The 55,413-nt window shown below is 62.0% G+C and carries 56 protein-coding genes and 1 pseudogene (1 of these 57 cut by a window edge); 20 read left to right on the top strand and 37 right to left on the bottom strand.

What is annotated here, in order from left to right; all coding sequences use genetic code 11:
- The 9 genes from aauS to UW3_RS0104180 all read right to left on the bottom strand — a co-directional run.
- Positions 1-1,630, bottom strand: a 1,630-nt coding sequence (gene aauS, locus UW3_RS26480; protein ID WP_010221021.1) for a two-component sensor histidine kinase AauS, incomplete at its 3' end; no start/stop codon positions are given.
- Positions 1,631-1,695: 65 nt separating this feature from the next.
- Positions 1,696-2,430 carry an amino acid ABC transporter ATP-binding protein gene (locus UW3_RS0104145; protein ID WP_010221022.1) on the bottom strand — a complete coding sequence of 245 codons (735 nt, stop codon included), beginning with the start codon at positions 2,428-2,430 and terminating at the stop codon, positions 1,696-1,698.
- A complete protein-coding gene (locus UW3_RS0104150; RefSeq protein ID WP_162471123.1) occupies positions 2,427-3,095 on the bottom strand; it encodes an ABC transporter permease subunit in 669 nt (222 codons plus the stop codon). Before UW3_RS0104150 ends, UW3_RS0104145 begins: the two co-directional genes overlap by 4 nt.
- Positions 3,092-3,838 (bottom strand): amino acid ABC transporter permease, encoded by a 747-nt coding sequence (locus UW3_RS0104155; RefSeq protein ID WP_010221024.1) that lies wholly within the window; start codon positions 3,836-3,838, stop codon positions 3,092-3,094. The genes UW3_RS0104150 and UW3_RS0104155 overlap by 4 nt, the downstream gene beginning before the upstream one ends.
- 99 nt (positions 3,839-3,937) lie before the next feature.
- Positions 3,938-4,870 (bottom strand): glutamate/aspartate ABC transporter substrate-binding protein, encoded by a 933-nt coding sequence (locus tag UW3_RS0104160; RefSeq protein WP_010221025.1) that lies wholly within the window; start codon positions 4,868-4,870, stop codon positions 3,938-3,940.
- Positions 4,871-5,183: 313 nt separating this feature from the next.
- Positions 5,184-6,722 (bottom strand): glycerol-3-phosphate dehydrogenase, encoded by a 1,539-nt coding sequence (gene glpD, locus UW3_RS0104165; RefSeq protein ID WP_010221026.1) that lies wholly within the window; start codon positions 6,720-6,722, stop codon positions 5,184-5,186.
- A 183-nt stretch (positions 6,723-6,905) separates the two neighbouring features.
- Positions 6,906-7,661, bottom strand: a complete 756-nt coding sequence (locus UW3_RS0104170; protein WP_010221027.1) for a DeoR/GlpR family transcriptional regulator — start codon at positions 7,659-7,661, stop codon at positions 6,906-6,908.
- 126 nt (positions 7,662-7,787) lie between these two features.
- Positions 7,788-9,287 (bottom strand): glycerol kinase GlpK, encoded by a 1,500-nt coding sequence (gene glpK, locus UW3_RS0104175; RefSeq protein ID WP_010221028.1) that lies wholly within the window; start codon positions 9,285-9,287, stop codon positions 7,788-7,790.
- Positions 9,288-9,354: 67 nt separating this feature from the next.
- Positions 9,355-10,206 carry an MIP/aquaporin family protein gene (locus UW3_RS0104180; RefSeq protein ID WP_010221029.1) on the bottom strand — a complete coding sequence of 284 codons (852 nt, stop codon included), beginning with the start codon at positions 10,204-10,206 and terminating at the stop codon, positions 9,355-9,357.
- Between the two features lie 283 nt (positions 10,207-10,489).
- On the opposite strand from UW3_RS0104180, the gene ybaK reads away from it, so the two are divergent.
- On the top strand, positions 10,490-10,960 hold the full coding sequence (ybaK, locus tag UW3_RS0104185) for a Cys-tRNA(Pro) deacylase (protein WP_010221030.1): 471 nt from the start codon (positions 10,490-10,492) through the stop codon (positions 10,958-10,960).
- 93 nt (positions 10,961-11,053) lie between these two features.
- Positions 11,054-11,833 (top strand): PhzF family phenazine biosynthesis protein, encoded by a 780-nt coding sequence (locus tag UW3_RS0104190; protein ID WP_010221031.1) that lies wholly within the window; start codon positions 11,054-11,056, stop codon positions 11,831-11,833.
- A gap of 72 nt (positions 11,834-11,905) precedes the next feature.
- On the opposite strand, the gene UW3_RS0104195 is transcribed toward UW3_RS0104190, so the two are convergent.
- On the bottom strand, positions 11,906-13,015 hold the full coding sequence (locus UW3_RS0104195) for an ABC transporter ATP-binding protein (RefSeq protein WP_010221032.1): 1,110 nt from the start codon (positions 13,013-13,015) through the stop codon (positions 11,906-11,908).
- Positions 13,012-13,932 (bottom strand): ornithine carbamoyltransferase, encoded by a 921-nt coding sequence (argF, locus tag UW3_RS0104200; RefSeq protein WP_010221033.1) that lies wholly within the window; start codon positions 13,930-13,932, stop codon positions 13,012-13,014. Before argF ends, UW3_RS0104195 begins: the two co-directional genes overlap by 4 nt.
- A 377-nt stretch (positions 13,933-14,309) precedes the next feature.
- Here argF and UW3_RS0104205 point away from each other — a divergent pair, with 377 nt between their 5' ends.
- Entirely contained in the window at positions 14,310-16,418 is a 2,109-nt protein-coding gene (locus tag UW3_RS0104205) for a molybdopterin oxidoreductase family protein (protein ID WP_010221034.1), read from the top strand.
- Positions 16,419-16,510: 92 nt separating this feature from the next.
- Entirely contained in the window at positions 16,511-16,843 is a 333-nt protein-coding gene (gene grxD / locus UW3_RS0104210) for a Grx4 family monothiol glutaredoxin (protein WP_010221035.1), read from the top strand.
- Between the two features lie 68 nt (positions 16,844-16,911).
- Here grxD and bfr read toward each other — a convergent pair whose 3' ends face one another.
- On the bottom strand, positions 16,912-17,382 hold the full coding sequence (bfr, locus tag UW3_RS0104215) for a bacterioferritin (RefSeq protein ID WP_010221036.1): 471 nt from the start codon (positions 17,380-17,382) through the stop codon (positions 16,912-16,914).
- A gap of 198 nt (positions 17,383-17,580) precedes the next feature.
- The gene (locus UW3_RS0104220) at positions 17,581-17,799 is read right to left on the bottom strand and encodes a bacterioferritin-associated ferredoxin (protein WP_010221037.1); all 219 of its coding nucleotides are present in this window, start codon (positions 17,797-17,799) and stop codon (positions 17,581-17,583) included.
- A 234-nt stretch (positions 17,800-18,033) separates the two neighbouring features.
- Here UW3_RS0104220 and UW3_RS0104225 point away from each other — a divergent pair, with 234 nt between their 5' ends.
- Positions 18,034-18,636 (top strand): peroxiredoxin, encoded by a 603-nt coding sequence (locus UW3_RS0104225; protein ID WP_010221038.1) that lies wholly within the window; start codon positions 18,034-18,036, stop codon positions 18,634-18,636.
- Positions 18,637-18,706: 70 nt separating this feature from the next.
- On the opposite strand, the gene rnt is transcribed toward UW3_RS0104225, so the two are convergent.
- Both rnt and pyrC read right to left on the bottom strand, forming a co-directional pair.
- On the bottom strand, positions 18,707-19,318 hold the full coding sequence (gene rnt / locus UW3_RS0104230; RefSeq protein ID WP_249684437.1) for a ribonuclease T: 612 nt from the start codon (positions 19,316-19,318) through the stop codon (positions 18,707-18,709).
- A gap of 56 nt (positions 19,319-19,374) precedes the next feature.
- The gene (gene pyrC / locus UW3_RS0104235; RefSeq protein WP_010221040.1) at positions 19,375-20,421 is read right to left on the bottom strand and encodes a dihydroorotase; all 1,047 of its coding nucleotides are present in this window, start codon (positions 20,419-20,421) and stop codon (positions 19,375-19,377) included.
- Between the two features lie 130 nt (positions 20,422-20,551).
- Here pyrC and UW3_RS0104240 point away from each other — a divergent pair, with 130 nt between their 5' ends.
- Both UW3_RS0104240 and UW3_RS0104245 read left to right on the top strand, forming a co-directional pair.
- Positions 20,552-21,505, top strand: a complete 954-nt coding sequence (locus tag UW3_RS0104240) for a flagellar protein MotY (protein ID WP_010221041.1) — start codon at positions 20,552-20,554, stop codon at positions 21,503-21,505.
- A 129-nt stretch (positions 21,506-21,634) separates the two neighbouring features.
- Positions 21,635-22,852, top strand: a complete 1,218-nt coding sequence (locus UW3_RS0104245; RefSeq protein ID WP_010221042.1) for an argininosuccinate synthase — start codon at positions 21,635-21,637, stop codon at positions 22,850-22,852.
- Positions 22,853-22,916: 64 nt separating this feature from the next.
- On the opposite strand, the gene UW3_RS29230 is transcribed toward UW3_RS0104245, so the two are convergent.
- Entirely contained in the window at positions 22,917-23,444 is a 528-nt protein-coding gene (locus UW3_RS29230) for a hypothetical protein (RefSeq protein WP_232531760.1), read from the bottom strand.
- Positions 23,445-23,886: 442 nt separating this feature from the next.
- On the opposite strand from UW3_RS29230, the gene UW3_RS0104255 reads away from it, so the two are divergent.
- Entirely contained in the window at positions 23,887-24,513 is a 627-nt protein-coding gene (locus UW3_RS0104255) for a response regulator transcription factor (protein ID WP_010221044.1), read from the top strand.
- Between the two features lie 62 nt (positions 24,514-24,575).
- Here the strand turns inward: UW3_RS0104255 and UW3_RS28955 are convergent, their stop codons facing one another.
- The 8 genes and pseudogenes from UW3_RS28955 to metG all read right to left on the bottom strand — a co-directional run bounded on the left by UW3_RS28955 (position 24,576) and on the right by metG (position 31,167).
- Positions 24,576-24,752, bottom strand: coding sequence for a PA3496 family putative envelope integrity protein (locus tag UW3_RS28955; protein WP_010221045.1), 177 nt, complete (start codon positions 24,750-24,752; stop codon positions 24,576-24,578).
- A 105-nt stretch (positions 24,753-24,857) separates the two neighbouring features.
- The gene (gene nth / locus UW3_RS0104265; protein ID WP_010221046.1) at positions 24,858-25,496 is read right to left on the bottom strand and encodes an endonuclease III; all 639 of its coding nucleotides are present in this window, start codon (positions 25,494-25,496) and stop codon (positions 24,858-24,860) included.
- A gap of 4 nt (positions 25,497-25,500) precedes the next feature.
- Positions 25,501-26,025 (bottom strand): Rnf-Nqr domain containing protein, encoded by a 525-nt coding sequence (locus UW3_RS0104270; RefSeq protein WP_026001192.1) that lies wholly within the window; start codon positions 26,023-26,025, stop codon positions 25,501-25,503.
- Complete coding sequence (locus UW3_RS0104275; protein ID WP_010221048.1) at positions 26,018-26,635, bottom strand: RnfABCDGE type electron transport complex subunit G; 618 nt, start codon at positions 26,633-26,635, stop codon at positions 26,018-26,020. The genes UW3_RS0104270 and UW3_RS0104275 overlap by 8 nt, the downstream gene beginning before the upstream one ends.
- Entirely contained in the window at positions 26,632-27,618 is a 987-nt protein-coding gene (locus UW3_RS0104280) for an RnfABCDGE type electron transport complex subunit D (RefSeq protein WP_010221049.1), read from the bottom strand. The genes UW3_RS0104275 and UW3_RS0104280 overlap by 4 nt, the downstream gene beginning before the upstream one ends.
- A gap of 4 nt (positions 27,619-27,622) precedes the next feature.
- A pseudogene (gene rsxB, locus UW3_RS0104285) lies at positions 27,623-28,459 on the bottom strand (electron transport complex subunit RsxB); the annotation flags it as partial.
- Entirely contained in the window at positions 28,456-29,037 is a 582-nt protein-coding gene (locus UW3_RS0104290; protein WP_010221051.1) for an Rnf-Nqr domain containing protein, read from the bottom strand. The pseudogene rsxB and the gene UW3_RS0104290, both read right to left, overlap by 4 nt.
- Before the next feature lie 90 nt (positions 29,038-29,127).
- Positions 29,128-31,167 carry a methionine--tRNA ligase gene (metG, locus tag UW3_RS0104295; RefSeq protein WP_010221052.1) on the bottom strand — a complete coding sequence of 680 codons (2,040 nt, stop codon included), beginning with the start codon at positions 31,165-31,167 and terminating at the stop codon, positions 29,128-29,130.
- 156 nt (positions 31,168-31,323) lie between these two features.
- On the opposite strand from metG, the gene apbC reads away from it, so the two are divergent.
- Complete coding sequence (gene apbC / locus UW3_RS0104300) at positions 31,324-32,418, top strand: iron-sulfur cluster carrier protein ApbC (RefSeq protein WP_010221053.1); 1,095 nt, start codon at positions 31,324-31,326, stop codon at positions 32,416-32,418.
- 162 nt (positions 32,419-32,580) lie between these two features.
- Here apbC and UW3_RS0104305 read toward each other — a convergent pair whose 3' ends face one another.
- Complete coding sequence (locus UW3_RS0104305) at positions 32,581-32,790, bottom strand: cold-shock protein (RefSeq protein WP_010221054.1); 210 nt, start codon at positions 32,788-32,790, stop codon at positions 32,581-32,583.
- A 351-nt stretch (positions 32,791-33,141) separates the two neighbouring features.
- Between UW3_RS0104305 and dcd the strand changes: the two genes are divergently transcribed.
- Together dcd and UW3_RS0104315 are read left to right on the top strand one after the other, a co-directional pair.
- A complete protein-coding gene (gene dcd / locus UW3_RS0104310; RefSeq protein ID WP_010221055.1) occupies positions 33,142-33,708 on the top strand; it encodes a dCTP deaminase in 567 nt (188 codons plus the stop codon).
- Between the two features lie 99 nt (positions 33,709-33,807).
- A complete protein-coding gene (locus UW3_RS0104315; protein ID WP_010221056.1) occupies positions 33,808-34,041 on the top strand; it encodes a hypothetical protein in 234 nt (77 codons plus the stop codon).
- 3 nt (positions 34,042-34,044) lie between these two features.
- Here UW3_RS0104315 and UW3_RS0104320 read toward each other — a convergent pair whose 3' ends face one another.
- The 11 genes from UW3_RS0104320 to UW3_RS0104370 all read right to left on the bottom strand — a co-directional run bounded on the left by UW3_RS0104320 (position 34,045) and on the right by UW3_RS0104370 (position 44,922).
- Positions 34,045-34,809: an ABC transporter ATP-binding protein gene (locus UW3_RS0104320; RefSeq protein WP_010221057.1), complete on the bottom strand. Its 765-nt coding sequence runs from the start codon at positions 34,807-34,809 to the stop codon at positions 34,045-34,047.
- Between the two features lie 23 nt (positions 34,810-34,832).
- Positions 34,833-35,948 carry a succinylglutamate desuccinylase/aspartoacylase family protein gene (locus tag UW3_RS0104325; protein ID WP_010221058.1) on the bottom strand — a complete coding sequence of 372 codons (1,116 nt, stop codon included), beginning with the start codon at positions 35,946-35,948 and terminating at the stop codon, positions 34,833-34,835.
- A gap of 7 nt (positions 35,949-35,955) precedes the next feature.
- Positions 35,956-36,666 (bottom strand): ABC transporter permease, encoded by a 711-nt coding sequence (locus UW3_RS0104330; protein ID WP_010221059.1) that lies wholly within the window; start codon positions 36,664-36,666, stop codon positions 35,956-35,958.
- Positions 36,663-37,391, bottom strand: a complete 729-nt coding sequence (locus tag UW3_RS0104335; protein ID WP_010221060.1) for an ABC transporter permease — start codon at positions 37,389-37,391, stop codon at positions 36,663-36,665. Before UW3_RS0104335 ends, UW3_RS0104330 begins: the two co-directional genes overlap by 4 nt.
- 63 nt (positions 37,392-37,454) lie before the next feature.
- Complete coding sequence (locus tag UW3_RS0104340; RefSeq protein ID WP_010221061.1) at positions 37,455-38,237, bottom strand: transporter substrate-binding domain-containing protein; 783 nt, start codon at positions 38,235-38,237, stop codon at positions 37,455-37,457.
- 177 nt (positions 38,238-38,414) lie between these two features.
- Positions 38,415-40,451: a c-type cytochrome gene (locus UW3_RS0104345; protein WP_010221062.1), complete on the bottom strand. Its 2,037-nt coding sequence runs from the start codon at positions 40,449-40,451 to the stop codon at positions 38,415-38,417.
- 192 nt (positions 40,452-40,643) lie between these two features.
- A complete protein-coding gene (locus UW3_RS0104350) occupies positions 40,644-43,085 on the bottom strand; it encodes a penicillin acylase family protein (RefSeq protein WP_010221063.1) in 2,442 nt (813 codons plus the stop codon).
- Between the two features lie 178 nt (positions 43,086-43,263).
- Complete coding sequence (locus UW3_RS0104355; protein ID WP_010221064.1) at positions 43,264-43,464, bottom strand: SEC-C metal-binding domain-containing protein; 201 nt, start codon at positions 43,462-43,464, stop codon at positions 43,264-43,266.
- A gap of 6 nt (positions 43,465-43,470) precedes the next feature.
- A complete protein-coding gene (locus UW3_RS0104360) occupies positions 43,471-43,941 on the bottom strand; it encodes an LEA/WHy family protein (RefSeq protein WP_010221065.1) in 471 nt (156 codons plus the stop codon).
- A 5-nt stretch (positions 43,942-43,946) separates the two neighbouring features.
- Positions 43,947-44,423, bottom strand: a complete 477-nt coding sequence (locus UW3_RS0104365) for a YchJ family protein (protein ID WP_010221066.1) — start codon at positions 44,421-44,423, stop codon at positions 43,947-43,949.
- A 4-nt stretch (positions 44,424-44,427) separates the two neighbouring features.
- Positions 44,428-44,922: a DUF6231 family protein gene (locus UW3_RS0104370; RefSeq protein ID WP_026001193.1), complete on the bottom strand. Its 495-nt coding sequence runs from the start codon at positions 44,920-44,922 to the stop codon at positions 44,428-44,430.
- Positions 44,923-45,082: 160 nt separating this feature from the next.
- Between UW3_RS0104370 and UW3_RS0104375 the strand changes: the two genes are divergently transcribed.
- From UW3_RS0104375 to UW3_RS0104390, 4 genes are all read left to right on the top strand, one after another.
- A complete protein-coding gene (locus UW3_RS0104375) occupies positions 45,083-45,775 on the top strand; it encodes a PA1041 family peptidoglycan-binding anchor lipoprotein (RefSeq protein ID WP_010221068.1) in 693 nt (230 codons plus the stop codon).
- Positions 45,776-45,872: 97 nt separating this feature from the next.
- Positions 45,873-46,592 carry a PA1041 family peptidoglycan-binding anchor lipoprotein gene (locus UW3_RS0104380; RefSeq protein ID WP_010221069.1) on the top strand — a complete coding sequence of 240 codons (720 nt, stop codon included), beginning with the start codon at positions 45,873-45,875 and terminating at the stop codon, positions 46,590-46,592.
- A gap of 96 nt (positions 46,593-46,688) precedes the next feature.
- Positions 46,689-46,964, top strand: a complete 276-nt coding sequence (locus UW3_RS0104385) for a DUF1145 domain-containing protein (RefSeq protein ID WP_010221070.1) — start codon at positions 46,689-46,691, stop codon at positions 46,962-46,964.
- A complete protein-coding gene (locus UW3_RS0104390) occupies positions 46,957-47,715 on the top strand; it encodes a hypothetical protein (RefSeq protein ID WP_010221071.1) in 759 nt (252 codons plus the stop codon). The genes UW3_RS0104385 and UW3_RS0104390 overlap by 8 nt, the downstream gene beginning before the upstream one ends.
- 71 nt (positions 47,716-47,786) lie before the next feature.
- Here the strand turns inward: UW3_RS0104390 and UW3_RS0104395 are convergent, their stop codons facing one another.
- Entirely contained in the window at positions 47,787-48,245 is a 459-nt protein-coding gene (locus UW3_RS0104395; RefSeq protein WP_010221072.1) for a CopD family protein, read from the bottom strand.
- Positions 48,246-48,341: 96 nt separating this feature from the next.
- Between UW3_RS0104395 and dinG the strand changes: the two genes are divergently transcribed.
- The 5 genes from dinG to pdxH form a co-directional block, all read left to right on the top strand.
- Positions 48,342-50,486 carry an ATP-dependent DNA helicase DinG gene (dinG, locus tag UW3_RS0104400; protein WP_010221073.1) on the top strand — a complete coding sequence of 715 codons (2,145 nt, stop codon included), beginning with the start codon at positions 48,342-48,344 and terminating at the stop codon, positions 50,484-50,486.
- A 79-nt stretch (positions 50,487-50,565) separates the two neighbouring features.
- Entirely contained in the window at positions 50,566-52,824 is a 2,259-nt protein-coding gene (locus UW3_RS26490) for a beta-galactosidase (RefSeq protein ID WP_010221074.1), read from the top strand.
- A 107-nt stretch (positions 52,825-52,931) separates the two neighbouring features.
- Complete coding sequence (locus UW3_RS0104410) at positions 52,932-54,077, top strand: EstA family serine hydrolase (RefSeq protein WP_010221075.1); 1,146 nt, start codon at positions 52,932-52,934, stop codon at positions 54,075-54,077.
- A 99-nt stretch (positions 54,078-54,176) separates the two neighbouring features.
- A complete protein-coding gene (locus tag UW3_RS0104415; protein WP_010221076.1) occupies positions 54,177-55,157 on the top strand; it encodes an OmpA family protein in 981 nt (326 codons plus the stop codon).
- 18 nt (positions 55,158-55,175) lie between these two features.
- A protein-coding gene (gene pdxH, locus UW3_RS0104420; RefSeq protein ID WP_010221077.1) for a pyridoxamine 5'-phosphate oxidase crosses the window boundary here: on the top strand, positions 55,176-55,413 show its 5' end (the start). It continues 410 nt past the right edge of the window; only the first 238 of its 648 coding nucleotides appear in the window; it begins with the start codon at positions 55,176-55,178; the stop codon falls past the right edge of the window.

The following is a 55,413-nucleotide window of genomic DNA, read 5'->3' on the forward strand; positions in this document are numbered from 1 at the left end:
ACTGCGGCATGGGTTGCGCGGCCATGGCATCAAGGGCGTTGCCGATCAGGTTGACCAGGATCTGCTCCAGGCGGGTCTGGTCGATGGCCAGCGTCGGGTCCGCGTAATTGCTGTGCAACTGCAAGTGGCAGCCGGCGATGCGGTTGCCCAGCACCTGCAGGCTGGCCTCGACGGCCTTGCTCAGGGAGGCCTTGCCGCTGTCTTCACCGCGGCGGGCGAAGGAGCGCAGGCTGGCAGTGATACGGCCCATGCGGTCGATCAGGTCGTTCATGGTGCGCAGGTTGGTGCTGACGGTTTCCAGCGCGCCGCGTTCGAGGAAGCGAACGCTGTTGCCTGACAAGGTGCGCAGGGCGGCCAGCGGCTGGTTCAGTTCATGGGCGATGCTGGTCGACATCTGGCCGATGGCTGCCAACTTGCCGGCCTGGACCAGTTCATCCTGGGCGTGGCGCAAAGTCTGTTCGGCATGCCGGCGTTCGCGGATCTGGCCCTTGAGGCGTTCGTTGCTGGCGCGCAGGTCGGCAGTGCGTTCGGCGATCTTGCGTTCCAGTTGGCTGTTGGCCTCTTCCAGTGCTTCACGGGCGGCCAGGCGGGTGGCGATCACCTTGCGCCGTTCGTTCCAGGCGATCAGCAAGATCGCGAGCAAGGCCAAGGCAACGCCGACCAGAATGCCCTGGACCATGGATTCGCGGCGCAGGTCCTGCAAGGGCGTGAGCAAGGTAAAGTGCCAGGGCGTGTCGCTCAGGCGCCGGGTTTGCGCCAGATAAGCCACTTCGCGGCGGCCATCGCCGAGTTCGGCATTGGCCGGGAAGCTCAGCTTCTCGACACCGTCGGCGATTTTTTCCCGCGACAGCGGTTGCAGTTCATTCAGCGGCCACCAGTAATATTGCAGGCTGCGGGCCAGGCGTTCCTTGATTTCCGGGGTCAGCGGGCGCACCGACTTGAGTCGCCGCGCCGGGTCGCTGGAGAGGATGATGATGCCGTTCTCGTCGCTGACAAAGGCCTCGAGGCGGGCCCGCTGCCAGCGTTCTTCCATGGCTTCCAGGCGCACCTTGATCACCGCCACGCCAATGATCTTGCCGTGTTCTTCCAGGCCGTGGGCAAGGAAATAGCCAGGCTCCCCGGTGGTGCTGCCAATGCCATAGAAGCGCCCGGGCTGACCGCGTACGGCATCCTGGAAATAGGCGCGGAACGACAGGTCTTCGCCGAGGAAACTGTCGATATCGCGCCAGTTGCTGGTGGCCTGGACCCGGCCGCTGGTGTCCAGGACAAAGATCGCCCGACTGCGGCTGCGCCGGTTCAGGCCTTCGAGGTATTCGTTGACCGCCTGGCGGTGTTCGCCGTCGGGTTCGGTCAGCAGGCTGGAAACGCTGCTTTCCAGTTCCAGCAAGCTTGGCAGGTAGGTGTACTTGCTGATTTCGCTCTCGACCGCGCGCGCGTGCAGCTCGAGCTGGCGCTCGCCGTTTTCGCTCAAGGTGCGGATGCCGTTGTGTTCGCTGATCATGAAGCCGGCCACACCCAGGCCGATCATCAGCAGGATGATCAGTGGCGGTAACAGCAGTTGGCGGATCAGACGGGGTTTCACGGCAAGGGCAGGCTTGGCAGGGCGAAAGAGCGTAGGGTCGCATTTCATCACAGTAGCCTTGGTACGACCAGCACGCTCTGCCGGCGTGCACCGGACAGAGCGTGATGATCACCTCAGTGTTGCAGGATCTTGCTGAGGAAGTGCTGGGTACGCTGGTCGCGTACGCTCTGGTCACCAAAGAATTCTTCCTTGGTGCAGTCTTCGATGATGCTGCCCTTGTCCATGAAGATCACCCGATTGGCGACCTTGCGGGCAAAGCCCATTTCGTGGGTCACGCACATCATGGTCATGCCTTCGTGAGCCAGTTCGACCATTACGTCGAGTACTTCGCTGACCATTTCCGGGTCCAGTGCCGAGGTCGGTTCGTCGAACAGCATGACGATCGGGTCCATCGACAGGGCGCGGGCGATGGCCACACGCTGCTGCTGGCCACCGGACAGTTGCCCCGGGTGCTTCTTGGCGTGTGCACTGAGGCCGACGCGCTCAAGCAGGGCCAGGCCCTTCTTGGTTGCTTCGGCTTCACTGCGGCCCAACACCTTGCGCTGGGCAATGGTCAGGTTCTCGGTGATGGTCAGGTGCGGGAACAGCTCGAAGTGCTGGAACACCATGCCGACCCGCGAGCGCAGCTGCGGCAGGTTGGTCTTGGGGTCGGCAATCGAGGTGCCATCGACGACGATGTCACCCTTCTGGAAGGGCTCCAGGGCGTTGACGCACTTGATCAGGGTCGATTTGCCCGAGCCCGACGGGCCGCAGACCACGACCACTTCGCCTTTCTTGACCTCGGTGTTGCAGTCGGTCAGAACCTGGAAGTCCCCGTACCACTTGTTGACGTTCTTGATGGAGATCATACGGTTATCCTTTTCTGCAGACGCTTGACCAGGAAGGAAGCGGAGAAGCTGATGACGAAGTACACGGCGCCGGCGAAGACCAGGAACTCATTGGAGCGCCCGATGATGTCGCCACTGGCCCGTGCCGAGTTGAGGAAGTCGACCAGGCCGACGGTGTACACCAGCGAGGTGTCCTGGAACAGGATGATGCTCTGCTGCAGCAGCAGCGGGGTCATCTTGCGGAACGCCTGGGGCAGGATGATCAGGCGCATGGTCTGGCCATAGGTCATGCCCAGGGCTTGGGCTGCGCCCATCTGGCCCTTGGAGATCGACTGCACGCCGGCACGGACGATTTCACAGAAATACGCCGCCTCGAACATCATGAACGCCACGACGCAGGAGGTGAAGGCCCCGACCGGGGTGTCTTCGCCGGTGATCCAGCGCAGTACGAACGGCACCGCCAGGTAGAACCAGGTGATGACCAGCAGCAGCGGAATGGAACGGAAGTAGTTGACGTAGGCGCCAGCAACGTTCGACAGCAGCTTGCTCGACGACAGGCGCATCAGCGCCAGGAGGGTACCGAGCACGATACCGCCGACCACACCCATGACCATCAGTTGCAGGGTCATGACCATGCCGTTCCACAGGCCCGGCAGGGCAGGGATGATTCCACTGAAGTCCATTATTTGCCCCCCACGGAGATCAGGCCAGGCACGGCGACTTTCTTCTCGACCATGCGCATCAGCAGCATCAGGCCCATGTTCAGGGTGAAGTAAATCAGGGTGGCCAGGGTGAAGGCTTCAAACAGGTTGGCCGAGAACTCGGCGGTCTGCTTGGTTTGCGCCAGCAGTTCCATCAGGCCGATCAGCGAGGCCACCGAGGAGTTCTTGAACACGTTCAAAAATTCCGAGGTCAGCGGCGGAATGATGATCCGGTAGGCTTGCGGCAGCAGCACGTTCCAGTACACCTGCGGCAGGCTGAAGCCCATGGCGCGGGCGGCGGCTTCCTGGCCGCGGGGCAGCGCCTGGATACCGGTACGCACCTGCTCGCAGACGCGGGCGGCGGTGAACAGGCCCAGGCAGACGACCACGCTGATCAGCGCCGAGGTGGTCGGGTTGAGGTCCTGCTTGTACCACTCCTGCAAGTTCTCGGGCAGCAGGTCCGGTACCAAGAAGTACCAGATGAACAGCTGCACCAGCAGCGGTACGTTACGAAAGAGTTCCACGTAGGCGGTGGCAATGCCCGACACCAGACGGTTCGGTACGGTGCGCATGACGCCGAGTACCGAACCCAGCAGCAATGCGATGATCCAGGCGGCGATGGCAATGGCGATGGTCCAGCCCAGGCCGGTGAGGTACCAGTCCAGATAGGTTTCGCTGCCCACGCCGGTGGACTTGAAGAATACGCCCCAGTCCCAGTTGTAATTCATCGGGATCTCCCCTCAGATCAGTTATTTCACGGGCACCTTCGAGCATCCGGGGGCGCAGGGCGCCCTCGGATGAAAGGTTAGACACTAACTAGCTGGGGATCAGGACTTCTTTTCGTCTGCAGCTTTGTCGGTAGGATTGGCGATCAACGCCTTGAGCTCGTCGCTCATCGGGAACTGCAGGTTCAGGCCTTTAGGCGGGACTGGCTGGTTGAACCACTTGTCGTAGATCTTGTTGATCTCGCCCGACTTGTAGAGGTTGACGATGGCCTTGTCGACCGCAGCCTTGAACGCCGGGTCTTCCTTGCGGACCATGCAGCCGTAGATTTCATAGGACTGCGGCGTACCGACGATGGCCCAGCCCTTCGGGTTCTTGGCCTTGGCCATTTCACCGGCGAGCAGCGCGTCGTCCATCATGAAAGCCACGGCGCGGCCGGACTCAAGCATCTGGAACGACTCGCCATGGTCCTTGGCCGAGATGACGTTCATCTTCATCTGCTTGTCGGCGTTCATGGCCTTGAGGATGCGCTCGGAAGTGGTACCGGCGGTGGTCACCACGTTCTTGCCGGCCAGGTCCGGGAAGTCCTTGTACTTGGCGTTTTCCGGCTTGCCGTCTTCGGCCTTGGTCAGCAGGCGAGTACCGACTTCGAAGATGCCGACCGAGAAGGCCACTTGCTGCTGGCGCTCGACGTTGTTGGTGGTCGAGCCACACTCGACGTCAACGGTGCCGTTCTGGACCAGCGGGATACGGGTCTGGGAGGTAACGAGGTTGTATTTGACTTGCAGGTCCGGCTTGTTCAGGTCCTTTTTCAGGGACTCGACGATTGCCAGTTGGATGTCATGGGAGTAACCGACGGGTTTGCCCGAAGCGTCGGCGATGTAGGAGAACGGAATGGAAGCGTCACGGTGCCCCAGGGTAATGGTGCCCGACTCGTTGATCTTTTTCAGGGTGCCGGTCAGTTCGGCAGCGAAGGCTGGCGTGCTGATCAAAGCGGCCGCAACAGCGGCGCCCAACAGATGGGGAACGATACGCATCAAAATTTCCTCGACGTTGTTTTTTTTATGGAGCCGTTGGCGGGCTCTTTCGTTCAGCGAACACTGCAGTGAAGCGTTTTGCGCATTCGGGTACTGAGTGTAGAGCATGACTCGTGCCAAGCCCTGATTTCGATCATAACGCCATGAAAAAACGGGGGATTAATCTTTTTTGACGATTTGCGGGAGGTAGGATTCGTCCGGATGGCCGAATGCGGCGGGGTTTGGCGTTCGGAAAACCGAATGATGAGCCGCGTTCCAGGGCAAGCCTGCTCCCAGTGTAGGAGCGGGCTTGCCCCGCGATGTGGGTCAGCAGCTAGGCAGCTTGTACGCGTGCGCGGTTCAGTTCCAGGCGCTGAAGGTACTCCTGCAAAGCCTGCTGCTCTGTAGCGGTCGTGAACAGGCCCAGCTTGCTCCGGCGCCAGAGGATGTCGTCGGCATTCACCGCCCATTCTTCGCTGCACAGGTAGTCCACCTCACGGCTGAACAGGCCGCCACCAATGGCCTCGCCCAGGTCCTGCGGGCCCTGCACGCCTTCGAGCAAGCGCCAGACGCGGCTGCCGTAGGTGCGTGCCCAACGCTTGGCGATCTCGGCCGGCAGCCAGCCGCAGCGGGCCAGGATGGCGTCGACCAGCGCTTGCGGGGTGCTCATGTCTTCACCGCCCGGTAGTGGCGCGGTAGCCGTCCAGCTGCCGCGCATCTGCGGGAAGAACGGTGCCAGCTCGCTCATCGCCGACTCGGCCAGTTTGCGGTAGGTGGTCAGCTTGCCGCCGAACACCGACAGCAGCGGTGCTTCGCCAGTGCTGGCCGACAGCGCCAGGGTGTAATCGCGAGTGACGGCCGACGGGTTGTCGGACTCGTCGTTGCACAGCGGACGAACACCGGAATAGGTGTGCAGGATATCGGCGCGGCTGAGCTGGTGATTGAAGTGTTCGTTGACCACTTTCAGCAGGTAATCGGTCTCGCCCTCGGTGATTGCCACTTTGGCCGGGTCGCCGGTGTATTCGCGGTCGGTGGTGCCGATCAGGGTGAAGCGTTCCAGGTACGGAATGGCGAAGACGATACGCTGGTCTTCGTTTTGCAGGATGTAGGCATGTTCGCCGTCGTACAACTTGGGCACGATCAGGTGGCTGCCCTGGATCAGGCGAATGCCGTAGGGCGCGTCGAGCTTCAGGTCATCCTGGATGAACTTGGCTACCCACGGGCCAGCAGCGTTGACCAGCGCGCGAGCACGGATCGATTGCTGGCTGCCGTCGGCGTTTTCCAGTTGCACGTTCCATACACCATCGACCCGATGGGCGCTGACGCAACGGGTACGGGTGCGGATGTCGGCGCCTTTTTCACGGGCGGCCATGGCATTGAGCACCACCAGGCGGGCATCGTCGACAGCACAGTCGGCATATTCGAAACCGCGGGTGATTGCCGGCTTGAGCGGATTGCCCGGGCCGAAACGCAAGCTGCGCGAAGCACCGAGCTGCTTGCGCTTGCCCAGGTGATCGTAAAGGAACAGGCCGGCGCGGATCATCCATGCCGGACGCAGGTGCGGGCGGTGCGGCAGCACGAAGCGCATCGGCTTGACGATGTGCGGCGCCTTGGCCAGCAGCACTTCACGCTCGGCCAGGGCTTCGCGCACCAAGCGGAATTCGTAATGTTCCAGGTAGCGCAGGCCGCCGTGGATCAGCTTGCTGCTGGCTGAGGATGTGTGGCTGGCCAGGTCGTCCTTTTCGCAAAGGAACACGTGAAGACCGCGTCCGGCTGCATCGGCGGCAATCCCCACGCCGTTGATGCCGCCGCCGATTACGGCGAGGTCATAAATGTCGGCAAGGGCGGGCGATGACAAGCTGGATTGGGACACGGGTGGCCTCCTGAAGGTCTTTCCGACATCGAATCTGAACATCGATGTTCACTTTCGAAAATACTAGCGCAACAAAATGCTGCTCGCCAGTCACTTTCCATAGAAAATACTGATCAGATGACAAATAAATGAAAAATAACGAACATTCGAGCTGCCATCGTCGCGATGGCAGCTTGTGGCCGCTCAGACCACTTCGAGGCGGATCTTGTACTGGTTGAGTAACTGGGTGAGGGCGGGCACTGGCGCCTGGTCGGTCACCAGGCAGTCGATCAGGCTGATAGAGCCCAGGCGCACCATAGCGTTACGGCCGAACTTGCTTGAGTCGGCGGCGAGGATGACCTGGCGGGCATTGGCGATGATCGCCTGGGATACCCGTACTTCCTGGTAGTCGAAATCCAGCAGGCTGCCGTCTTCATCGATGCCGCTGATGCCGACGAGGGCGAAATCGACCTTGAACTGGTTGATGAAGTCGACACTGGCCTGGCCGACCACGCCACCGTCACGGCGCACATTGCCGCCGGCCAGCAGCACTTCGAAATCATCCTTGGCACTGAGGATCGAGGCCACGTGCAGGTTGTTGGTGATGATCTTCAGGTGGTTGTGGTTGAGCAGGGCGCGGGCGATGGATTCGGTGGTGGTGCCGATGTTGATGAACAGCGAGGCGTGGTCGGGAATCTGCGCGGCGATCGCTTCGGCGATGCGCTGCTTCTCGTCGCGCATCTGGTCGGCGCGCATGGCGTAGGCGGTGTTTTCGATACTGGAGTCGTAAGCCGCGCCACCGTGGTAGCGACGCAGCAGATTAACTTCTGCCAGTTGGTTGATGTCTCGACGGATGGTTTGCGGGGTAACGACGAACAACTGCGCCATTTCTTCGATACTGACATAGCCGCGTTCGCGAACCAGTTCGAGGATTTGTTGTTGGCGAGGGGGCAGATTCATGGGCGGTCCTTTTGGGCAGCCGGGAAAATTGCGCCATGAAAACAGCTCAAGCTGCAAGCTGCAAGCCACAAGATGATTCGCGGCCTACAGGCTTGCAGCTTGTAGCTTACAGCTTGTTTCTACTGCTCACTCGTCGTGTGGTTCCCAATCGCGGGTGCGATCCACTGCTTTCAGCCAGCCGGCGTACAGCTTCTCTTTCTGCACTTCATCCAGTTGCGGGTTGAACTCGCGCTCGATGATTGCCTTGCCGCGCAGTTCATCCAGGCTGCTCCAGAAACCACAGGCCAGGCCCGCCAGGTAGGCAGCGCCGAGGGCAGTGGTTTCACGCATTTGCGGGCGTTCGACGCAGGTGCCGAGGATGTCGGCCTGGAACTGCATGAGGAAGTTGTTGGCGACGGCGCCACCATCCACCCGCAGCTCGCTCAGGCGTTGGCCGCAGTCCTGTTGCATGGCGTCGAGCACGTCGCGGGTCTGGTAGGCGATCGACTCCAGCGCCGCGCGGATGATGTGATCGACCTTGACCCCGCGGGTCAGGCCAAACAGTGCGCCACGGGCATAGGGGTCCCAGTACGGTGCGCCAAGGCCGGTGAAGGCCGGTACCAGGTACACGCCGTTGCTGTCTTTGACCTTGCTGGCGAAGTATTCGGTGTCGTGGGCGTCGTTGACGATCTTCAGTTCGTCACGCAGCCACTGCACGGTGGAACCGCCGTTGAAAACGGCGCCTTCCAGGGCGTAGGCCACTTCGCCGCGAGGGCCGCAGGCGATGGTGGTGAGCAGGCCGTGGGAAGATTTGACCGCCTTGTCGCCGGTGTTCATCAGCAAGAAGCAGCCGGTGCCGTAGGTGTTCTTGGCCTGGCCCGGTTCCACGCACATCTGGCCGAACAGCGCGGCTTGCTGGTCGCCAGCGATACCGGCAATGGCGATACCGCTCTTGGTGCGGCCGTAGACTTCCGAGGAGCTGCGCACCTGGGGCAGCATCTGCCGCGGGATGTTCAGCACTTCAAGCATCTTCTCGTCCCACTCCAGGGTGTGGATGTTGAAGAGCATGGTGCGCGAGGCGTTGGTGTAGTCGGTGACGTGGACCTTGCCACCGGAGAATTTCCAGATCAGCCAGCTGTCGACAGTGCCGAACAGCAGGTCGCCACGCTCGGCGCGCTCACGGGCGCCTTCGACGTTGTCGAGGATCCACTTGAGCTTGGTGCCGGAGAAGTACGGGTCGGTGACCAGACCGGTGGTTTCGCGGATGTAGTCCTGCAGGCCGTCACGCTTGAGCTGTTCGCAGATCTCGGTGCTGCGCCGGCATTGCCAGACGATGGCGTTGTACACCGGGCGGCCGGTTTCCTTGTCCCAGACCACGGTGGTTTCACGCTGGTTGGTGATACCGATGGCTGCTACCTGGTCGTGACTCAGGCCTGCCTGGGCCAGGGCTTCGACCATGGTCGCGCTCTGGGTGGCGAAGATTTCCATGGGGTCGTGCTCGACCCAGCCGGCTTGTGGGTAATGCTGTGCGAATTCGCGTTGCGAGGTGCCAACCACGTTGGCGTCACGGTCGAAAATGATGGCCCGCGAACTGGTCGTGCCCTGGTCCAGGGCAATGATGTAGTTCTTGTTCTGGGTGTCTGTCATGTCGTTGGCCTTGCACTTAATAGGGTGGAGATCAGGGCGGGGCGAGCCTGGCTCGCCACTGCAGGCATCAGGACGCCTGGGTCTTGCCCTGAGGGTTGGCGTCGGTCTGGGCGCTTTCGCTCTCGGCAACCGGCAGGTTGCGGGCGATCACGCCGCGGTACAGGGCGGCCCCAAGGCTCGCTCCTATGATCGGCGCAAAAATCGGAATCAGGAAATAGGGAATATCACGACCGCCAGTAAAGGCGACTTCGCCCCAGCCGGCGAGGAAGGTCATCAGCTTGGGCCCGAAATCCCGTGCCGGGTTCATCGCAAAGCCGGTCAGCGGGCCCATGGCGCTGCCGATCACGGCAATCAGCAGGCCGATCAGCAGGGGCGCCATGGCGCCGCGCGGCAGGCCGTTGTTGTCATCGGTCAAGGCCATGATCACCGCCATCAGTACGGCGGTGATGATCACTTCGACCAAAAAGGCCTGGCCAGTGGACAGCGCCGGGTGCGGGTAGGTGGAGAACACCGAGGCCAATTCGAGGCTGGCCTGGCTGCCACGGATCATTTCATGGGCCTGTTCGAAATCGAAGAACAGGTTGCTGTATAGCGTGTAAACCAACGCTGCGCCACAGAAGGCGCCGGCAATCTGGGCGACGATGTAGAACGGCAGTTTGTGCTTCTCGAAACCGGCGAACAGGCACAGGGCGATGCTCACGGCCGGGTTCAGGTGCGCACCGGAAACCCCGGCGGTGAGGTAGATCGCCATGCTCACGCCGACGCCCCAGATGATGCTGATTTCCCACAGGCCAAAGCTGGCACCCGCCACCTTGAGCGCAGCGACGCAGCCGGTGCCGAAAAAGATCAGCAGCGCAGTGCCGAGAAATTCGGCCATGCACTGGCTTGAAAGTGTTGGTTGTCTCAGAGCAGTCGTCATTCGTTACCTCGGTTCTTGTTGTTGTGAGGCGCAGTGAGCGCTCGACAAAAGCCCGACAGAAATCCCCATTTCGGTCGGGCGGCGGCAGAAAATGCACCTTATCGGGGCATGACTATATTCATAATCGAAAAAATATAGACAAGAAACGCTTATGTCAAAGGTCGAAAGTGAACCACCATTCACAATCTGACTATTGGTGACGGTGATGGGCGTTGGTTGCGCTTGGGGTTTTGCCCTAAAGTAGCCAGCGAAATGGCATTCACCCTACTGTCTGGAGCCCTGTATGACCCCCGCCCTGGATCTGCTGAAAAAGGTTCGCGCCGAACACCACATCCACAGTTACGAACATGATCCCAAGGCAGCATCCTACGGGCTGGAAGCGGCGGAGAAGCTCAACCTTGAGCCTGCGCGGGTGTTCAAGACCTTGCTGGCCAGTAGCGAAAAGGGCGAGTTGCTGGTGGCGGTGGTGCCGGTGGTCGGTAGCCTGGACCTGAAGGGCCTGGCCCATGCTGCCGGGGTGAAGAAATGCGAGATGGCGGATCCGGCGGCGGCTCAGCGTTCGACCGGTTACCTGCTGGGCGGAATCAGCCCGCTGGGGCAGAAGAAGCGCTTGCGCACTTTCATTGACGAAACCGCTGAATCCTTTGAAACAATTTTCGTCAGTGCTGGCCGCCGAGGGCTGGAAGTCGAACTGGCGGCTGCGCTGCTGGCCGAGCATACCCAGGGCAAATTCGCCGCCATTGGCCGTGACTGACATCTGTATGTTCAAAATCGGTTGATTCTGTCTCTGTCGGTCTTTGCCGCTTGGCGGGCATGCTCTGTGGCCCGCCATCGAGAGATCTGTCCCATGCAGCTTGAGTTCCATCAGGTCGATGCCTTCAGCGACCGTCCCTTTGCCGGCAACCCGGCCATGGTCTATCGCCTGGAGCGCTGGCTCGCCGATGAGTTGATGCAACAGATTGCCGCCGAACACAACCTGGCCGAGACTGCGTTCGTCGTTCCCCATGCCGAAGGCTGGCAGATTCGCTGGTTCACCCCGACCACTGAAGTGCCGCTGTGTGGCCACGCGACCCTGGCCAGTGCTCATGTGTTGCTGGAGGTCTATAAAGAGCCGAGTGAGCGGCTGCTGTTCCAGAGTAAATCCGGCCCGCTGAGCGTAAGCCGCGAAGGCGGGCGTTTGCAGCTGGATTTCCCGCGGGTCGAGCCGCAGCCCTTGAATGACCGGGTGCCGGTGGCTCAAGCCCTGGGCTGCCCGGTGCTGGAAGTCTGGAAAACCAACGAACTGCTGGTGCGGGTTGAGTCCGAGCAGGTGTTGCGTGCCTGTACGCCGGACATGGCGGCGCTGGCGCAATTACCGGGGCTCGGGGTGATCGTCACTGCGCCCGGTATCGAGCACGATTTTGTCTCGCGTTATTTCGCACCGGGAATCGGTATTCCCGAGGATCCGGTGACAGGTTCTACCCATTGCAGCCTGATCCCGTACTGGGCGCAGCGTCTGGGCAAGCGCGAGCTGCGGGCGTTTCAGTGTTCGAGTCGCGGCGGGGAGTTGTTCTGCCGGCTGGAGGGGGAGCGGGTGAAGATTGCTGGGTATGCCAGGCTGGTGGCCAGTGGGACTTTGATGCTTTGAAAGCATCGCGGGGCAAGCCAGCGCCTACATTGACCTTTGTAGGAGCGGGCTTGCCCCGCGATTGGCCCTGCATCAGACCGTCGAGCTGTACCGGCGAACGCCGTTCTCCGGCACCGGCAACTGCGCCGCCACGCTGCCCGGTACGGCAAACACCACCAGGTGGTCCGCCGCCACTTCAATCCCTACTTCGGCACCGACCTGATGGTCGTTGTGGCTTGGGAAGATCGCTTCCAGCTGGCTGCCGGTAGGCAGTTGCAGGCGATACAGGGTCGCGGCACCGAGGAAGCTCTTGCCCACGATCAACGCCTTCAGTTCGCTGTGCGGCGCATGGATGATGTCATCCGGGCGCAGCAACACGTCCACGGCGCTGCCAGGCGTCAGGGTGTAGGCACGGTTGCCGCGCAGCTCACCGAGTTCGGTGCGTACCGATTCAGGGCTGGTCAACTGGCCGCGAATGAAATAGCCCTGGCCAATGAAACTGGCCACGAATGGTGTCAGCGGTTCGTGGTAGAGGTTGTAGGGGGTGTCCCATTGCTCCAGACGACCTTCCTTGAATACACCGACGTGATCGCTGACGGCAAAGGCCTCTTCCTGATCGTGAGTGACCAGGATCGCGCTGGTGCCACGGCTTTTGAGAATGTCGCGCACTTCATGGCTCAGGCGCCGGCGCAGCTCCACATCAAGGTTGGAGAACGGTTCGTCGAGCAGCAGCAATTGCGGCTCGGGAGCCAGCGCGCGGGCCAGGGCCACACGCTGCTGCTGGCCGCCGGAAAGCTCGTGGGGGTAGCGTTTGCCCAGGCCGCCGAGCTTGACCAGCTCAAGCATCTCTTCGACCACCTGGCGTTGCTGAGGATGCTTGCCGATGCCGAAGGCGATGTTCTCGGCCACGGTCAGGTGCGGGAACAGCGCGTAGTCCTGGAACACCATGCCGATCCGGCGTTTCTCCGGGGCCAGGGTGAACCCGGCCCTGGAGATGACCTCGCCACCCAGCTGGATCTCGCCTTCGTGCACCGGCTCGAAACCGGCAATGGCGCGCAGGGTGGTGGTCTTGCCGCACCCCGAGGAGCCCAGCAGGCAACCGATGTCGCCGGCGTTCAGGTGCAGGTTGAGGTTCTGGACGATGCGCTGCTCGCCATAGCCACAGGCGAGCTCGCGCAGGTTAAGCAGTAAAGGTTGACTCATGCGTGGTGATAGGCCGGTTCAACAAGAAATTCGAGAAGCGCCTTCTGTGCATGCAAGCGGTTTTCGGCCTGGTCCCAGGCGACCGAACGGGGGTCGTCGAGCAGGTCCAGGCTGATTTCCTCGCCGCGGTGGGCGGGCAGGCAGTGCATGAACAGGGCATCGGGTGCTGCCAGGTCGAGCAGTTCGCGGGTTACCTGGTAAGGCGCGAACAAGGCCAGACGCCGTGCAGTTTCCTCTTCCTGACCCATGGAAGTCCAGACATCGGTGCTCACCAGGTGGGCGCCCTGCACCGCAGCCTTGGGTTCACGGAAGATCTGTACGCGGTCACCGGCCTGGGCCAGGAACTGCGCATTGGGCTCGAATTCGGCCGGGCAGGCGATGCGCAGCTGGAAGTCGAACTGGATGGCCGCCTCTATATAGCTGTTGCACATGTTGTTGCCATCGCCGATCCAGGCCACGGTCTTGCCCTGGATGGCGCCGCGGTGTTCGAGGAAGGTCTGCATGTCGGCCAGCAACTGGCACGGGTGCAGGTCGTCGGACAGGCCGTTGATGACGGGCACCCGCGAGTTGGCGGCGAATTCGGTCAGGGTGCTGTGGGCAAAGGTACGAATCATCACCGCATCGAGCATGCGCGACATGACGATGGCGCAGTCGCCGATCGGTTCGCCACGGCCCAGCTGGGTGTCCCGTGGCGAGAGGAAGATGGCCTGGCCACCGAGCTGGATCATGCCGGCTTCGAACGACAGGCGAGTGCGGGTCGAGGATTTTTCGAAGATCATCCCCAGCACGCGGTTTTTCAGCGGTTCGAACAGTACGCCGCGGTTACGCAGGTCCTTCAGCTCGATACCTCGACGGATCACACTGAGCAGTTCGTCGGGTGTGAAATCCATCAGGGAGAGAAAGTGCCTAGCGCTCATGTTTGACTACCTTTTTGCAACAGACCGCAGATCAGCCATACCGGTTTTTCAAAACAACGGAAGTGACCTGCGGCGAAAGCCGCACGGGGCGACGAATTAGGGGAAGACGCAATACTATAATTAAATGTCGCGTCATACCAAGAGGGGGTTTCGTCGCCGATGTTTCAGGCAGTGTCGTAACCCATTGGACAGAAGCTTTTTTTATACGTTACACAAGGGTTTTACACTGCCTGCCTGCGCCTTGGCAAACCGGGCGGCGGGCCGGTTGCGAATCGCTACGCCTGATGCCCGAAGATTCACGTGACAAACCTCGCTGGTACGTGCGCCGGGCCAGGCTCATAGTCAGTTCATCCCAGACACCCAAGCAAGAGGTGGCCATGAACAAGACCCTGCATCACCGTGCCTGTCATCTGTGTGAAGCCATCTGCGGCTTGACCCTGGAAATCACCCACCAGCCCGATGTCGTCCCGCGCATCACCTCGATCAAGGGTGACCCCGAGGACCGCTTCAGCCGCGGCCACATCTGCCCCAAGGCGGTGGCCTTGCAGGATATCCAGAATGACCCGGACCGCCTGCGGGCGCCGCACAAGCGTGTCGGTGACAGCTGGCAGGCGATCAGTTGGGAAGAGGCCTTCGAACTGGCCGCGCAAAAGCTCTGGGCCATCCAGCAGGCCCACGGGCAAAACGCCGTGGCGGTGTATCAAGGCAACCCGAGCGTGCACAACTACGGGCTGATGACCCACAGCAACTACTTCCTCGGCCTGCTCAAGACCCGTAACCGCTTCTCTGCCACCTCGGTGGACCAACTGCCGCATCACCTGACCAGCTACCTGATGTACGGCCATGGCCTGTTGCTGCCGATCCCGGACATCGACAACACCGCGTTCATGCTGATCCTGGGCGGCAACCCGCTGGCCTCCAACGGCAGCATCATGACCGTGCCGGATGTCGAGAAGCGTCTCAAGGCAATCCAGGCCCGTGGTGGCAAGCTGGTGGTGGTCGATCCGCGCCGCAGCGAGACGGCGGCCATGGCGGATCAGCATCTGTTCATTCGCCCCGGCGGCGACGCCGCGTTGCTGTGTGGCCTGCTCAATACGTTGTTTGCCGAAGGCTTGACCCGCCAACCGAGCCTGCCGGTGGAGGGCCTGGGCGAGGTGCAAGCGGCGATCGCGCCGTTCACGCCCGAGGCCATGAGCCCGCTGTGCGGCGTCCAGGCGCAGGTAATTCGCCAGTTGGCCCGGGACTTTGCCGCCGCCGACAAGGCAGTCTGTTACGGGCGCATGGGCATCTCGACCCAGGCCTTCGGCACCTTGTGCCATTGGCTGGTGCAGCTGATCAACCTGGTCAGCGGCAACCTCGACCGCGTGGGGGGTGCCCTGTGTACCGAACCCGCGGTGGATCTGGTGGCCAGTACTTCGGGTGGTCATTTCAATGCCTGGCAGAGCCGGGTCTCGGGGCTGCCCGAGTACGGCGGCGAATTGCCGGTGGCGGCCCTGGCCGAAGAGATGCTAGTCGAAGGTGAGGGGCAGGTTCGCGCGCTGGTGACGGTCGCGGGCAACCCGGTGCTGTCCACGCCCAATGGCCGGCAGTTGGAGCGGGCCCTGGACGGCCTTGAGTTCATGCTCAGCATCGACCTGTACATCAACGAGACCACCCGTTACGCCGACCTGATCCTGCCGTCCACCTCGGCACTGGAAAATGATCACTACGACACCACCTTCAACCTGTTGGCAGTACGCAACGTGAGCCGCTTCAACCGGGCTGTCCTGCCCAAACCCGAAGGCGCCTTGCATGACTGGGAGATCTTCGTCGGCCTGGCCAAGGCTTTTGCCGCCCGCAGTAACAAGCCGTTGAAGCCGACCCTGGCGCCGGCGCAGATGATTGATATCGGCCTGCGCCAGGGCCGATACGGTGAAGCCTCGGCGTTCAAACTGTCGCTTGAGACCCTCGACCAGCACCCCCATGGCATCGACCTGGGGCCGCTGCAGCCCAACCTTGCCGCGCGCTTGAAGACGCCTAACCAACGGATTCAAGCCGCACCGCGGGAGATGCTCGGCGACCTGCAGCGCTTTGCCGGGCAACAGCCGCTGGCGGCGGATCAACTGCTGCTGATCGGTCGTCGCCATGTACGCAGCAATAATTCCTGGATGCATAACTACCACCGCCTGGTCAAAGGCAAGCCGCGCCATCAACTGCTGATGCACCCGGATGACCTGGCCGGTCGCCACTTGCAGGACGGCCAACGGGTGCGGGTCAGCTCGCGGGTAGGCGAAATCGAGGTCGAGGTGCAGGCCAGCAGCGACATGATGCCGGGGGTGGTCAGCTTGCCCCATGGCTTTGGCCATGCCCGTGCCGGAGTGCGCCTGGAGATCGCCCAGGCGCACCCCGGCGCCAGTGCCAACGACCTCACCGATGAGCGCCAGTTCGATGCAGTGTCGGGCAACGCGGCGCTCAATGGCGTGCCAGTGCAGGTGGTTGCGGCCTGATATCGGCAAGGCCGAGCGTCCTGCTTGGCTTTCCGATACAATGCGTCACCGTGCCGACAACCAGGTCGGAAAGTTCAGCCGCGAGGTGCTTCATGGATATTATCGAAACAATCAAAGAGCAGATTGCCAACAACACCATTCTGCTTTACATGAAAGGCTCGCCGAATGCCCCGCAGTGCGGCTTTTCGGCCAAGGCGGCGCAAGCCGTGATGGGCTGCGGCGAGAAATTCGCTTACGTGGATATCCTGCAGAATCCGGAAATCCGCGCCAACCTGCCAAAGTACGCTAACTGGCCAACCTTCCCGCAACTGTGGGTTGCTGGCGAGCTGGTCGGCGGTTCCGACATCATGGCTGAAATGTTTGCCAACGGCGAACTGCAGACCCTGATCAAGGAAGCTGCAGCCAAGGCCGCTGACAAGGCCTGATTCCAGGTTTGGTCAAAAAAAAGCCCCGCAATGCGGGGCTTTTTTTGCCTGTAGGGCAGGGGGGGAACTTACTCGCCCATCTGCGACTGCAGGTAGTTCTCCAGGGTGATCTTGTCGATCAGGCTCAACTGGGTTTCCAGCCAGTCGATGTGCTCTTCCTCGGCTTCGAGGATGTCTTCGAGCAGTTCACGGCTGCCGAAGTCGCCGACGGTCTCGCAGTGGGCGATGGCGGCCTTGAGGTCGACCAGGCCTTTTTGCTCGATCTTCAGGTCGCACTCAAGCATTTCCTTGGTGTGCTCACCAATCAGCAACTTGCCCAGGTCCTGGACGTTGGGGATGCCTTCGAGGAACAGAATACGCTTGATCAGTTTGTCAGCGTGTTTCATCTCTTCGATGGATTCTTTGTACTCGTGCTTGCCGAGCTTCTCCAGGCCCCAGTCTTCGTACATGCGGGCATGCAGGAAGTATTGGTTGATTGCGACCAGCTCGTTTCCGAGGATCTTGTTGAGATGCTGGATGACGCTAACGTCGCCTTTCATGATGGGGTCCTGCCCTGTAAGTGTGTCTATCAAGGCAAGTCTGAGCTTCGCAACTTCTACTGTCAAACCTAAGTTATTGAATAATAAATGAAAATTAATCGGAATAAGAATGTTTGTGTTCCGCGTTAAACCCCTAACTACTTGAATTACAGGCATAAAAAAACCGGACACTGGGTCCGGTTCTTGGAATTCGCTGAATTATGCTGCCGTAAATTCTACAGGATAGGGCAGGGCAGCCTGGCTGACCTGAAGCTCGGTGAGGGTTTCGCGCACTACCTGCTTGGCCAGGCAGGCACATTTGCCACACTGGCTTGCCACGTTGGTGGCGCTTCTGACTTCCTTGTAGCTGCAGCATCCTTCATAGATCGCATCGCGGATCTGTCCGTCGGTCACACCAACACAAAGACACACATACATAGGGCTGGCCATCGCTGGTTAAGGCTCAATTCGAAGAAGCTTAATGTTAATGAGAATGCTTGTCAAAGCTCTTTCTGCAGGGCGCGGACTAGAGCGACCAACGGCTGATTGTCGAGCGTTCGGACTGAAACTCGGCGAGCGGCTCCGGGCGGTGTATGATGGTCGGCCATTTCGATGCCAGGCCGGTGCATGCTGGCCTGTGCAAGATGATTCCACCCCATCAGGAGATATCGCATGAGCGTACTCGTTGGCAAAAATGCCCCGGACTTCACCGTTCCAGCTGTTCTGGGCAACGGCGAAATCGTCGACAGCTTCAACCTGGCTTCGGCCATCAAAGGCAAGTACGGCCTGGTGTTCTTCTACCCGCTGGACTTCACCTTCGTCTGCCCGTCCGAGCTGATCGCTCTGGACCACCGCATGGCTGAATTCAAGGCGCGCAACGTTGAAGTGATCGCCGTGTCGATCGACTCGCACTTCACCCACAACGCCTGGCGCAACACCCCGATCAATGCCGGCGGCATCGGTCAGGTCCAGTACATCATGGCTGCTGACATGAAGCACGACATCGCCAAGGCCTACGACGTAGAGTCCGAAGGCGGCGTGGCTTTCCGTGGCGCCTTCCTGATCGACGACAAGGGCGTTGTCCGCTCGCAAATCGTCAACGACCTGCCACTGGGCCGTAACATGGACGAGCTGCTGCGTCTGGTCGACGCCCTGCAGTTCCACGAAGAGCACGGCGAAGTCTGCCCTGCCAACTGGAAAAAAGGCGACAAGGGCATGACCGCTTCGCCAGAAGGCGTTGCTGCTTACCTGAGCGAGAACGCTGGCAAGCTGTAATTGCCAGGTATAAAAAAACCGGCCTGATGGCCGGTTTTTTTATGCCTGTAGGAGCGGGCTTGCCCCAGCGTCAGTCGTTGAAGTCCTGCCAGCCGCCCATTTCTTTCCAGCGGTTGACGATGCCGCAGAACAGCTCGGCAGTCTTCTCGGTGTCGTAACGCGCCGAGTGCGCCTCACGGCCATCGAAGTCGATGTCGGCGCTCTGGCAGGCCCGCGCCAGCACGGTCTGGCCATAGGCAAGGCCGGCCAGGGTGGCGGTGTCGAAGCTTGAGAACGGATGAAACGGGTTGCGCTTCATGTCGTGGCGGGCCACGGCGGCATTGAGGAAGCCCAGGTCGAAGCTGCTGTTGTGACCGACCAGGATCGCCCGTTTGCAGCCATTGGCCTTGAGCGCCTTGCGCACGCCACGGAAGATGTCGGTCAGGGCCGACTCTTCGCTGACGGCCATGCGCAGCGGGTGGTCGAGCTTGATTCCGGTGAACTCCAGGGCGGCCTGCTCGATGTTGGCGCCTTCGAACGGCTCGACGCGGAAGAAATAGGTGTGTTCCGGGAACAGGAAACCTTTTTCGTCCATGCCGATGGTGACTGCGGCGATCTCCAGCAGGGCGTCGGTCGCGCAATTGAAACCGCCGGTTTCAACGTCGACCACTACCGGCAGGTAACCGCGAAAGCGCTCAGCCATTGGGTGGCGTGGACCGCCACCATGACCTTCCTGGTCGTCTTCGTACTGATCTTCGCTCACGCAGTTTCCTCCAGCAGGCGCCAGCGCAGTTGCTCACCGGCGCGCAGCGGGATAACGGTCTGCTCGCCGAACGGCAAGCTGCTTGGGGCGGTCCAGCTGTCGCGGACCAGGGTAATCGTATCGGTGTTGGCCGGCAGGCCGTAGAAGGCCGGGCCGTGCAGGCTGGCGAAGCCTTCGAGCTTGTCCAGCGCATTGCGTTGTTCGAACGCTTCGGCGTACATCTCGATCGCGGCATAGGCGGTGTAGCAGCCGGCACAGCCACAGGCCGCTTCCTTGGCGTGCTGGGCGTGCGGAGCCGAGTCGGTGCCGAGGAAGAACTTGCTGCTACCGCTGGTGGCGGCGTCCAGCAAGGCCACCTGGTGGGTGTTGCGCTTGAGGATCGGCAGGCAATAGAAGTGCGGACGAATACCGCCCACCAGCATGTGGTTGCGGTTGTACAGCAGGTGCTGGGCAGTGATGGTCGCGCCAACGTTGGCCGGGGCCTCGTTGACGAACTGCACGGCGTCGCTGGTGGTGATGTGTTCAAACACCACCTTGAGGGTCGGGAAGCGCTCGACCACACGGCGCAGGTGCTCGTCGATGAACAGCTTCTCGCGGTCGAACACGTCGATCTCGCTGCGGGTCACTTCACCGTGCACCAACAGCGGCATGCCGACCTCGGCCATGGCTTCAAGCACCGGGAAGATCTTGTCGACACTGGTCACGCCGGAATCGGAGTTGGTCGTCGCGCCAGCCGGATACAGCTTGGCGGCATGGACAAAACCGGTGGCCTTGGCCGCGCGGATTTCCTCGGGCTGGGTACGGTCGGTGAGGTACAGCACCATCAACGGCTCGAAACGGCTGCCGGCAGGGCGTGCAGCGAGGATGCGCTCGCGGTAGGCACCGGCTTCGGCGGCGTTGCGCACCGGTGGCACCAGGTTGGGCATGATGATTGCGCGGGCAAAGGTGCGCGCAACGTCGCCGACGGTATGCGGCAGTACAGCGCCATCACGAAGATGGATGTGCCAGTCGTCGGGACGCAGGAGGGTCAGGCGGTCGGACATTGGGGATTCCAGGCGGGTCGAACTCAAGGTCAATGCTACCGGAAAAGCCGGTTGCGAGCACTCGCTATCAAGTTTTGCCGCGCCCGACCGATAGCGTGCAGGTATACCGTGAAAATCTGTGGAGCCGCCCGTGCGCCAGCGTTATCTAGCCCTGCTCAGTGTGTTTGCCAGCATGCCCGCCATGGCACTCACCTTCCAGACCCGTCTGGAGAACATCGAGTGGAAGGTCGAAGGCGATCAGTTCGAATGTCGGCTGGTTCAACCCATTGCCGATTTCGGCAGCGGCGAGTTCGTCCGTCGCGCCGGCGAGCAGGCGACTTTCCAGCTGCGTTCAAGCAACAATGTGCTCGGCACAGGCTCCGCCACCCTGCTGGCGGCGGCCGCGCCGTGGCAGCCCGGTCGCGGCGATATCAACCTGGGGGCGGTGCGCATGGCTCGCAGTGGCGTGCTCTTCACCAGCTCCCAGGGCCAGGCCAGCCGCCTTATCAACGGTTTGCTCGATGGTCGCAGCACCGTGGTGCGCAACTATGCCGGTGAAGCCGGGCGGACCATGGAAGTGCGGGTGTTGCCAGTCAAGTTCAACAAGGCCTACGGCGATTATCAGGCCTGTGCGGCAAAGCTCTTACCGATGAACTATGACCAGGTGCGCCAGGCGCAGGTTGGCTTCCCTGGCGGGGGCATCGACCTGGATGCCGATGCCAGGGCACGCCTGGATGTGATCCTCGACTTTCTCAAGGCGGACCCTTCGGTCAACCATATCGAACTCGATGGTCACTCCGACAACAGCGGTAACCGCCTGACCAACCGCGACCTGTCACGGCGCCGGGCGCTGGCGGTGATGGAGTACCTCAAGGCCCATGGCATTCCCGAAGAGCAGATCACCGTGCGCTTCCATGGCGAGCGCTATCCGCTGGCGCGCAACAACAGCGCGACCAACCGCGCACGCAACCGGCGGGTGAACATTCAGCTTGATCGGGTAACGCCGGTCGAAAAACCGCTGGAAAAACCGCTCGAGCCTGCCGTCAAAGCACCAGCCGCACCGGCTGCGGCGACAGAGGCCAGCAAGCCGGTCAGCAAGTCCTGAGCTGCGACAGTCCGTCGCGCTCTCGACAGTTCCTGTCGCTTTGTCGTCACAAGCTGTCGCCCCACTGTAAATTTTGTCGCAAGGTCGGTAGAATCAACGGCTTTCCGTACAACCCCGTGGAGTGATGGCATGGCGGACGTAAAAAAGGTCGTACTGGCGTATTCCGGCGGCCTTGATACTTCGGTGATTCTCAAGTGGCTGCAGGATACCTACAACTGTGAAGTGGTGACCTTCACCGCTGACCTGGGACAGGGCGAAGAGGTCGAACCGGCCCGCGCCAAGGCTCAGGCCATGGGCGTCAAGGAAATCTACATCGACGACCTGCGCGAAGAATTCGTACGCGACTTCGTGTTCCCGATGTTCCGCGCCAACACCGTCTATGAAGGCGAGTACCTGCTGGGTACTTCCATCGCTCGTCCACTGATCGCCAAGCGCCTGATCGAAATCGCCAACGAAACCGGCGCCGATGCCATTTCCCATGGCGCCACCGGTAAAGGCAACGACCAGGTACGTTTCGAGCTGGGTGCCTATGCGCTCAAGCCAGGCGTCAAGGTTATTGCGCCATGGCGTGAATGGGACCTGCTGTCCCGTGAAAAGCTGATGGACTACGCCGAGAAGCACGGTATCCCGATCGAGCGTCATGGCAAGAAGAAGTCGCCGTACTCGATGGACGCCAACCTGCTGCACATCTCGTATGAAGGCGGCGTGCTGGAAGACACCTGGACCGAGCACGAAGAAGACATGTGGCGCTGGACCAAGTCGCCAGAAAACGCCCCGGACGTTCCGACCTACCTGGAACTGACCTACCGCAACGGCGATATCGTTGCCCTGGACGGCGTTGAAATGTCGCCTGCCACGGTGCTGGCCACCCTCAACCGCATCGGCGGCGAGAATGGCATCGGTCGCCTGGACATCGTCGAGAACCGTTACGTCGGCATGAAGTCCCGCGGCTGCTACGAAACCCCAGGCGGCACCATCATGCTGCGCGCCCACCGGGCGATCGAATCGATCACTCTGGACCGCGAAGTCGCTCACCTCAAGGATGAGCTGATGGCCAAGTACGCCAGCCTGATCTACACCGGCTACTGGTGGAGCCCTGAGCGTCTGATGCTGCAACAGATGATCGATGCGTCCCAGGTCAATGTGAACGGTGTCGTGCGCCTGAAACTGTACAAGGGCAACGTCATCGTCACCGGCCGCAAGTCGGACGATTCGCTGTTTGACGCCAACATTGCCACCTTCGAAGAAGATGGCGGTGCGTACAACCAGGCTGACGCAGCGGGCTTCATCAAGCTCAACGCCCTGCGCATGCGCATTGCTGCCAACAAGGGCCGCAAGCTGGTCTGACGCTTGTTACCCCAGAAAACCCCGGCGTGCCGGGGTTTTTTTTGCCTGTTGGTTGCGTGCAGCACTACGCTTTGCTCAATGATTGCCTCATCAGGGTGATTTGCGCGCCCGTGTCGAGGTTGCTCAAGATCCACTTGTTACAAGGCAATCGTGTGGGCTTTAGTGCTTGCAGTACGAAGTACTCTATTAACTCGCTTGCAGCCGGGCCGCGGAATGCGATAGTCACTGTGCTCAGCTCGGACATGTCCGCAAGCACATGCCGTGTTTCAACTTCTTTAACTGGCGTGCTTGGTAAATCAATGTCGGCGACTTCGTGGGTGGGCGGTTCAACCTGGAGGGGGATGTGTGCAGGAGCAGGCGCCGCGGCTGCAGTGAGTTCATTTATTTCGGGGGAATAAAGGGACTTGTAATTGAAATTCAAAGTAAGAAAGAACAATACCGTCAGGAAGAACGGAAAGCCGACCAGAAACCAGGTGTAAATACCTTGGCTATCCTCCCCCAGGAATGGCAGAGAGGCCAGCGCTGATGCTTCGATGATGCCAGCAAAAATCGCAATGATCGTCAGTGGGCTTTTCGGCTCGACTTTACTCATGCAGTTACCCTTGCGCTTGGTGAGTCCGCTCCTATGTTTCCGCAGGTTTAGCATGCTCGGCACAGCCTCGGGCAGCATGGCTCACTTCTCGGGTGGGTAATCTACCCATGAATCATGTAAGGCGGTTTTACATGGCTGAATATTATTGTTTTTATCAAACAGATCTATAGGACTTTTCCTTCAGCTATTAAGGCCGAGTTTCATAGGCGGTTTCTTTGTCTAGTGCTACCTTTATTCAGGAAGTGTGAGGCTGTCAGCACTGTGGTTCGAGTGTTGGTTCTTTAGGGATTTTGGTTTTGCTGGCTTGTAGGATAATTCTCTAAAGCCCGTAGGTTGCGTCCTTGTATGCATTTGCTTGTTAACGGCGCAATACAATATGTCGTACAACTAGGCTATTGTGCGAGCTCAAAATAATAGAACAGCGAACAATTGGATTTTGCTCATGAATAAAGTCCTGATCGTGGATGATCATCCGGTCATTCGCCTGGCTGTACGCATATTGATGGAGCGGCATGGTTATGAAGTCATTGCCGAGACAGATAACGGTGTGGACGCATTGCAGCTGGCGCGCGAGCATGGTCCTGATATCGTCATCCTGGACATCGGTATCCCCAAGCTTGACGGCCTTGAAGTGATCGCCAGGTTGACCGCCAACAATGCCAGCATCAAGGTGCTGGTGCTGACCTCGCAGGCGCCCGGGCATTTTTCCATGCGCTGCATGCAAACGGGGGCTGCGGGCTATGTCTGCAAACAGCAGGATCTCACCGAACTGCTCAGTGCCATAAAGGCAGTGCTTTCCGGTTACAGCTACTTCCCCAACCAGGCGTTGCATTCCGTGCGCTCGAACCTGGGTGGCTCGAGCGAGGCGGACATGGTCGAGCGCTTGTCGGGCCGGGAGATGATGGTCTTGCAGCAGCTTGCCCGCGGCAAGACCAACAAGGAGATCGCCGACGGCATGTTCCTCAGCAACAAGACGGTCAGTACCTACAAGACGCGTTTGTTGCTCAAGCTCAATGCTCGCTCACTGGTCGATCTGATCGAGCTGGCCCAGCGTAACGGCCTGGTTTGATACACCCAGAAACAACAAAGCCTCCATCAAGGAGGCTTTTGTGCTTTTACGGCATCATCCCTTCAGAGGTCGAAGTCGTAGTCAGCCAGCTGCTTCTGCAAGCGACGTTCTTCCAGCAGGTTGTCGATGGTGCGGCGTTTGCTCAGGTTGGTTTTCGCCACTTCAACCGGTACATCGTCATCTGCTTCTTCAGTGGCGATGTCATCATCTATAACCAGGTCTTCTTTATCGGTGCTCATAAGTCACTCCAAGCCAAGAGGGCCATTGGCGCACCTTATAGCGAGAATTTCTGAGCGGGTAAAAAAGATTTTTTCAATCGGTTGAGCAGTGTTTTCACTATCTTCTCAATCGTCCGAGGTTTTGTGCTTGTACTCGCACAAATCTTCGATCCGGCAACTCCCGCAGCGGGGTTTGCGCGCCTGGCACACATAGCGTCCATGCAGGATCAGCCAGTGGTGGGCGTCCAGCAGGTAAGCCTTGGGCACGAACTTCATCAGGGCCTTTTCAACCTCCAGGACGGTCTTGCCCGGCGCAATTCCAGTACGGTTGCTGACCCGGAAGATATGCGTATCGACGGCCATGGCCAGTTGCCGAAAGGCTGTGTTGAGTACCACGTTGGCGGTCTTGCGGCCAACCCCGGGCAGGGCCTCCAGCGCTTCGCGGGTTTCCGGCACCCGGCTTTCGTGCTGTTCGATGAGCAGGCGGCAGGTTTCGATGACGTTTTTCGCCTTGCTGTTGTACAGGCCGATGGTCTTGATGTATTCGGACAGGCCTTCGACGCCCAGGGCGTAGATCGCTTCCGGGGTATTGGCGACCGGGTACAGCCTGGCCGTGGCTTTGTTCACACTGACATCGGTTGCCTGGGCCGAGAGGATCACCGCAATCAGCAGTTCGAACGGGCTGCTGTAGGCCAACTCGGTTTTCGGCTCAGGGTTGTCTTCGTGCAGCCTGCGAAAGATCTCCAGGCGTTTGGCGGCATTCATGGGGTCAACGCTTTCCTTGACGACGTGTAGGGGCTGGCCGTCGGCAAACCCGGTTGTAAAGGGCCAGCATCAGGCCCAAAAGTATCAGCGCACCGGGCAACAGGCTGGCCAGGCGCAGGTTGGCAAACTCGCCAAGCCCTTGCCTGAACAGCCCCATGGCCATGCACAACAAAGCGAAACCGCCCAGTGTGGCCGCCGCCGTACGCCAACGGCCGCTGGCGCCCTGGGCGAACTCGAATACCAGGCATTGTACGGCGATCAGTGCCGAATAGGGGCCCAGCGCCAGCGACAGTGGCAGGGCCCAGGCGCGCAGGGCCAACTCCAGGCAGGTGACCAGCAAGGCGGCCAGCAGCACGCTGGCGATCAGGCTGGCGCTTGCATCCAGCACTTTGTGCAGGGGCGTCATGCACAGCCGGTGCAGGCCGATGATCAACAGGCTGAGCAGCGCAATGGCACTTGCCTGCGCTAACGTCTGTGTGGCCCCCAGCAAGGGCGCCAGGCTTATGGCCGCGAGCCACTGTCTATTCATTGGCGCCCCCTGTCAGCAGTTGCTGGCGATGCTCGTCGAAATAGCGCAGGGCATCATGGGTGGCCTGAATGACTGCCCGGGAGGTGACGGTGGCGCCGGCCAGTTGATCGAACTGACCGCTATCGCGCTTGAGCGCCCAGGCGGTATCGGCAATGGTGTGCCGGCTGCTGCCGACAAAACCTTGCAGCCAGGTGTTGCCGGGTTCGACCAGCTTGCCGCCCAGGCCAGGGGTTTCCTGTTGTTGCAACACCTTTACGCCGATCAGGCGGCCGCTGTCATCGATGGCAATCAACAAGTCCAGCGGGCCGCCATAGCCCTGCGCCTGGCTGTGCAGCACGACCGCGCGGGGCTGCCCCTGCAAGGTCGCCAGATAGCCTGCGAGCAGGCGGCTGTGATCCAGGGGCGCGGCCCCCAGGCGCAGGGGGTGTTGTAGCGGCTGGTTGTCGTAGTGCTGTTCGGGCAGCACGCTGAGCCAGCGTTGGGTCTTGAGCTGCTGCTCGGCGTCCGTGATGCGCTGGGCGGTGAGCTGGTGCCAGAGTACTGTGCCGCCCACGGCCAGCACGGCAAGGGCCAGCAACAGCGCCGTGGAGCGTATCGACGTGGTGTTCATTGCGCTTGCGCCTGCCCGCGCTCTGCCCAGCGCTCCAGCGTGGGAACACAGAGATTCATCAACAAGACCGCGAATGCGGCACCGTCCGGATAGCTGCCCCAGGTTCGAATCAGGTAAATGAGCACGCCCGCGCCGATACCGAACAGCAGCTTGGCTTTTGGGCTTTTCGGCCCTGACACCGGCTCGGTGACGATGAAAAACGCCGCCAGCATGGTCGAGCCAGACAGCAGATGCAGCAGCGGCGAGCCATTGGAGTCCGAGCCCGAGCCGTTCCAGCACACCAGGCTGATCAGCAGCAAGCTGGCCAACAGGCCGACCGGGGCATGCCAGCTGATGACCTTGCGCTGTAACAGCAGCAAGCCGCCGAGTACAAAGGCCAGGTTGACCGCTTCGCTGCCCCGGCCGCCAAAGTGGCCGAAGCCGGGATGGCTGGCGAACAGCTCATCCATGGTCAGGCTGCGGTTGTTGCGCAGGCCGTCCAGTACCGTGGCTTGCGCCCAGGCATCCGGCTGGTTGCCGGGACCAAGGCCGAATACCTGCTGCAGCGTATCTGCCAGCCCCAGTACCTGGGTGACCGGCCACTGGGTCATATGTTGTGGAAACGACAGCAGCACCAGCACATAGCCGACCATCGCCGGGTTGAACAGGTTCTTGCCGACACCGCCGTAGAGTTGCTTGCCCAGGACAATGGCGCTGCTGGCGGCAATCATTGGCAGCCACCAGGGGGTGTAGGCCGGCAGTGCCGCCGTCAGCAGGACGGCAGTGACCAGGGCGCTGCCATCATTCAGGGCGGGTCGGATCGGCCGGTGTTGCAGTTTCAGCAGTAGCGCTTCACTTGCCAGTGCCGCGCTGGCGCACAGCAGCAGGTTCAAGAGCAGCCCCCAGCCGTGTAGCCACAGCAGGGTCAGCAACCCTGGCGCGCAGGCCAGCAGCACCAGGCCCATGGTGCTGCGCAGGCGTTCGCTGTTATCAGTCGCGGCCATGGTCGGCTGCCGGTTGTAGTGTTTGCAGGCGCGTATGGGCCTGTTGCGCTTCGCGCTCAAGCTCCGCCAGCTGTGCTTGCTGGGTCTCGCTCGGGGTATCGCCAAAGGCCGCCCTGGCCTTGCTCAATTGCGCCCGGCTCATGGCCGCGGCGATTTTGGCCTGCTTGAGGGCGGCATCGGCGGCCGCGGCTTTCTGTGCCTTGACGCGTTCGATGGCCGCCTTGATCGGGTCGTCGACCGCCGCGCTTGGGGTGGCCGCGGTGGGGTTGGCTGCCCGCTGGCTGCGGGCCAGGCGTTCGGCCTGCTTGCGTGCTTCTTCGCGTTGCAGGCGGTTGTTGCGCTGCTCAAAACGGCGCCGGGCATGGTTGCGCTTATGGCTGCGGGCTGCGAGTGTTTCGGCATCCTGGGCCAGGCCGCCGACAATCGCCACGATGTTGCTGCTGGCCGTCAATGGCAGCAGGTCGATGCAGTCCACCGGGCAAGGCGCCACGCACAGGTCGCAGCCGGTGCATTCGGCGCTGATCACCGTGTGCATCAGCTTGGCCGCGCCGACAATGGCGTCCACCGGGCAGGCCTGGATGCATTTGGTACAGCCAATGCATTCGGCTTCGCGAATGAATGCGACCTGCGCCGGAGCTCTGCCGCGCTCGGGGTCCAGTTCGATCACCGGCACTTCCAGCAACCTGGCCAGGGCGGCGATGGTCTCGCGGCCTCCGGGTGGGCATTTGTTGATCGCTTCGCCCGCAGCCAGGCCTTCGGCATAAGGCTTGCAGCCTGGGTGGCCACACTTGCCGCATTGGGTCTGCGGCAGCAGGGCGTCGATGCGTTGAATCAGACTCATGGGTTGAATAATCCGTTAAAGCCGAGAAACGCCATGGCCATCACGCCGGCGCCAATCAGTTCGATCGGCAGGCCGCGAAATGCCTCTGGGATGTCGTCGTTGTCGCTGCGTTGGCGCAGGTCTGCGAACAGGCTCAAGGCCAGCCAGAAGCCCAGGCCGCCACCCAGGCTCCAGGCCAGGGTTTGCGCGATGCCAAAACCGTTTTCGCTGGCCTGCAGGCTCAAGCCTAGCAGCGCTACGTTGGCCAGCAGCAAGGGCTGCAAGCCGTCAAAGGGCAGGGCGGGCAGCAGGCGTGTCAGCAGAGTGAGCAGCGGCTTGATCAGCAGCACGCACAGCGGCAGGAACACGAACAGGCGCAGGTACTCAAGCTGCAGGGGCAGCAGCGCCAGGCGGTAGATCAGTTGCCCAAGGCCGACTACCAAAACCAGCAGCACCAGGGTTGCCAGCCCCAGTGCATGCACCTGGCGCCGATCCTGATCGGTAGCGCTGCGCAGCAGTGGGTCGATGGCCAGTCCCTGGTGCAGGACCAGGTTGTTGATCAGCGCGGCGCTGACCAGGGCCAGAAAGAATTCGCTCATGAGGGGGCCGAATGCTGAGGCTGTCCGCCATTATCCGGCAATGACGCGAGGATGAGAACGCCCCGGCCGCAATCGGCCGGGGCGTGAACCTTACTTGATGCGCTGGCCCGGCTTGGCGCCGCTGTCAGGGCTGAGCAGGTAGATCTCTTCGCCGCCAGGGCCGGCTGCCATGACCATGCCTTCGGAGATGCCAAAGCGCATTTTGCGCGGTTTGAGGTTGGCGATCATCATGGTCAGGCGACCTTCGAGCTTGGCTGGGTCCGGGTAGGCCGACTTGATGCCGGAGAACACGTTGCGTTGTTCGTCGCCGATGTCCAGGGTCAGGCGCAGCAGCTTGTCAGCACCTTCCACGGCTTCGGCCTTGAGGATCAGCGCGACCCGCAGGTCGACAGCGGCAAAGGTGTCGAAGTCGATCTCGGCCGACAGCGGGTCCTTGGCCAGTTCGCCATTACCGGTGACGACGCTGGTCTGGCTGGCCGCCAGGTCTTCCTTGGAGGCCGCGGTCATGGCTTCGACCTTGGCTGGGTCGATACGGCTCATCAGCGCCTTGAACGGGTTGAGCTGGTGATTGCTCAGGCGGGTCTGATGGTCGGCCCAGGTCAGCGGGGCGACGTTGAGGAACGCCTCGGCGTCGGCGGCCAGCACGGGCAGTACCGGTTTGAGGAAGATCACCAGCTGGCGGAACAGGTTGATGCCCTGGGCGCAGATCGCCTGGACTTCGTCCTGCTTGCCTTCCTGCTTGGCCAGCGACCATGGCGCCTTGTCGGCGATCCAGGCGTTGGCGCGGTCGGCCAGGCCCATGATCTCGCGCATGGCGCGGGCAAAGTCGCGGCCTTCGTACGCTTCGGCAATGCCCGGAGCGGCGGCAAGGAAGGCTTCGGTCAGCTCTGGTGCGGCGTCGCCGTCAACCATGACGCCGTCGTTACCCTTGTGGATGAAACCGGCGCAGCGGCTGGCGATGTTGACCACCTTGCCGACCAGGTCGGAGTTGACCTTCTGGATGAAGTCTTCCAGGTTCAGGTCGAGGTCGTCGACGCCGCGGCCAAGCTTGGAGGCGTAGTAGTAGCGCAGGTACTCCGGCGCCAGGTGATCCAGGTAGGTGCGGGCCTTGATGAAGGTGCCGCGCGACTTGGACATCTTCGAGCCGTTGACGGTCAGGTAGCCGTGCACGTTGATACCGGTCGGCTTGCGGTAGCCGGCGCCTTCGAGCATGGCGGGCCAGAACAGGGCATGGAAGTTGACGATGTCCTTGCCGATGAAGTGGTACAGCTCGGCTTTCGAGTCCTTGCTCCAGAACGCGTCGAAGTCCAGCTCCGGGCGGCGGGCGCAGAGGTTCTTGAAACTGGCCATGTAGCCGATCGGTGCGTCCAGCCAGACGTAGAAGTACTTGCCCGGCTCATCGGGGATCTCGAAGCCAAAGTACGGCGCATCACGGGAGATGTCCCATTCCTGCAGGCCGGCATCCAGCCATTCGGCGATCTTGTTGGCCACCGCGTCCTGCAGGGTGCCGCTGCGGGTCCACTGCTGGAGCATGGCCTGGAAGTCCGGCAGCTTGAAGAAGAAGTGCTGCGAGTCCTTGAGCACCGGCGTGGCGCCGGAGATCGCCGACTTGGGGTTCTTCAGCTCGGTTGGCGCGTAGGTGGCGCCGCATTTTTCGCAGTTGTCGCCGTACTGGTCTTCAGTCGCGCACTTGGGGCAGGTGCCCTTGATGAAGCGGTCGGCCAGGAACATTTTTTTGTCCGGGTCGAAGTACTGGGTGATCGAACGGGTAGCGATGTGCCCGGCGTCACGCAGCTTGAGGTAGATCTGGCTCGACAGTTCGCGGTTTTCTTCGGCGTGGGTCGAGTGGAAGTTGTCGAACTCGACCAGGAAGTCGGCGAAATCCCCGCTGTGCTCGGCCTGGACGGCGGCAATCAGCTGCTCGGGGGTGATGCCTTCTTTCTCGGCGCGCAGCATGATGGCCGAACCGTGGGCGTCGTCCGCGCAGACATAAATGCACTGGTTGCCGCGAAGCTTCTGGAAGCGCACCCACATGTCTGTCTGGATGTACTCGAGCATATGGCCAAGGTGAATGGAACCATTGGCATAGGGCAGGGCGCTGGTGACGAGAATCTGACGTGGCTCGGACATGGGGGCTCGGCTACTTTTTTCGGCTACTTGAGATGAAACGGTGATCGGCCACTATAAAACGCCGGGAAATATATTTCACCCCATGGACGTATCTGAACAGGTATGACGGGTTAGCATAGTGGCCTGTTTTGCTCAGTCTTTATAACGGGAGTCTCCATGAGTGCCGTCACTCGCGCAGCCGTCGAAGCCGTACTTCGCCAGTACACCGACCCTTACCTGAACCAGGACCCGGTCAGCGCCGGCTGTGTCCAGGCCATCGATATCCAGGGCGATCGCGTCAGCGTGCAACTGCAACTGGGTTATGCCGCCGGTCTGTTCAAGAACGGCTGGGCGCAGGTTCTGCAAACGGCTGTCGAAGGTCTCGACGGGGTGGCTTCGGCGCAGGTCGAGATCACCTGCGTGATCGCCGCACACAAGGCCCAGGCGCAGATTCCGGGCCTGGCCAACGTCAAGAACATCATTGCCGTGGCGTCGGGCAAGGGCGGCGTCGGCAAGTCGACCACCGCCGCCAACCTGGCCCTGGCCCTGGCCCGTGAAGGTGCGCGGGTGGGGATTCTCGATGCTGATATCTATGGCCCGAGTCAGGGCGTGATGTTCGGTATCGCCGAAGGCACGCGGCCCCAGATCCGCGAACAGAAGTGGTTCGTGCCGCTCAAGGCCCATGGTGTCGAGGTCATGTCCATGGCCTTTCTGACCGACGACAACACGCCGATGGTCTGGCGCGGGCCGATGGTCTCCGGGGCGCTGCTGCAGCTGGTGACGCAAACGGCCTGGGACGACCTCGATTACCTGGTCATCGATATGCCGCCGGGCACTGGCGATATCCAGCTGACCCTGGCGCAGAAAGTCCCGGTGGCTGGCTCGGTCATCGTCACCACGCCGCAGGACCTGGCGCTGCTCGATGCCAAAAAGGGTGTGGAGATGTTCCGCAAGGTCAACATCCCGGTGCTGGGTGTGGTCGAGAACATGGCCGTGCACATCTGCTCCAACTGCGGTCATGCCGAGCATCTGTTCGGTGAGGGCGGCGGCGAGAAGCTGGCGGCCCAGTACGGTGTCGAGCTGCTGGCATCGCTGCCGTTGTCGATGCTGATCCGCGAGCAGGCCGACAGCGGCAAGCCGACGGCGATTGCCGAGCCGGAAAGCCAGATTGCCATGGTCTATCAGGAGCTGGCCCGTCAGGTCGGGGCGCGGATCGTGCTGCAGGAAGCAGCGGCGCCGACGATGCCGAATATCACTATCAGCGAAGATTGAGGTGATGCTATCGCTGGCAAGCCAGCTCCCACAGGTTCTGCATGCACTGGACCTTGTGGGAGCTGGCTTGCCAGCGATGGGCCACCAGACAGCCTAAAATCAAGGCATAAAAAAAGCCCCACCTGTTAAGGGCGGGGCTTTTTTCAAGCTGTAAAGCGGAAGTTAGATAACTTCTACTTCTTCAGCCTGCATGCCTTTCTGACCGCGGGTAGCGATGAAAGAGACCGCTTGGCCTTCTTTCAGGCTCTTGAAGCCGTCAGCCTTGATGGCTTTGAAGTGTACGAACAGGTCGTCACCGGATTGTGGGGTGATGAAGCCGAAGCCTTTTTCATCGTTGAACCACTTAACGGTACCGGTTTGGCGATTGGACATGGTCTGTCTCCTTGGACAAAGTTAACTACGACTCAGGAAACGCCCTGGCCGAGACTGAGTGCAAAGAGGCAGAAAATTCATGAAGATGGGTTGATCGAAATCTTGCATCAGGTAGATATTCTCAGTGACACGTGCAGCACAGTGGCGTCACCTTAACCCTTTTTCCAGAACGTGCCAATGGTCTTGTGAAGCTTTCTCATAATTCATGACTGACGGTGCTTCAGGCCCCCGCGCAGGCCCCGTCATACGTGGATCCGACGGTTGATGTCGCATGGAACTTTGAACCCGGCGCCGGGCCCGGTAAGATGCCGCACAGAATTTTTTCACCACGCAATTTCAGGACACCCCGCCATGAGCATCAAATCGGACAAGTGGATTCGCCGCATGGCGCTGGAACACGGCATGATCGAGCCTTTCGTCGAGCGCCAGGTGCGCGGTGAGAGCGACAACCGGCTGATCTCCTTCGGCGTCTCCAGCTACGGCTACGACGTGCGCTGCGCCGACGAGTTCAAGGTGTTCACCAACATCAACTCGGCGACCGTCGATCCGAAAAACTTTGATGCCGGCAGCTTTGTCGACGTCAAGAGCGACGTCTGCATCATCCCGCCGAACTCCTTCGCCCTGGCCCGCACCGTCGAATACTTCCGTATCCCGCGTAACGTGCTGACCATCTGCCTGGGCAAGAGCACCTACGCCCGCTGCGGCATCATCGTCAACGTCACCCCGCTTGAACCGGAGTGGGAAGGCCACGTGACCCTGGAGTTCTCCAACACCACCACGCTGCCGGCAAAGATCTACGCCAACGAAGGTGTGGCGCAGATGCTCTTCCTCGAATCCGATGAAGAATGTGAAGTGTCCTACAAGGATCGTGGCGGCAAATACCAGGGCCAGCGCGGCGTTACCTTGCCACGCACCTGAGGCGACAAAGCGAGGGAATTCCTCGCCCCCGGCACACTCCAATGAGTTGAACTGTTCCGCTCGGCAACACGCCAGGCGGACGTCAACCAGGAGCAACCCATGAAACTCGACCCGACCATCAGTGCCAAGCTGGCCGTGCTGCAGCCCAACAGCGTTGGGGTGCTGGCCTGGTCGTTGCTGGCACATCCGCACCCGCATAGCGTGCAGGCGGGCGGCGTGCCCGGTCAGCCTGACCCGGACACCCCCGATTCACCGCAACCGGGTGAACATCCGCCGATGGAGCCGGGCGAGCCGACCTTGCCCGACGAGCCGCCACCAGCGCCGATCGCCTGACCCCTACTTGAGGTTGCCGCTCAGGAACTGACGCAAGCGCTCGCTTTTCGGATTGCCCAGCACCTCTTCCGGCGGCCCTTGTTCCTCCACCAGGCCCTGGTGAAGGAACATCACCTGGCTCGCCACTTTGCGCGCGAAGGCCATTTCGTGGGTGACCATGATCATGGTCCGGCCTTCTTCGGCCAGGCCCTGAATCACCCGCAGCACTTCGCCGACCAGCTCCGGGTCGAGGGCCGAGGTCGGTTCGTCGAACAGCATGACTTCCGGCTCCATGGCCAGCGCCCGGGCAATCGCCACCCGTTGCTGCTGGCCGCCGGAGAGGAACGCCGGGAACTGATCCGCCACCCGCGGCGCCAGACCGACCTTGTCCAGGTAGCGGCGGGCGCGTTCTTCGGCCTCGTGCTTGCTTACCCCCAGTACCCGCCGCGGCGCCATGGCGATGTTGTCGAGTACGCTCAGGTGGCTCCACAGGTTGAAGTGCTGGAACACCATGGCCAGGCGCGTGCGCAGGCGCTGCAGCTCGTCCGGGTCGGTGACATGCAGGCCATGATGGTCGTGGGTCATGTGCACCGGCTTGCCGTCGAGGGTCATGCTGCCCTCGTTGGGTTGTTCGAGGAAGTTGATGCAGCGCAGGAAGGTACTCTTGCCCGAGCCGCTGGCGCCGATCAGACAGATCACGTCGCCGGTCTTGGCCTTGAGCGAAACGCCCTTGAGCACGTGATGCTCGCCGTAGCGTTTGTGCAGGTCTTCGATGGTCAGTTTGTACATGCGCAGGCTCTAAAGGTAAGGGTTCAAGGCGACAACAGGTAGCCGCTGCGATAGGCCTGGTTGCCTGCCACATGGGCAACGACCATACCGGCGGTGGCCATGCGCCGCAGCGAGCGGGCATAAAGCAGGCCGGGCTGGGTATTGCGCACCGGGGTTACCCGGTCGCTGAGCGGATCGATGACTTCAGCGATCAGCTCATTGGCTTGCAGGTACTGGCCCGGTTTGGCGTGAAACACCAGCAAGCCGCCCAGGGGCGTCGCCACAGGCTCCACACCGGCCAGCGGCGTTGCCGGGTAGCTCAGGGCGGGCAGGGCGGCGGGCTCGCCTTCAATGGCGCCGTAGCGGGTCAGGTAATCGAGGATTGCTGCGCAGTCCTGTTCCGCCAGTGGATGGCTGACATCGCCCTGGCCACGCAATTCGACGGTCACCGAGAAGCTGCCCTGGGGGATCGGGAACTGCTTGGCGAAACGCTGCTGCAATTGCCACCAGACCAGGGTAAAGCACTCATCGAAGGACTGGCCGCCCGAGTCGGTGGCCAGCAGGCTGGCCTGGGCTCCCAGGTAACGTGACAACGGCTCGACCTGTGGCCAGGCCTCCGGGGTGGTGTACAGGTGTGCCACGGCCTCGAAATCGCAGTGCAGGTCGAGCACCATCTCGGCATCGCAGGCCAGGCGTTGCAGGGTCAGGCGCTGGGATTGCAGCGGGGTGTGGGCGACATGGGCGTCCAGGGCGCGGCGCAGGCTTTCGCGAATCAGCGCGATGTTGTGCTGCGGGTCCTGGCTCAGGTGATCGGCGACCTGGTCGCCGACCTGGTCGCTCAGGTCGACGAAGTGGCGGTTGAAGTTTTCCCCGCTCTGCAGCTCATAACGGCCCAGTGGTACATCCATCAGCACCTGTTCCAGGCCCACCGGGTTGGCAATTGGCACCAGCACGATCTCGCGGCGCAGCAAGCCCTGGTCCTCAAGCTCAGCCAGGCGTTGCTTGAGGTGCCAGGCCACCAGCATGCCGGGCAGTTCATCGGCGTGCAGCGAGGCCTGAATGTAGATCTTGCCGGCTTGCGGGGGGCCGAAGTGGAAGCTGTGGATCTGCCGGGCAATGCCTGGAACCGGCGCCAGAATGTCGTGAGTCGAGTGATGCATATCAGTCCTAGTGTGTCGGTCCTAGAAAAGCCAGCCAGCGACGTTCGGCGAGGCGGAACAAGCCTACCAGGGCGAAGGTCACGCACAGGTAGATGGCCGCAGCGATGCTGAACGACTGAAAAGTCAGAAACGTGGCCGAGTTGGCGTCACGGGCGACCTTGAGGATGTCCGGCACGGTGGCGGTGAAGGCCACTGTGGTGGAATGCAGCATCAGGATCACTTCGTTGCTGTAGTAGGGCAGCGAGCGGCGCAGCGCCGACGGCATGATGATATAAGCATAAAGTCTCCAGCCGCGCAGGCCGTAGGCCTTGGCTGCCTCGACTTCACCATGGTTCATGCTGCGGATCGCCCCGGCGAAAATCTCCGTGGTGTAGGCGCAGGTGTTGAGGGCAAAGGCGAGGATGGTGCAGTTCATCGCGTCGCGAAAGAAGCTGTCGAGCAGCGGTTGGGCGCGCACCGCTTCCAGGCTGTAGATCCCCGTGTAGCAGATCAGCAACTGGATATACAACGGCGTGCCGCGAAACAGGTAGGTGTAGAACTGGACCGGCCAGCGAATCCAGAAGCGCGGCGACACCCGGGCTATCGACAGCGGGATCGACACCACGAAACCGATGGCCAGCGATGCGGTCAGCAGCCACATGGTCATGGCCAGGCCAGTGATGTGGGTGCCGTCGGTGTAGAGGAAGGCGCGCCAGTATTCCTGCAAGAGTTCGATCATCGGATGGCCTCCCGGGTGCCGACGTTATAGCGCCGTTCCAGCCAGCGCAGGGCGACGTTCGAGGCGCTGGTGATCAACAGATAGATGAAGGCGGCGACCACCAGGAAGTAGAACAGCTGGTAGCTGCTCTTGCCGGCGTCCTGGGCGGCCTTGACCAGGTCGGCCAGGCCGATGATCGACACCAGGGCGGTGGCCTTGAGCATCACCATCCAGTTGTTGCCGATGCCTGGCAGGGCGAAGCGCATCATTTGCGGAAAGACCACGAAGCGGAAACGTTGCAGGCGTTTGAGCCCATAGGCGGTGGCTGCTTCGACCTGGCCGCGGGGCACGGCGAGGATGGCGCCGCGGAAGGTCTCGGTGAAATAGGCGCCGTAGATGAAGCCCAGGGTGATGACCCCGGCGGCGAATGGATCGATCTCGATGTATTCCCATTCCATGGTGTCGGTCAGGGTGGTCAGCCAGGTTTGCAGGCTGTAGAAAATCAGCAGCATCAGCACCAGGTCGGGCACGCCGCGAATCAGCGTGGTGTAGGCCTGGGCGATCAGGCGTAGCGGGCGCACTGGCGAGAGTTTGGCACTGGCACCGAGCAGGCCCAGGCCAACGCTGACCAGCAGCGACATGAAGGACAGTTTGATGGTCATCCAGGTGCCCTGCAGCAGCAAGGGGCCGAAACCCTTCAAGCTGAATGCCGAGAGCCCCAGAAATTGCAGCAGGTCTTCGAACATGAACCGAACCTATGCCAGTAGACGCGAACAGGTGGGAACCGGCATGGCCGGTTCCCACATGGGTTATTTGCCGCTGTAGAGGTTCAGGTCACCGAAGTGTTTTTTCTGGATTTGGGCATAGGTGCCGTCGTCGTGTAACGCTTTGATACCTTTGTCCAGGAGCGCCTTGAGCTCAGTGTTACCTTTTTTGATACCGATGGCGGTCTTGGATGGCAGCAATTCGCTGTCGACCGGCTCGCTGACTTCGTAGTCGGCGCCTTTGGGCGACTTGAGAAAGCCCAGCTCAGCCTGGAGCATGTCCTGGATCGAGGCATCCAGGCGCCCGGAGGTCAGGTCTGCGTAGACCTGGTCCTGGTTCTGGTAGGCCTGGGTCTTGACCCCGGCCTTGTCCAGCACGGCTTTGGCGTAGGCTTCCTGGATAGTGCCCTGCTCGTAGCCGACGGTCTTGCCCTTGAGCGAGGCCGGGTCGGCGGTCAGGCCGGAACCTTTCTTGAACACCAGGCTGGTGGGACCGGAGAACAGCTCATTGGAGAAATCGATGACTTTCTCCCGCGCCGGGGTAACGGTCATCGACGAGATTACACCATCGAACTTGTTGGCCTTGAGCCCTGGAATCATGCCGTCGAAGTCGCTTTCCACCCACTTGCACTTGACCTTGAGCTCAGCACAGATGGCATTGCCCAGGTCGATGTCGAAGCCCACCAGGGTACCGTCGGCGGCCTTCGATTCGAATGGTGCATAAGACGGATCAACGCCGAAGCGCAGCTCCTTGTATTCCTTGGCCAGGGTATTCCCCGCAGCCAGACACAACGCGAGTGCGGAAAGCGTCAGCCATGCTTTTTTCATTGTGTGTCCTTGGATTCGCAAAGTGTTGGGGTGGCACAAAGCCGTTACCGGTCGATGCCAGACAACACAGTGATAGCAAGTTTCACACCATATTCCAGCCGGCCCCCACAATGGATCGGTGTATGCATGATCCTGTGGGAGCTGGCTTTGCCAGCGATGGGCTGTAGCGCGGCGCTTTTAGTAGCGCGCATCCACCGGTTTGCCACCGTTGGGCCAATCCTTGACCTTGTCCGGGAAGTCCGGCCGTGGTTGCTGCGAGAACCAGGCCGCGACATCCACCGCCTCCTGATCACTCAAGCCACCCTGGCCCAATGGGAACTTCTCGTGGAAGCCAATCGGCATGTTGCGTTTGACGAATGCTGCGGCGGTATAGGTGCGGGCCATGCCGGCGCCGATGTTGAACGACTGCTCGCCCCACAGTGGCGGGTACACCAGGCTGCCGTCTTCACGGGCCAGGCCCTCGCCATTGCTGCCATGGCACACCGCACATTGTTCGGCATACACCTGCTTGCCGTTGTCCAGGTCCGGCTTGATCGCGGTATCGATCTTGCCGACCCCGCGTCCGGCCACTTTGTCGCCCGGCAGGGTGTTCATCTTCATCCAGTCGAAGTAGGCCACCATCGCCTGCATGTCCGCTGATTGCGGCGGTAGCGGTTTACCATTCATCGAACGACGGAAGCAGCCGTTGATGCGCTCTTCGAGGGTGACTTCCTTGCCCGCCCGCGGTGCGTAGCTGGGGAAGAATGCCGAGACGCCGACAAACGGCGAACCATCGGCCACGGTGCCGGCGTTGAGGTGGCAACTGGTGCAGTTCAGCGCGTTACCGACGTTGTTCGGCAGCAACTCGCGGGTTTGCAGGTGCAGGCGCATGCCACGGATGACCTGGTCGGCGTTGGCGGCAGCCAGCAGGTTGGCCAGGCGAGGGGTTTCAAATGCCGTCGAGTCGGTGGTCTGCGGGTTGAGTTGCTCACGCAGTGTCTTCACCTGCTTGGCAGTGATCGGCGAGCTGTTGTTGCCCCAGCGATTGCGCACGAAACTCAGGATCTCGGCGATCTCTTCATCGGCCAGGCGCGCAAACCCCGGCATGGTGTAGACCCGCGAATGGGTGGCGGTCTGCGCGGTCTCCCAGCCGGTGAGGGTGATGTGCAGCAAGGAGGTCGGATTGGCCGAGGCGATGCTCGGGTTGCCGGCCAATGGCGGGAACAGGCCCTTGACCCCGCGCCCGTCGGGGCGGTGGCAGTCGCTGCAGAACTGGGTGTAGCCCAGGCCGCCACGGCTGCTGAACAGGTCATCCGGTGCTGCAGCTGCCAGCGGGATGTCCGGCATCGGCAGGTCGTCCTTGCCCGGCGGCAGGGACTTCAGGTAGCTGGCGATGGCAATCAGGTCGCCATCACTGAAGTGCTGGGTACTGTGATGGATCACGTCGGCCATGTTGCCCGACACCGTGGCGAAGCGGTTCTGCCCGGTCTTGAGCAGTTGCACGGTGTCGTCGACGGTCCACAGGTTGCGCAGGCTCAGGGCGCGCCAGTGCTCAACGGTTTCGCCGGCGAGGAAGTGCTTGCCGCTGCGACCGGCGTCGCTCATGGCTTTTTCCTGGAAGGCGATGCCGCGTGGGGTGTGGCAGGCACCACAATGACCCAGGCCTTGCACCAGGTAGGCACCACGATTGAGCACCTCATCCTTGTTGGGGTCGGGCTCGAAGGGCTGGGTGTCGACGAAGGCGAAGTTCCACAACGACAAGCCCCAGCGCATGTTGAACGGCCAGCTCATGTCCGCTTCCTGGTTGGTCTGGCTGATCGGCGTCACACCGTGCATCAGGTAGGCATAAAGGGCGCGCATGTCCTCTTCGCTCATTTTCGCGTAGGACGGGTAGGGCATTGCCGGGTAGAGGTTGGTACCGTCCGGGGTAACACCTTCGCGCATGGCCTTGTCGAACTGTTCAAAACTGTAGCGGCCGATACCGGTGTCTGGATCGGGGGTGATGTTGCTCGAATAGATGGTGCCCATGGGCGTTTGCAGTTGCAGGCCGCCGGCCATTTGCGGCGCTTGCGGGGCGGTGTGGCAGGCGATGCAGTCGCCCAGTTGGGCGATGTACTTGCCGCGGGCAAGCAGTTCGGGGTCGGCCGCCGCTGCCGGGGGCGGCTCACTGGCGAGTGCACAGAACGACAACACGGTCGTGGCCACCAGGGCCAGACTGGAGAAGGCAGATGCCATTGCATTATTCCTTTAATCACCTGGCGTGGGGTGGTCCCCTGGGCGCAGGGCTGCAATCGTTTTTATGGTTCATCAGGCAGAGGCTGGTAACGAAACCGGCCTCAGTTTCGTTGTAATGGATTTGGTGGCGGGGGCTGTTGATATGGATCAGCGCAGCCGGCATTGCACCGGCTGCGGGTGGTTGTACCGGGGTTACTTGCCCGGCACCAGGGTCAGGCGCTTGCTGCCATAGGCGCGGTCGAAGTTTTGCGGCTGCACCGGCAGGCTCATGTAGCGGCCTTTGAACCAGGCATCCAGGCCGTCGGCAAAGTGCGGGCTGGCCGGGTTGCCGGACTGGCCGCTGCTGCTTTGCAGTTGCAGCGGTTCGACCTGGCCGAAGTCCACCACCATGCGCAGCGACGGTGCCAGTTGCGCGTTGAAGTCCTTGCCCCAGGCGTAGGGCGCCAGGTTCAGGGTACTGTGGTCACCACCGCTGGCCAGCGGGCCGCGGCTGACGGTATCACCCAGGCCGTGGAAGGTCGGTACCGGCCAGCGGTACTGGTGCAGCTTGCCCCATTGCCAGGCGCGGTGGTCATTGCCCAGTTGCGCTTCGCCGGCGCTGACGGCCGCAGCGAGGCTGCGGGCAAGAATGGTCGGTTTGTCTTCTTTTTGCGCGGTTTTCTGATCGTCCCAGAATGGGCTGTCTTCGCGACCGAGCAGGTGGTCGGCCTGGGCCGAATAGGACAACCGGGCATTGCCGACGAACGCCTGCCAGGCCAGGCTGGATTCGGGGCCCAGCTCGTCGAGGAAGGTCAGTTTTGCGCTTTCCTGCAGGAACAGTTCGTACAGGGCGGCATCTGCCGATGTGCTGCTCAGCCGGCCGTCAAAGGCCATCAGCCGGGTGTAAGCCTCACGGGCCCTGGTCCGCTGATCGGCGGGCAGGGCGTCGATCGCCTGCTTCAGGGGCTGGGCCATGCCGGGCGCTTCGAACATCTTTTTCAGCTTGTCGGCAAACAGCGTGGTCTGGTCGTTCTGCATCAGGATCAGGCTGCGGCTGTCATGTTTGCCATTGCCGGCCAGTTGCGCCAGGCGCTCGGCGCGCTCGGGGTAGTACCAGCTGTTGGACAGCTGCATGCCGTAGCCTTTGGGCACACTGCGCTGGTTGGCATTGCCAAGCCAGCCCTGGGGTGGGTCCTGGTCGTAGGGATGGAGCATCGGGTCGGCGTAACCGTCCCAGTCGTAGCGTCCGTCCCAGCCCGGCGACGGCAGCAGGCCCTGGCCTTCGCGGCGGTTGGGGAAGCGTCCGCTGACTTGCCAGCCGATATTGCTGGCGTCGGCAAAGACGAAGTTCAGCGCCGCGGCGCCGATCTCGCGGGTGTTGTCGAACGCGTGCTCGACTTTCTGCGCCCGCGACAGGTTGAAGAAGGCGTCCAGGCTCTGGTCGCCCTTGAACTCGGGCATGCGCAAGGCCAGGCCCAGGCTTGCATTCTGCGGCTGGCCGAGCAGGGTGCCGTGGCGGGTGTCGTACAGGGTCTCACGCAGCGGGCGCTGGCCCTTGATGAAGAAGGTCTCGTTGCGGGCCTGGGCCGGCAGCCATTTGCCGTCGGCCTGGTACATCAAGCGGTTGCCTTCCTTGCGCAGTTTTTCCAGGAACAGGTCCTGGTTGTCGGCCATCACCGCGCTGGCACTCCAGGCCAGCTTGCCGTTGTAGCCGGACAGCACCAGCGGCAGGCCGGCAATCGACACGCCAGCGGCCTGGTACTTGGGCGAGCGGATCTGCACCGGGCTCATGGCCCAGGCACCGAGGGTATCGCTGGCCATCAGGCTCTTGCCGCTGCGGCTGCGCTGCGGGGCAATCGCCCAGTTGCTGGCGCCGGCCGTGCCGAGCAGGTTGAGCGCGGCCAGTTGCTCGCTGGCCGCGGTCAATGGCGCCAGGCCCGCGAGCTGGCTATTCAGGTTAAGGCCTTTGAGCTTGTCGGTTTCGGCCAGGGCCAGGGGCTCGTCAGGATAGCTGGGCAACAGCCAGGCCAGTTTGTCGGTGCCGACTTTCTGCGCCAGGCCCAGGGCTGCGAGTTCTTCCTGCAGGTTGACCGACTGGCTGAAGGTGTACAGGCAGAAGATCAGCGCCGAGTCCTCGGGCTTCCAGTATTCCGGGCGGTAGCCGCTCTGGGCCAAGGGGGCCGGCAGCTTGTCGCGGTAGCGGAACAGGTAGGCGTTGACGCCGCGGGCATACACCTCGAAGAAACGCTTGAGCCGTGGTGAGGCATCGGCATACAGCTGGTTGGCGCTGGCCTTGAGATTGGCCGCGCGCATCAGGCGGTCGACTTCCAGCACATCGGCGCCGGCCATTTCCGCCAGGCGGCCTTGAGCCAGCAGGCGCATGCCGACCATCTGCCCGATACGGTCGCCGGCGTGGACATAACCCAGGGCGAACAGCGCATCGTGGAAGTTGCTCGATTCGATCAGCGGCATGCCCATGGCGTTGCGGCGTACTGAAACATTCTGCGCCAGGCCCTTGAGCGGCTGCACGCCTGTAGCAGGCAGCACGCTGTCACGCTGGCCGGCCATCTGGCAGCCGCTCAGGCTCAATAGCCCGAGCATCACAGCGGCTACGCCGAACCGGGGGGTAAAAGGGGGAAGGGCTGGCGCGGCCATGATCAGGCTCCTGCAGGGCGTGGCGGTAAAAGGCGCTACGTTAGTGAGCGCGATCACACCATGCAAGCGGGGCGCCGCCTTTATTTTCAGCAGTTGACGAGGCGTCGATCCTGCCGGGAGGGGCTAGCGGCCGCACCTGTGCTGGGCACAAGCGCCGGCCACTGCTACAAGGCCGCTATCAGGCCCCGTGGCACTTCTTGAACTTCTTGCTGCTGCCGCATGGGCACGGATCGTTGCGGCCGACGTCCTTCAGGGCGTTGCGCACCGGCTCCTGGTGGCCGTGGTTGCAGTGCGGGCCGTGTACATGGCCGTGGTCATGGTCGTGATGATCATGATCGTGGTTGCAGTCAGGGCCATGGACATGGGGTTGCTGGGTCATCTTGGGTTACTCCGGAATAAGATCGCCGGGAATTATCTCACCACTGCGCGACAAGTGCAGGTCGCGGGCGAAGAATAATCCGCTGCTCAGTTCACCTTCCAGGCGATAGCGCAGTGGACCTTGGCTGCCTTTGAGCAATTTTGCCAGGGGTTTGACCTGCTGCCAGAGGTTGGTGCGCACCGGGATCTTGAAGGTGCGCCGCGCGTGGGCGCCGACGCTGCGCCAGAGGCTGGCTTCACCTGCGGTCAGCGCCAGGTCGTTGATCAGCACCTTGTAGCTCAGGTAACGGATGAACAGACGGCTGTCGTTGGGGTTGTCGACCTGCACATGGAGCACGAACTCCTGTTGCAGCAGGCGCATCTTTACCGGTTCCACCTTGAGCAGGTGCACCTGCGGGTCTTGATAGTCCGCGTCCAGCCAGCTGGCGCACCCCACCAGTTGCAGGAGCAGAGCGCCAATCAGCAACAGGCGGGCCATCAGGCTCAGCTACCCAGGTAACTGGAGCAGCACTTCTTGAATTTCTGCCCGCTGTTGCACGGGCAGGGGTCGTTGCGCGTGGCCTTGAGGCTGACAGTGGGGTCGATGAAGTACCAGCGGCCCTGGTTCTGTACGAAGGCTGAGCGTTCGCGATGGCAATGCTCGCCGTCGTTGTCGTGCCAGCGGGCGGTGAAGGTTACGAACGCATGTTCAGGCTTGCCGCCGAACACCTCGGCGCTTTCCACCTCAAGGCCCAGCCAGGTGCTTTGCTGGCTCCAGGCCTTGATCGCTTCGCGATCGAGCCCGGCCTGCTGCGCCGGCAGGGTGGTGGCTACCAGGTAGTCGACCAGCCCCAGCACGTAGGCGCTGTAGCGCGAACGCATCAGGGTCTGCGCGTCGGGGGCGGGAAGCCCTGCGTGATAATGCCCGCAACAGGTATCAAGCAGATCGCCGCTACCGCAGGGACAAACCGAGACACTCATTGCTTCACCACCAGTACTTGCCAAAATTTTCCGGGTTGGCCCAGAACTTGGCATTGAGCCAGTCCGGGACCTGTTTGTATTCATGTAGATCATAGGTGAACAGGTTTAGAACCTGCGCATCCCGTTGGAATTTTTCGCTGGCCTGCAGGGCCAGGGCGAAAAAATCGGTTTCCTGCCAGCCGCAGGCGCTCAGGTCGGCCAGTACCGCCACGCGGCTGGCGTTGAGGTTACGGATCCCCCCCAGCAACTGCAGACCGTCACGTTTGGGCAGATGCTCCAGGCAATCGACCAGCAGCGCCAGGTCGAAGCGTTGCGCCGCCAGCTCCCCAGGCAGCGGGCCGGGGCTGGCCACGGCGATTTGCACATGCGGATGGGCCTGGGCGAACGCCTCCAGTGCCGGAAATCGCTCACCTATCAATAGCAGCCGCTGTGGCGCATAGCGATCGAGCAGGGCGGCAAGGGCCTGTTGCGGGGTGCGCTGGGAAAAGCCGTCCATCATCGGGAATCCTCGGTCAGATCGGGCAAGATTAACGGTCTGGCGTCCCTTGGCATAGTGCCGCAGCGCCGCATCATGGCCTATTGCTGGCGGATATCAATGAGGCGGTCTTTACTCCCAGAGCATCGGTTTTGCACCGATTCCCCCTAGGAGATGCAACAAAATGAGCATAGTACGCACAGCATTACCTCTGGTTCTGCTAACCAGCGTGTTGACTGGTTGTGCAGGTTTGCAAAAAACCGACTGGCCGAAGTGTGCTGCCGTCGGGGGTGTAGGCGGCGCAGCCCTGGGCGCCATCGAGAGTTCCAGCTGGGCTGGCTGGGGCGCGTTGCTCGGCGCAGGCATGGCGGCGGGCTATTGCTGGGCCCATGGCGATGGCGACGAAGACGGTGATGGCGTGCCGGACAGCCGCGACAAATGCCCGGGTACCCCGCGAGGGGTACAGGTCGATGCCAACGGTTGTCCGCCAGAACCCGTGGCCGTGGTCGAAGAAGTGGCCGTGGTCAAGGAAGAGGTCATCGTCATCCGCGATGTTCACTTCGAGTTCGACTCCGCCAAACTGACCGCTGCTGACAAGGAGCGCCTCAATACCATTGCCACGCGCTTGAAAAGCGAAGCGGCGAACGCTCGCTTGAGTGTCACCGGCCATACCGACAGCAAAGGCTCTGATACCTACAACCAGAAACTCTCGGAACGCCGTGCCCATTCGGTCACCGAGTACCTGATCGAGAGCGGTGTGCCACGCGCCAGCTTCGTCTCGGTGCAGGGCGCGGGTGAAACCCAGCCGGTTGCCGACAATGCCACCGCCGAGGGTCGGGCACAGAACCGTCGTACGGAAATTCGTATCGAGCGCTGAAACGCCGACGGACCGCGGCCTGCGGCTTGAGAAGTACTGCAGGCCGGTCTTTACTCCTGTGTGACCGGTAGAGGCCGGTGACACAGGAGCAATTCTCATGAGTGTTCTCTCCAAGGCCACACTGCCGGTCCTTCTGGCCGCAAGCCTGCTCTCCGGTTGCGCGACCCACAGCGATGGCAGCGCCCCACTCAATCAAAGGACCTGGCCTATCTGCAGTCTGCTTGGCGGTCTGGTCGGTGGCGGCCTGGGGGCCATCGAAAGTTCTGCCTGGGCAGCTGGCGCCGGTGCTGCCGGTGCGATTGCCGGCGGCTTGATCTGTTATGCCCAGGATGGTGATGAAGACGAAGACGGGGTGTTCGATCGTCGTGACCGTTGCCCCGACACGCCGGCCAATACCCCGGTCAGCCACACCGGTTGCCCGTCGCCGCAGTACCCGGTGAGCCAGAAGGCGCCGGAGCCTGCAGCCACCTCGCAGGTCATCACCCTCAGCGATCAGGGGGCCGTGATGTTCGCCTCTGATTCGGCGCAGTTGACCAGTGCGGCCCAGCAACAATTGCAGGCGCTGGGCAGCAAGCTCAATGGCGCCAATGTGGTCAGCGTCAAGGTCATCGGCCACACCGATAGCCAAGGCTCCGATGCCTACAACCAGGCACTCTCCGAGCGGCGCGCGAGCAGCGTTGCCGAGTACCTGATCAGTCAGGGGCTGGCACCGTCGAAAGTCACCAGCCAGGGGCGCGGCGAGAGCCAGCCCATCGCCGAAAACGACACCGACGCCGGCCGCGCGCAAAATCGCAGGGTGGAACTGCACCTTAATTGATCGAGCCACTGGCACAAGGAGCGTGTCAGCCGTTACTGTTGCAGGCGATGCCGGCGTGGCTGGCATCGCCACCGAAAAATAACAACGGGGGCGCCTATGCAAGGCTTACTGGGGCTGGCCAAGGCCCTGACCGTGGTGTTCTGGTGGGTGGTGCTGGTGAATCTGCTGATTCCCCTGGAGCATCCCTTCCACCTGCTGATCAATGCCGCCGGTGCCGCCCTGCTTGGCCTGCATCTGCTGGAAGTGTTGATGTTCAATGGTTGCTTGCGCACGCGCAGCCATCGTTGGTTCGATCGCTTGCAGATCCTGCTGGTGGGTATTTTTCATGTCCTTTCGATTCCTGCACCCCGCAAGGAAGCTGCTCATGCGTAAATTGATCATTCTGGCTGCGTTGTTCAGCCCCCTGGCCCTGGCCGATGCCATTAGCGTGGCGAGCCATTCGGTGCTGCGCTTGCCGAACAAGTCCAGCGTCGTGCATTTGCAGCGCCTGGAGGTTGCGGATTCCGCCACGTTGTTGCTGCCAGCCAGCCTGGTCGACTTCAAAATCGATGAGTTGCACCTGGGGCATGACGCGCGGATTGCCATCGTGCCGGCCGACACCACCTTGCAGATCGAGGTGAGCCGGGCCAGTTTGGGCGAGGGTAGCCAGATTGTCGCCCATGGTGCGCCGGGGACCTATGAAAAGGCGGCGAAGGCTGGGCGCAACCTGGCGTTGCAGTTGCATGAACTGCAGGCCTCGACGCTGGCCATTGATGCCCGTGGCGGGGCCGGTGCTCCGGGATACGTCGGGCTCGATGGCGCCAACGGCAAGCCGGGAGGTTGCACCTGGGGCCAGGCCAGCCGCGGGGCCAATGGCGACAATGGCGGCAATGGCCATGACGGCGCGCCTGGTGGCCGGGTACGGCTGGCGCTGCCGGCGGATTTCCCGGCCGAGCGCATCGTGGTTCAGGTCGATGGCGGCGCGCCAGGTGTAGCAGGGGCCGCCGGCAAGCCGGGGGCCGGTGGCGCGAGCAAGGGCTGCCTGGTTTACAGCACCGCTGGCGGTGCCGCGGGCAAGCCGGGTGTGGCAGGCCAGCCAGGTTTGCCCGGGGCGGCTGGGGAGTTGATTCTGCAGCGCCTGTAAAAATACACGCCGACCCTGTGGGAGCCGGCCTTGCCGGCGATGGGCTGCGTAGCAGCCCCCCAGGCTTCAATTCACCACAACACTCCACCCGACAACACCACTGCGATCCCCAGCATCAGGTTGATCCCGACCATCCGGCGAATCCTCGCCATGACCGCCGCGCCCGCAGGCCAGTCTTCGGCCTGCACCGCCTTGCGCAGTTCCGGGTACAGCAACGACTGGATACGAAAGAACAGGGCGAACATCGCAATCGCGCCACCGATCATCACCTGAACATGCCGCGGTGTCGTCTCGAAGCTGGCAAAACGGGTATTGATCATGATCACACCGCTGATCGCCAGCACCGCGATCGCGATCCACACCCACACGAAAAAACGCTGAAACACTTCCACCCACAGGCGCAGACGAGCGGGGCCATCCAGGGCTGCAACCGCCGCAGGGCGCAGGATCAGCCAGGCAAAGAACATCCCCCCGACCCACACCAGGGCGGCCAGAACATGCAGGCTATAAGGAAGGGCAAAGATGGGCATGGGGATCTCCATTCGGCGCAAAGGGCAATAGCGGGGTATGATAGCGACCCAACCGAAACACTGAAAATTTATCCAGCCCTTCGGGCGCCCGACACCATGATCAGCAACGAACTCAAAACCACGATTCAGGGCGCCTATTCGCGTTTTCTAGAAGCCAAGAGCCTCAAGCCCCGCTATGGCCAGCGCCTGATGATTGCCGAAGTGGCCAAGGTGCTCGGCGATATCGACTGCGACGACGAAGGTCGGCGCGTCGGTGAACCGGCTGTGGTCGCGGTCGAGGCCGGCACCGGTACCGGCAAGACGGTGGCCTATAGCCTGGCCTCGATTCCTGCGGCCAAGGCGGCCGGCAAGCGCCTGGTAATCGCCACCGCCACGGTTGCCCTGCAGGAGCAGATCGTCTTCAAGGACCTGCCCGACCTGATGCGCAACAGCGGCCTGAATTTCAGCTTCGCCCTGGCCAAGGGCCGGGGCCGCTACCTGTGCCTGTCGAAACTCGACCTGCTGCTGCAGGAAGGCCAGGCACAGTCGGCCACTGCCCAGCTATTCGAAGAAGAAGGCTTCAAGATCGAAGTCGATGAGGCCAGCCAGAAGCTGTTCACCAGCATGATCGAGAAGCTCGCCGGCAACCGCTGGGATGGCGACCGTGACAGCTGGCCCCAGGCCCTGGAAGACCAGGACTGGGCGCGCCTGACCACCGACCATAGCCAGTGCACCGGCCGCCATTGCCCGAACTTCCAGCAGTGCACCTTCTACAAGGCCCGCGAAGGCATGGGCAAGGTCGATGTGATCGTCACCAACCATGACATGGTCCTGGCTGACCTGGCCCTGGGCGGCGGCGCCGTGCTGCCGGACCCGCGCGACACCATTTATGTGTTCGACGAAGGCCACCACCTGCCCGACAAGGCCATCGGCCACTTCGCCCACTACACCCGTTTGCGCTCGACCGCCGACTGGCTCGAGCAAACCGCCAAGAACCTGACCAAACTGCTGGCCCAGCATCCACTGCCCGGCGACCTGGGCAAACTGATCGAGCAGGTGCCGGAGCTGGCCCGCGAGATCAAGGCCCAGCAACAGTTCATGTTCAGTGCCTGCGAGCAGGTCGCCGATTTCCGCCCCGGCGAAGACATGGAAGGCCGCGAGCGGCCCCGTCATCGCTTCGAAGGCGGGGTGGTCCCCGAGCACATGCGCGAGATGGGCATCGAGCTGAAAAAGGGGTTCTCGCGCCTCAACGACCTGTTCACCCGCCTGACCGAGCTGCTCAAGGAAGGCATGGACGGCGAAGTCAACATCGGCATCGCCAGCCATCAGGCCGAGGAGTGGTACCCGTTGTTCGGCAGCCTGTTGATGCGTGCCCAGGGCAACTGGGAACTGTGGACCGCCTTCACCGCCGAGGACCCGGAAGACAGCCCGCCCATGGCCCGCTGGTTGACCCTGGCGGAAAGCGGCGCGCTGTTCGACATCGAGGTCAATGCCAGCCCGATCCTCGCCGCCGAAATGCTCCGGCGCAACCTGTGGAGCGTCGCCCATGGCGCCCTGGTGACCTCGGCCACCCTCACTGCGCTGGGCAAGTTCGATCGTTTCCGCATGCGTGCCGGGCTGCCCAAGACTGCGGTCACCAGCGTCGTGCCAAGCCCCTTCCACCACACCGATGCCGGCGTGCTGCGGGTGCCGGACCTGCGCGCCGACCCGCGCGATGCCGCCGCCCACACTGCGGCGATCATCCGCGACCTGCCGGAGCTGGTGGAAGGTTCGCGCGGTTCGCTGGTGCTGTTTTCTTCGCGCAAGCAGATGCAGGACGTGTTCGACGGCCTGGACCGCGACTGGCGCAAGCAGGTGTTCATCCAGGGCAACCTGTCCAAGCAGGAAACCCTCAACAAGCACAAGGCGCGGGTCGATGGCGGTGATTCCAGCGTGCTGTTCGGCCTGGCCAGTTTCGCCGAAGGCGTCGACCTGCCGGGCGCCTATTGCGAGCACGTGGTGATTGCCAAGATTCCGTTCGCGGTGCCGGATGATCCGGTCGAGGCAGCCCTGGCCGAATGGATCGAGGCCCGGGGCGGCAATCCGTTCATGGAAATCGCCGTGCCGGATGCCTCGCTGCGGCTGATCCAGGCCTGCGGGCGCCTGCTGCGCACCGAAGAGGATCGCGGCACCATCACCCTGCTTGATCGGCGCGTGGTCACCCAGCGCTACGGCAAGGCTATTCTCAATGCGTTGCCACCGTTTCGCAGAGAAATTTCCTGAAACCCGGAGCGCAATGCTCCGGGCGTTGTCTATCACTCAGTTCAAGGCCCTATGGGCCCTCAAGGAGAGCTCCAGCCCTATGATTCGCCGTACCTTGCCTGCCGTATTCGCACTGTTGTTCAGCACGCCGCTGCTGGCCGGGCAACAGACGCTGTTCAGCTTCGTTCGCCCGGCCGCGGTGGTCAATGTGGTGACCGAAGATGCCAGCCTGCCGCAGTACAACGCAGAGCAGACGGCCGAGGGCGAGGTGCTGCGCCGGGTGGTGTTCAACCCGGTGCAACAGCCCAAACTGCGCCTGACTCCGCAGTCCGGTGCCTGGGACTGGTCCAGTGCCACGGCCATGACCTTGCGTCTGCAAAGCGCCATGGACTGGGCGCTGACCGTCGATGTGACGGTACAGAGCAGCGATGGCAAGACCCTCACCAGCCGCATCGACCTGCCGGCGGGCCCGGCGCAAACCGTCTATGTGCCGCTCAAGGCCAGCTCGCCCCTGAGCCAGGGCATGCGTGCCGGGCCGCCGATGCCCTGGGTGCATGAGGGCCAGCGGGTGTTGCTGACCAGCAGCGCCGGCGAGGTCGACCTCAAGCAGGTGGTATCGGTGACCTTGTCGATGAACAAGCCCAATGTCGCCCAGAGCATCCTTATCGAGCGCGTCGGCACTCAGGATGACGACCAGTTGCAGAAGGCCGTGTACTCCGGCTTGATCGATGGCTATGGCCAGTCCACCCGCGGCCGCTGGCCGGAGAAGATTGTCAGCGACGATCAGCTCAAGGCCGCCGCCAGCCGTGAGCAGCAGCAGCTCAAGGGCTGGCTGGGCGAGCGCAGCAAGCTCAAGCTGGACAAGTTCGGCGGCATCAACGAGGGGCCGGCGTTCGAGGCCAAGGGCTTCTTCCGTACTGAAAAACGCGAGGGCCGCTGGTACCTGGTGACGCCGCAAGGGCACCCGTTCTACTCCCTGGGCGTCAACACCGTGGCCGCCGACGGCGGTCGCACCTACGTCGCCGGGCGCGAAGCCATGTTCAGCGCACTGCCGCAACCGGGTGAAGCGCTGGCGCAGTTCTACGGCGAGGGCAACAACAACGACGGCAACGGCTCGGCCCGTGGCCGCAATTTCAACCAGGGGCGCTGGTTCGACTTCTATGCCGCCAATATCGAGCGCAGCCATGGCACACCGTGCACGCCGATGGCAGCCAGCGACAAGGCCCCGGCGGTTGAATGCCCGGTAGCCAGCTTCGACAAGCAACGCTGGCAGGGGCATACCCTCGATCGCCTGCAGGCCTGGGGCTTCAATACCCTGGGCAACTGGAGCGAGCCGACGCTGGGCCAGGCCAGCCGCATGCCCTACACCTTGCCGCTGTCGATCGTCGGTGACTACGCCAGTATCAGCACCGGCATGGACTGGTGGGGCGGCATGCCCGACCCGTTCGACCCACGCTTTGCCATGGCCACCGAGCGTGCGGTGGCGATTGCCGCCCGCGACCACCGCGACGACCCTTGGCTGATCGGTTATTTCGCCGACAACGAACTGGCCTGGGCCGCCCCCGGGGATGACCCCAAGGCCCGTTACGCCCTGGCCTATGGCACTTTGCGCCTGACTACCGACGTGCCGGCCAAGCGCGCCTTCCTCAAGCAGCTGCGCGACAAATACCGCAACCAGGCTGGCCTGTCCAAGGCCTGGGGCATTGACTTGCCGGCCTGGGAGCTGATGGAAGACCCAGGCTTCGAACCGCCGCTGCCAAGCCCTGAGCACCCGGAGATCGAGGCCGACTTCAAGTACTTCCAGAAGGTCTTCGCCGAAACCTATTTCAAGACCATTGCAGACTCGCTGAAATGGCATGCGCCCAATCACCTGTTGCTCGGTGGCCGCTATGCCGTGAGCACCCCGGAAGCGGTCGCCGCTTGTGCCGAGTACTGCGACGTCATCAGCTTCAACTTCTACACGCCCAAACCGCAGGACGGTTACGACTTCAGCCAGCTCAAGGCGCTGGACAAGCCGGTGCTGGTCTCCGAGTTCCAGTTCGGCTCCCGTGATCGCGGCCCGTTCTGGCCGGGGCCGATGGAAGTGGCCAAGGAAGAAGGCAGGGCGCCAGCCTATGCCGGCTTCGTCAAGGCCGCTGTGGATGAGCCGTCGATCGTCGGCGTGCACTGGTTCCAATACCTCGACCAGCCGGCCAGCGGGCGTCTGCTCGATGGCGAGAATGGTCACTTCGGCCTGGTGGGCATTACCGATGTGCCGTTCCAGGGCTTTGTCGACGGTGTGCGCAAAAGCAACCTGCAGGCTCAGGAGCAGATCGGTAAAACCTTCGTCGCCACGCAGAAAACGCCCAAGGCCCCCTGACAGCAGCCGTCTGGCGTGGACCGCCCGGCTTCTGTCTGTTCCCAAATCGTGCGCAGACTGAAACAATGCACACCCTATTGAGAAGCCGGTTTTGCGGGAGTTGCTGGGTGCAGATTCAGGGTCATTACGAGCTTAAGTTCGAAGCAGTGCGTGAAGCCTTTGCGGCGCTGTTCGACGATCCTCAGGAGCGTGGCGCAGCGCTGTGCATCCAGGTCGGTGGCGAGACCGTCATCGACCTCTGGGCCGGTAGCGCCGACAAGGACGGGGCCGAGGCCTGGCACAGCGACACCATCGCCAACCTGTTTTCCTGCACCAAGATGTTCACCGCCGTGACGGCCCTGCAGTTGGTCGGCGAGGGCAAGCTGGCCCTGGACGCGCCTGTGGCGCGTTACTGGCCGGAATTCGCCCAGGCCGACAAGCAATCGATCACCCTGCGCCAGTTGCTCAGCCATCGCGCCGGCGTACCGGCCTTGCGCGAGTTGATGCCGGCCGAAGCCTTCTATGACTGGCAAACCATGGTCCAGGCGCTGGCTGGCGAATCACCCTGGTGGACGCCCGGCACCGCCCACGGTTATGCGGCCATCACCTTTGGCTGGTTGATCGGCGAGTTGATCCGCCGGGCAGATGGCCGCGAGCCAGGCGAGTCGATCGTCGCGCGCACCGCCAGGCCGCTGGGTCTGGACTTTCATATCGGCCTGGCCGAAGAAGAATTCCATCGAGTCGCGCACATCGCCCGCGGCAAAGGCAACATGGGCGATGAAGCGGCCCAGCGCCTGCTCCAGGTAACCCTGCGTGAGCCACAGGCCCTGTCGACCCGGGCCTTCACCAACCCGCCAGGCATGCTCACCAGTACCAACAAGCCAGAGTGGCGCCGGATGCAGCAACCGGCGGCCAATGGCCATGGCAATGCCCGCAGCCTTGCCGGTTTCTATGCTGGCCTGCTGGATGGCAGCCTGCTGGAGTCGGAACTGCTGGATGAACTGACGCGGGAGCACAGCCTCGGCCAGGACCGCACCTTGTTGACCCAGACCCGTTTTGGCCTGGGCTGTATGCTCGATCAGCCACGCGTGGCAAACGCTACCTTTGGTCTGGGCGCGCGCGCCTTCGGCCATCCGGGGGCGGGCGGCTCGGTGGGCTTTGCCGACCCGGAACATGATGTTTCCTTTGGTTTTGTTACCAATACCCTGGGCCCTTATGTGCTCATGGACCCTCGGGCGCAGAAGCTGGTGCGGGTATTGGCCAGCTGCCTTTGATCGGTTGACCCCGGTGTGGCCTGAACCCTTTGGCTATTCTGAAATCCAAAGCCCTGCATTGCTGGGCCAAATTTCTTTCATTTTCATGGTGTATCGCTGATGTCTTCGCATAAATCCTTAGCTCTCGCCCTGTGCCTGGCTGTCACCGGCTGCGCGCAGCATCCTCAGAAACACGGGGCCGCTGATGCCGGTTTCAACTGGTGGCCATTTGGCTCGGACCAGGTCGTCGACAAGGAAGTTAAGGACGTGGTAACTGAAAAAGTGGCCAAGGCCGACGCCAAGTCGGACAGCGCCAGCCGCTGGTGGTGGCCGTTTGGCGAGAACGACAAGAGCAAGGTCGCTGCCGTGCCGAAAATCGACCGCAAGGCGACCCAGGCCTGGCTGGACAGTTACGAGCCGAAGCTGCGCGAAGCCATCAAGGACAGCAAGTTCGAAGTCGAACGCCGTGAAGACGTGTTGGTCGTGACAGTGCCGGTCGACAGCTCCTACAACCCGGACCGTCCGGCCATGCTCCTGCCGGTCACCCTTGGCCCGATCACCCGTGTGGCCAAGGCCATCGAGACCGACAAGCAGACCGCAGTGCTGGTCCTCGGCCATGCCGATAGCAGTGGGGTCGCGGCAGCCAATACCAAGCTCAGCCAGGAGCGCGCCCAGTCGGTGGCCGCCATTTTCCGTCTCAGCGGCCTGGAACGTGATCGCCTGATGCTGCGTGGCATGGGCTCGCAAATGCCGCGCGCGGCCAACGACAGCCTCGAAGGCCGCTCGCTGAACCGCCGCGTCGAGCTGGTGCTGACGCCGCAGAACACCATGGTTGCCTTGCTGGCCAAGTACAAGCAGCCGACCCCGACCCCGGCCGAACTGGTTGCCGTGCAGGATGCCAAAGCCCCAGCCAAGGTCGCGGCTAAGCCGGCTGCCAAGCCTGCGGCCAAGGCCCCGGCGAAAAAAGCCACTGCAGCCAAGAAAGCCGCACCAGCCAAGACCGCGGCCAAGAAGCCTGTCGCCAAGCCAGCAGCGAAAAAGGCTGCGGCACCGGCGGCGAAAAAAGTCGCTGCCAACACCAGCCCTGCGAAGACCAACTGATCGTCAAGGAACGCAGTAATGACCCAATCCCTGGCCGATATGCGCCGCGATTACACCCGTGATGGCCTGACCGAAGCCTTGGCTCCGGAGCAGCCGTTCGCGTTGTTTCGTCAGTGGTTCGATGACGCCCTGAAAACCGAGCAACCGCCGGTGGAAGCCAATGCCATGACCCTGGCAACGGTGGATGGCGATGGTCGTCCGCATTGCCGGATCGTTTTGCTCAAAGGCCTGGATGAGCAAGGTTTTACCTTCTTCA

Source organism: Pseudomonas donghuensis (assembly GCF_000259195.1).
In the GTDB taxonomy this organism is placed as follows: Bacteria; Pseudomonadota; Gammaproteobacteria; order Pseudomonadales; family Pseudomonadaceae; genus Aquipseudomonas; species Aquipseudomonas donghuensis.

Coding starts and splice junctions, on each gene's coding strand:
- UW3_RS0104345 (WP_010221062.1), bottom strand. CDS start 40,451: ATGGCATCTGCCTTCTCCAGTCTGGCCCTGGTGGCCACGACCGTGTTG.
- bfr (WP_010221036.1), bottom strand. CDS start 17,382: ATGAAAGGCGACGTTAGCGTCATCCAGCATCTCAACAAGATCCTCGGA.
- UW3_RS0104160 (WP_010221025.1), bottom strand. CDS start 4,870: ATGCGTATCGTTCCCCATCTGTTGGGCGCCGCTGTTGCGGCCGCTTTG.
- UW3_RS0104180 (WP_010221029.1), bottom strand. CDS start 10,206: ATGACGACTGCTCTGAGACAACCAACACTTTCAAGCCAGTGCATGGCC.
- UW3_RS0104145 (WP_010221022.1), bottom strand. CDS start 2,430: ATGATCTCCATCAAGAACGTCAACAAGTGGTACGGGGACTTCCAGGTT.
- UW3_RS0104305 (WP_010221054.1), bottom strand. CDS start 32,790: ATGTCCAATCGCCAAACCGGTACCGTTAAGTGGTTCAACGATGAAAAA.
- UW3_RS0104280 (WP_010221049.1), bottom strand. CDS start 27,618: ATGGCCGCGACTGATAACAGCGAACGCCTGCGCAGCACCATGGGCCTG.
- metG (WP_010221052.1), bottom strand. CDS start 31,167: ATGTCCGAGCCACGTCAGATTCTCGTCACCAGCGCCCTGCCCTATGCC.
- UW3_RS0104330 (WP_010221059.1), bottom strand. CDS start 36,666: ATGATCGAACTCTTGCAGGAATACTGGCGCGCCTTCCTCTACACCGAC.
- UW3_RS0104290 (WP_010221051.1), bottom strand. CDS start 29,037: ATGAGCGAATTCTTTCTGGCCCTGGTCAGCGCCGCGCTGATCAACAAC.
- UW3_RS0104395 (WP_010221072.1), bottom strand. CDS start 48,245: ATGCCCATCTTTGCCCTTCCTTATAGCCTGCATGTTCTGGCCGCCCTG.
- UW3_RS0104190 (WP_010221031.1), top strand. CDS start 11,054: ATGCAGCTTGAGTTCCATCAGGTCGATGCCTTCAGCGACCGTCCCTTT.
- UW3_RS0104370 (WP_026001193.1), bottom strand. CDS start 44,922: ATGATGGACGGCTTTTCCCAGCGCACCCCGCAACAGGCCCTTGCCGCC.
- UW3_RS0104335 (WP_010221060.1), bottom strand. CDS start 37,391: ATGTTCGAAGACCTGCTGCAATTTCTGGGGCTCTCGGCATTCAGCTTG.
- UW3_RS0104415 (WP_010221076.1), top strand. CDS start 54,177: ATGTCTTCGCATAAATCCTTAGCTCTCGCCCTGTGCCTGGCTGTCACC.
- UW3_RS29230 (WP_232531760.1), bottom strand. CDS start 23,444: ATGAGTAAAGTCGAGCCGAAAAGCCCACTGACGATCATTGCGATTTTT.
- UW3_RS0104225 (WP_010221038.1), top strand. CDS start 18,034: ATGAGCGTACTCGTTGGCAAAAATGCCCCGGACTTCACCGTTCCAGCT.
- UW3_RS0104245 (WP_010221042.1), top strand. CDS start 21,635: ATGGCGGACGTAAAAAAGGTCGTACTGGCGTATTCCGGCGGCCTTGAT.
- ybaK (WP_010221030.1), top strand. CDS start 10,490: ATGACCCCCGCCCTGGATCTGCTGAAAAAGGTTCGCGCCGAACACCAC.
- UW3_RS0104195 (WP_010221032.1), bottom strand. CDS start 13,015: ATGAGTCAACCTTTACTGCTTAACCTGCGCGAGCTCGCCTGTGGCTAT.
- UW3_RS0104205 (WP_010221034.1), top strand. CDS start 14,310: ATGAACAAGACCCTGCATCACCGTGCCTGTCATCTGTGTGAAGCCATC.
- argF (WP_010221033.1), bottom strand. CDS start 13,932: ATGAGCGCTAGGCACTTTCTCTCCCTGATGGATTTCACACCCGACGAA.
- UW3_RS0104375 (WP_010221068.1), top strand. CDS start 45,083: ATGAGCATAGTACGCACAGCATTACCTCTGGTTCTGCTAACCAGCGTG.
- UW3_RS0104270 (WP_026001192.1), bottom strand. CDS start 26,025: ATGAATAGACAGTGGCTCGCGGCCATAAGCCTGGCGCCCTTGCTGGGG.
- UW3_RS0104220 (WP_010221037.1), bottom strand. CDS start 17,799: ATGTATGTGTGTCTTTGTGTTGGTGTGACCGACGGACAGATCCGCGAT.
- UW3_RS28955 (WP_010221045.1), bottom strand. CDS start 24,752: ATGAGCACCGATAAAGAAGACCTGGTTATAGATGATGACATCGCCACT.
- UW3_RS0104360 (WP_010221065.1), bottom strand. CDS start 43,941: ATGGCCCGCCTGTTGCTGATTGGCGCTCTGCTCCTGCAACTGGTGGGG.
- UW3_RS0104355 (WP_010221064.1), bottom strand. CDS start 43,464: ATGACCCAGCAACCCCATGTCCATGGCCCTGACTGCAACCACGATCAT.
- UW3_RS0104275 (WP_010221048.1), bottom strand. CDS start 26,635: ATGAACACCACGTCGATACGCTCCACGGCGCTGTTGCTGGCCCTTGCC.
- glpK (WP_010221028.1), bottom strand. CDS start 9,287: ATGACAGACACCCAGAACAAGAACTACATCATTGCCCTGGACCAGGGC.
- rnt (WP_249684437.1), bottom strand. CDS start 19,318: ATGGCTGAGCGCTTTCGCGGTTACCTGCCGGTAGTGGTCGACGTTGAA.
- UW3_RS0104380 (WP_010221069.1), top strand. CDS start 45,873: ATGAGTGTTCTCTCCAAGGCCACACTGCCGGTCCTTCTGGCCGCAAGC.
- UW3_RS26490 (WP_010221074.1), top strand. CDS start 50,566: ATGATTCGCCGTACCTTGCCTGCCGTATTCGCACTGTTGTTCAGCACG.
- dinG (WP_010221073.1), top strand. CDS start 48,342: ATGATCAGCAACGAACTCAAAACCACGATTCAGGGCGCCTATTCGCGT.
- UW3_RS0104315 (WP_010221056.1), top strand. CDS start 33,808: ATGAAACTCGACCCGACCATCAGTGCCAAGCTGGCCGTGCTGCAGCCC.
- UW3_RS0104170 (WP_010221027.1), bottom strand. CDS start 7,661: ATGAATCTGCCCCCTCGCCAACAACAAATCCTCGAACTGGTTCGCGAA.
- UW3_RS0104155 (WP_010221024.1), bottom strand. CDS start 3,838: ATGAATTACAACTGGGACTGGGGCGTATTCTTCAAGTCCACCGGCGTG.
- dcd (WP_010221055.1), top strand. CDS start 33,142: ATGAGCATCAAATCGGACAAGTGGATTCGCCGCATGGCGCTGGAACAC.
- grxD (WP_010221035.1), top strand. CDS start 16,511: ATGGATATTATCGAAACAATCAAAGAGCAGATTGCCAACAACACCATT.
- UW3_RS0104365 (WP_010221066.1), bottom strand. CDS start 44,423: ATGAGTGTCTCGGTTTGTCCCTGCGGTAGCGGCGATCTGCTTGATACC.
- UW3_RS0104385 (WP_010221070.1), top strand. CDS start 46,689: ATGCAAGGCTTACTGGGGCTGGCCAAGGCCCTGACCGTGGTGTTCTGG.
- UW3_RS0104340 (WP_010221061.1), bottom strand. CDS start 38,237: ATGAAAAAAGCATGGCTGACGCTTTCCGCACTCGCGTTGTGTCTGGCT.
- UW3_RS0104255 (WP_010221044.1), top strand. CDS start 23,887: ATGAATAAAGTCCTGATCGTGGATGATCATCCGGTCATTCGCCTGGCT.
- nth (WP_010221046.1), bottom strand. CDS start 25,496: ATGAATGCCGCCAAACGCCTGGAGATCTTTCGCAGGCTGCACGAAGAC.
- UW3_RS0104320 (WP_010221057.1), bottom strand. CDS start 34,809: ATGTACAAACTGACCATCGAAGACCTGCACAAACGCTACGGCGAGCAT.
- UW3_RS0104390 (WP_010221071.1), top strand. CDS start 46,957: ATGCGTAAATTGATCATTCTGGCTGCGTTGTTCAGCCCCCTGGCCCTG.
- UW3_RS0104350 (WP_010221063.1), bottom strand. CDS start 43,085: ATGGCCGCGCCAGCCCTTCCCCCTTTTACCCCCCGGTTCGGCGTAGCC.
- apbC (WP_010221053.1), top strand. CDS start 31,324: ATGAGTGCCGTCACTCGCGCAGCCGTCGAAGCCGTACTTCGCCAGTAC.
- pyrC (WP_010221040.1), bottom strand. CDS start 20,421: ATGTCCGACCGCCTGACCCTCCTGCGTCCCGACGACTGGCACATCCAT.
- UW3_RS0104325 (WP_010221058.1), bottom strand. CDS start 35,948: ATGCATCACTCGACTCACGACATTCTGGCGCCGGTTCCAGGCATTGCC.